General features: G+C 72.5%; 34 protein-coding genes and 1 rRNA gene. 20 read left to right on the top strand and 15 right to left on the bottom strand.

Going from position 1 to position 49,646, the window contains the following annotated elements:
* The first annotated feature begins 881 nt into the window (after window positions 1–881).
* The 7 genes from ABZT03_RS30865 to ABZT03_RS30835 all read left to right on the top strand — a co-directional run bounded on the left by ABZT03_RS30865 (window position 882) and on the right by ABZT03_RS30835 (window position 13,388).
* Window positions 882–2,264, top strand: a complete 1,383-nt coding sequence (locus ABZT03_RS30865) for an ABC transporter substrate-binding protein (RefSeq protein WP_356045485.1) — start codon at window positions 882–884, stop codon at window positions 2,262–2,264.
* A gap of 9 nt (window positions 2,265–2,273) precedes the next feature.
* On the top strand, window positions 2,274–3,626 hold the full coding sequence (locus ABZT03_RS30860) for a sugar ABC transporter permease (RefSeq protein ID WP_356045482.1): 1,353 nt from the start codon (window positions 2,274–2,276) through the stop codon (window positions 3,624–3,626).
* Between the two features lie 50 nt (window positions 3,627–3,676).
* Window positions 3,677–4,507: a carbohydrate ABC transporter permease gene (locus ABZT03_RS30855; RefSeq protein WP_356045489.1), complete on the top strand. Its 831-nt coding sequence runs from the start codon at window positions 3,677–3,679 to the stop codon at window positions 4,505–4,507.
* Window positions 4,508–4,672: 165 nt separating this feature from the next.
* Window positions 4,673–6,943 carry a bifunctional glycosyltransferase family 2 protein/CDP-glycerol:glycerophosphate glycerophosphotransferase gene (locus ABZT03_RS30850; protein ID WP_356045479.1) on the top strand — a complete coding sequence of 757 codons (2,271 nt, stop codon included), beginning with the start codon at window positions 4,673–4,675 and terminating at the stop codon, window positions 6,941–6,943.
* A 215-nt stretch (window positions 6,944–7,158) separates the two neighbouring features.
* A complete protein-coding gene (locus ABZT03_RS30845) occupies window positions 7,159–9,372 on the top strand; it encodes a CDP-glycerol glycerophosphotransferase family protein (protein WP_356045476.1) in 2,214 nt (737 codons plus the stop codon).
* A gap of 5 nt (window positions 9,373–9,377) precedes the next feature.
* Window positions 9,378–11,630, top strand: a complete 2,253-nt coding sequence (locus ABZT03_RS30840) for a bifunctional glycosyltransferase family 2 protein/CDP-glycerol:glycerophosphate glycerophosphotransferase (RefSeq protein WP_356045473.1) — start codon at window positions 9,378–9,380, stop codon at window positions 11,628–11,630.
* Window positions 11,631–11,789: 159 nt separating this feature from the next.
* The gene (locus tag ABZT03_RS30835) at window positions 11,790–13,388 is read left to right on the top strand and encodes a hypothetical protein (protein ID WP_356045470.1); all 1,599 of its coding nucleotides are present in this window, start codon (window positions 11,790–11,792) and stop codon (window positions 13,386–13,388) included.
* On the opposite strand, the gene ABZT03_RS30830 is transcribed toward ABZT03_RS30835, so the two are convergent.
* On the bottom strand, window positions 13,389–13,802 hold the full coding sequence (locus ABZT03_RS30830; RefSeq protein ID WP_356045467.1) for an organic hydroperoxide resistance protein: 414 nt from the start codon (window positions 13,800–13,802) through the stop codon (window positions 13,389–13,391).
* A gap of 127 nt (window positions 13,803–13,929) precedes the next feature.
* Between ABZT03_RS30830 and ABZT03_RS30825 the strand changes: the two genes are divergently transcribed.
* Window positions 13,930–14,415, top strand: coding sequence for a MarR family transcriptional regulator (locus tag ABZT03_RS30825; RefSeq protein WP_356045465.1), 486 nt, complete (start codon window positions 13,930–13,932; stop codon window positions 14,413–14,415).
* Here ABZT03_RS30825 and ABZT03_RS30820 read toward each other — a convergent pair.
* Complete coding sequence (locus ABZT03_RS30820; protein ID WP_356045487.1) at window positions 14,363–15,994, bottom strand: glycosyltransferase family 39 protein; 1,632 nt, start codon at window positions 15,992–15,994, stop codon at window positions 14,363–14,365. The genes ABZT03_RS30825 and ABZT03_RS30820 overlap by 53 nt on opposite strands.
* A gap of 166 nt (window positions 15,995–16,160) precedes the next feature.
* Between ABZT03_RS30820 and ABZT03_RS30815 the strand changes: the two genes are divergently transcribed.
* Together ABZT03_RS30815 and galE are read left to right on the top strand one after the other, a co-directional pair.
* On the top strand, window positions 16,161–17,483 hold the full coding sequence (locus ABZT03_RS30815; RefSeq protein WP_356045462.1) for a glycosyltransferase 87 family protein: 1,323 nt from the start codon (window positions 16,161–16,163) through the stop codon (window positions 17,481–17,483).
* 115 nt (window positions 17,484–17,598) lie between these two features.
* Window positions 17,599–18,576, top strand: a complete 978-nt coding sequence (gene galE, locus ABZT03_RS30810; RefSeq protein WP_356045459.1) for a UDP-glucose 4-epimerase GalE — start codon at window positions 17,599–17,601, stop codon at window positions 18,574–18,576.
* A gap of 28 nt (window positions 18,577–18,604) precedes the next feature.
* Here galE and ABZT03_RS30805 read toward each other — a convergent pair whose 3' ends face one another.
* Window positions 18,605–19,231: a TetR/AcrR family transcriptional regulator gene (locus tag ABZT03_RS30805; RefSeq protein ID WP_356045456.1), complete on the bottom strand. Its 627-nt coding sequence runs from the start codon at window positions 19,229–19,231 to the stop codon at window positions 18,605–18,607.
* 191 nt (window positions 19,232–19,422) lie between these two features.
* On the opposite strand from ABZT03_RS30805, the gene ABZT03_RS30800 reads away from it, so the two are divergent.
* Window positions 19,423–20,340 (top strand): ABC transporter permease, encoded by a 918-nt coding sequence (locus tag ABZT03_RS30800; RefSeq protein ID WP_356045453.1) that lies wholly within the window; start codon window positions 19,423–19,425, stop codon window positions 20,338–20,340.
* A complete protein-coding gene (locus ABZT03_RS30795; RefSeq protein ID WP_356045450.1) occupies window positions 20,333–21,241 on the top strand; it encodes an ABC transporter ATP-binding protein in 909 nt (302 codons plus the stop codon). The genes ABZT03_RS30800 and ABZT03_RS30795 overlap by 8 nt, the downstream gene beginning before the upstream one ends.
* Window positions 21,242–21,349: 108 nt before the next feature.
* Here ABZT03_RS30795 and ABZT03_RS30790 read toward each other — a convergent pair whose 3' ends face one another.
* The 3 genes from ABZT03_RS30790 to ABZT03_RS30780 all read right to left on the bottom strand — a co-directional run bounded on the left by ABZT03_RS30790 (window position 21,350) and on the right by ABZT03_RS30780 (window position 28,363).
* Window positions 21,350–26,296, bottom strand: a complete 4,947-nt coding sequence (locus ABZT03_RS30790; RefSeq protein ID WP_356045448.1) for an NAD-glutamate dehydrogenase — start codon at window positions 26,294–26,296, stop codon at window positions 21,350–21,352.
* A gap of 806 nt (window positions 26,297–27,102) precedes the next feature.
* Entirely contained in the window at window positions 27,103–27,777 is a 675-nt protein-coding gene (locus ABZT03_RS30785) for an HAD family hydrolase (RefSeq protein ID WP_356045446.1), read from the bottom strand.
* A 70-nt stretch (window positions 27,778–27,847) separates the two neighbouring features.
* Window positions 27,848–28,363, bottom strand: a complete 516-nt coding sequence (locus tag ABZT03_RS30780; RefSeq protein WP_356045443.1) for a hypothetical protein — start codon at window positions 28,361–28,363, stop codon at window positions 27,848–27,850.
* 302 nt (window positions 28,364–28,665) lie between these two features.
* Here ABZT03_RS30780 and ABZT03_RS30775 point away from each other — a divergent pair, with 302 nt between their 5' ends.
* Window positions 28,666–29,460, top strand: a complete 795-nt coding sequence (locus tag ABZT03_RS30775) for an Rv3235 family protein (RefSeq protein WP_356045441.1) — start codon at window positions 28,666–28,668, stop codon at window positions 29,458–29,460.
* 88 nt (window positions 29,461–29,548) lie between these two features.
* On the opposite strand, the gene secA is transcribed toward ABZT03_RS30775, so the two are convergent.
* Window positions 29,549–32,359 carry a preprotein translocase subunit SecA gene (gene secA, locus ABZT03_RS30770; RefSeq protein WP_356045438.1) on the bottom strand — a complete coding sequence of 937 codons (2,811 nt, stop codon included), beginning with the start codon at window positions 32,357–32,359 and terminating at the stop codon, window positions 29,549–29,551.
* 294 nt (window positions 32,360–32,653) lie between these two features.
* On the opposite strand from secA, the gene ABZT03_RS30765 reads away from it, so the two are divergent.
* Together ABZT03_RS30765 and ABZT03_RS30760 are read left to right on the top strand one after the other, a co-directional pair.
* A complete protein-coding gene (locus ABZT03_RS30765; protein ID WP_356045436.1) occupies window positions 32,654–33,226 on the top strand; it encodes a GNAT family N-acetyltransferase in 573 nt (190 codons plus the stop codon).
* A gap of 136 nt (window positions 33,227–33,362) precedes the next feature.
* The gene (locus tag ABZT03_RS30760; protein ID WP_356045433.1) at window positions 33,363–34,559 is read left to right on the top strand and encodes a crosslink repair DNA glycosylase YcaQ family protein; all 1,197 of its coding nucleotides are present in this window, start codon (window positions 33,363–33,365) and stop codon (window positions 34,557–34,559) included.
* Window positions 34,560–34,573: 14 nt separating this feature from the next.
* Here ABZT03_RS30760 and ABZT03_RS30755 read toward each other — a convergent pair whose 3' ends face one another.
* The 7 genes from ABZT03_RS30755 to mtnA all read right to left on the bottom strand — a co-directional run bounded on the left by ABZT03_RS30755 (window position 34,574) and on the right by mtnA (window position 43,617).
* Complete coding sequence (locus tag ABZT03_RS30755; RefSeq protein ID WP_356045431.1) at window positions 34,574–35,317, bottom strand: response regulator transcription factor; 744 nt, start codon at window positions 35,315–35,317, stop codon at window positions 34,574–34,576.
* A gap of 205 nt (window positions 35,318–35,522) precedes the next feature.
* Window positions 35,523–36,215, bottom strand: a complete 693-nt coding sequence (raiA, locus tag ABZT03_RS30750; protein ID WP_356045428.1) for a ribosome-associated translation inhibitor RaiA — start codon at window positions 36,213–36,215, stop codon at window positions 35,523–35,525.
* Between the two features lie 316 nt (window positions 36,216–36,531).
* Window positions 36,532–37,554 (bottom strand): ComF family protein, encoded by a 1,023-nt coding sequence (locus tag ABZT03_RS30745; RefSeq protein WP_356045426.1) that lies wholly within the window; start codon window positions 37,552–37,554, stop codon window positions 36,532–36,534.
* A 328-nt stretch (window positions 37,555–37,882) separates the two neighbouring features.
* Window positions 37,883–39,715 (bottom strand): LpqB family beta-propeller domain-containing protein, encoded by a 1,833-nt coding sequence (locus tag ABZT03_RS30740; RefSeq protein WP_356045424.1) that lies wholly within the window; start codon window positions 39,713–39,715, stop codon window positions 37,883–37,885.
* Entirely contained in the window at window positions 39,705–41,771 is a 2,067-nt protein-coding gene (mtrB, locus tag ABZT03_RS30735; protein ID WP_356045422.1) for an MtrAB system histidine kinase MtrB, read from the bottom strand. Before mtrB ends, ABZT03_RS30740 begins: the two co-directional genes overlap by 11 nt.
* 1 nt (window position 41,772) lies before the next feature.
* A complete protein-coding gene (gene mtrA / locus ABZT03_RS30730; RefSeq protein ID WP_016438163.1) occupies window positions 41,773–42,462 on the bottom strand; it encodes a two-component system response regulator MtrA in 690 nt (229 codons plus the stop codon).
* A gap of 15 nt (window positions 42,463–42,477) precedes the next feature.
* Window positions 42,478–43,617 (bottom strand): S-methyl-5-thioribose-1-phosphate isomerase, encoded by a 1,140-nt coding sequence (gene mtnA / locus ABZT03_RS30725; protein WP_356045418.1) that lies wholly within the window; start codon window positions 43,615–43,617, stop codon window positions 42,478–42,480.
* Window positions 43,618–43,757: 140 nt separating this feature from the next.
* Here mtnA and ABZT03_RS30720 point away from each other — a divergent pair, with 140 nt between their 5' ends.
* From ABZT03_RS30720 to ABZT03_RS30700, 5 genes are read left to right on the top strand one after another with little or no spacing between them, the layout of a single operon-like run.
* Entirely contained in the window at window positions 43,758–45,152 is a 1,395-nt protein-coding gene (locus tag ABZT03_RS30720) for a hypothetical protein (RefSeq protein ID WP_356045415.1), read from the top strand.
* A gap of 4 nt (window positions 45,153–45,156) precedes the next feature.
* Window positions 45,157–45,957: a DUF4129 domain-containing protein gene (locus ABZT03_RS30715; protein WP_356045412.1), complete on the top strand. Its 801-nt coding sequence runs from the start codon at window positions 45,157–45,159 to the stop codon at window positions 45,955–45,957.
* A complete protein-coding gene (locus ABZT03_RS30710) occupies window positions 45,954–47,150 on the top strand; it encodes a DUF4350 domain-containing protein (protein WP_356045410.1) in 1,197 nt (398 codons plus the stop codon). Before ABZT03_RS30715 ends, ABZT03_RS30710 begins: the two co-directional genes overlap by 4 nt.
* On the top strand, window positions 47,150–48,139 hold the full coding sequence (locus ABZT03_RS30705; RefSeq protein WP_356045486.1) for a MoxR family ATPase: 990 nt from the start codon (window positions 47,150–47,152) through the stop codon (window positions 48,137–48,139). The genes ABZT03_RS30710 and ABZT03_RS30705 overlap by 1 nt, the downstream gene beginning before the upstream one ends.
* Window positions 48,139–49,449, top strand: coding sequence for a DUF58 domain-containing protein (locus ABZT03_RS30700; RefSeq protein WP_356045407.1), 1,311 nt, complete (start codon window positions 48,139–48,141; stop codon window positions 49,447–49,449). The genes ABZT03_RS30705 and ABZT03_RS30700 overlap by 1 nt, the downstream gene beginning before the upstream one ends.
* A gap of 104 nt (window positions 49,450–49,553) precedes the next feature.
* On the opposite strand, the gene rrf is transcribed toward ABZT03_RS30700, so the two are convergent.
* Window positions 49,554–49,646: ribosomal RNA gene (rrf, locus tag ABZT03_RS30695) — 5S ribosomal RNA — on the bottom strand; the annotation flags it as partial.

Raw genomic sequence — 49,646 nt, 5'->3', positions numbered from 1 at the left:
CCCGGTGTGCCGCGCCATGCCGTGGGGCCGGGGACGCCCCGGACCACGCGACGAACGAGGCGGGCCGCGCCCTCCGTTGGCCGGAGGCGCCCCGGGCCGCGCGGTCAACCCGATGTGCCGCGCCATGCCGTGGGGCCGGGGACGCCCCGGACCACGCGACGAACGAGGCGGACCGCGCCCTCCGTTGACCGGAGGCGCCCCGGGCCGCGCGGTCAACCCGATGTGCCGCGCCATGCCGTGGGGCCGGGGACGCCCCGGACCGCAGCGGCGAACGAGGCGAGCCGCGCCCCATCGTTGAACCGGGACGCCCCCGGACCACGCGGCGAACGGGGCAGGCCGCGCCCCTCCGTCCGGTAAAGGCGCCCCGGACCGCGCCGCGAACATGGTGCGCCCCCACCATGGGGCAGAGGCACCCCGGACCGCGCGGCGAACGTGACGGGTCGCGCCCCACCGGTGGGCGGAGACGCCCGAACCGCGCGGCCAACGCCGTGTGCCACGCCCCGCCGTTGAACCGGGACGCCCCGAACCGCGCGGCCGACGCAGTGCGTCGACGACGGCGCCCTGCCCTTCGGAGGGCCACGTGGGCCGGCCGAGGCCCGCGTCGACGGCGGCGGAGCGCCCGGCGCCGTACCCACGAGGGGACCGTGCCCCTTCCGAACCCCTCCGACTGCCCCGGATCCCGCCGTCCGATCCCGCGCGCGCCGGACTCTTCACACTCCTGCACCCCTCGCGCGCATGCGGCGGACGCACTGGTCACGAGGGCATCACGATCGCCCACTTGACACCAGACGCGGTCTTGCAGCCCTCGTTCACCCAGGCGTAGACCAGATCACACGGGACAGCGTTCGAGCGTTCGACGAGGAACGAAGAACGGGGCATTGATGCGCAGCACGAACAGCACCATCGGGACCCGCGGGGTCGCGAGAACCACCGCAGCCGTACTGGCCGGCACCCTCGCGCTGGCACTCAGCGGGTGCGGCGGAGACGACGACAACGGCAAGGGGGGCCAGTCGGGGAGCCCTTCGGCGAGCGGCAGCTCCCTGCAACTCCCCAAGCTCGACGGACAGACACTGGAGGTCGCCGCCGTCTGGACCGGACCCGAGCAGGACAACTTCACCAAGGTCCTGGACGAGTTCGAGAAACGCACCGGCGCCAAGGTCGACTTCGTGCCGACCGGCAACAACACCTCCACCTTCCTCGGTACCAAGATCCAGGGCGGCAAGCCGCCGGACGTGGCGTTCCTGCCGCAGGTCGGTGTGCTGCACCAGTTCGCGGACAAGGGCTGGCTCAAGCCGCTCGGCGCCGAGGCGAAGGCGCAGTCGTCCAAGAACTTCTCCACGGGCTGGCAGGAGCTCGGGGCGTACAAGGGCAAGCAGTACGGCGTGTACGTGAAGGCGGCCAACAAGTCGCTGGTCTGGTACAACACGGCCGCCTTCGAGGCGGCGGGCGTCACGGCTGCGCCGAAGACGTGGAAGGACTTCCTCTCCACCGCCCAGACGCTGTCCGACGCGGGCTCGCCGGCCGTGTCCATCGGCGGCGCCGACGGCTGGACGCTCACCGACTGGTTCGAGAACGTCTACCTGTCGCAGGCCGGCCCGGAGAAGTACGACCAGCTCGCCCAGCACAAGATCAAGTGGACGGACCCGTCCGTTAAGGACGCGCTGACCACGCTGGCGCAGCTCTGGGGCAAGGACGACCTGATCGCGGGTGGCCGCTCCGGCGCGCTGCAGACGGAGTTCCCGAAGTCGGTCACCCAGGCCTTCTCCGGTGACAACCCGGCCGCGATGGTCTACGAGGGCGACTTCGTGACCGCGAACATCAACGCGGACACCAAGGCGAAGGTCGGCACGGACGCCAAGGTCTTCCCGTTCCCGGCGGTCGGCGCGCAGGCCCCCGTGGTCAGCGGCGGCGACGTGGCCGTGGTCCTCAAGGACGGCAAGGGCCCGCAGGCGCTGATGACGTTCCTGGCCTCGACGGACGCGGCGGAGATCTGGGCGGCGCAGGGCGGCTTCATATCGCCGAACAAGGCGATGGACCAGGGCACGTACAAGGACGCGGTGACCCGGGACATCGCCAAGGCGCTGCTCGCGGCGGGCGACGACTTCCGCTTCGACATGTCCGACCAGGCCCCGGCGGCGTTCGGCGGTACGGCCGGCATCGGCGAGTGGAAGGACCTCCAGGACTTCCTGAAGAACCCGAGCGACGTGGCGGGCGCCCAGAGCAGACTAGAGTCCGACGCCGCCAAGGCGTACAAGGCCGGCTGACGGCCCAAGATGGCTTCGGTCGCGAACTCGACGGGGGGTGCCGGCGCGCTGCCGGCGCCCTCCGTCACCCCGCGCAAGAGCGTGACGGGGACCCGGCTGTGGGTGGCGGTGCTGTTCCTGCTGCCCGCGCTGGTGCTCCTCGGCGCGCTCGTGGTCTACCCCATCGGGTACTCGGTCTGGCGCAGCCTCTACGACGCCGACGGCTCGGGCTTCGTCGGCCTGGACAACTACCGGGACATCTTCACCGACAACTCGACGCTCACCGCGGTCCGCAACACGGCGATCTGGGTCGCGGTCGCCCCGGCCCTCGTCACCGCGCTGGGCCTGATCTTCGCGGTGCTGACCGAACGGGTGCGCTGGGCGACGGCGTTCAAGCTGCTCATCTTCATGCCGATGGCGATCTCCATGCTGGCCGCCGGCATCATCTTCCGCCTGGTGTACGAGCAGGACCCGGACCAGGGCGTCGCCAACGCGGTCGTCACCTCCGTGCACGACGCCTTCGCAGACTCCTCGGTGTATCCCAAGGCCAGGCCCAACGCCGCGGCGAGCGACCTGAAGGCGTCCGGCGGCGGCTCGTTCACCACGACGGGGGCGGTACGGGCGGGCACCCCGGCTCTGCTCCCCCTCGTCGGGATCGCCCCGAACAGGCTCCCCGGCACCCCCGAGAACGCCAGGGCGGCGAGTGGCGCCGGCGTCACCGGCACCGTCTGGCTGGACTTCAAGCTGGGCGGCGGCGGGACGAAGGGCCAGGTCGACCCGGGTGAGAAGGCGCTGAAGGGGGTGAAGGTGGAGGCCGTACGGGACGGCGAGGTGGTCGCCTCGGCGACGAGCGGGGCGGACGGCACCTTCACCCTGCCGGCCAAGGCCGACGGAGCCCGACTGCGTTTGCCGGGCTCGAACTTCGCGGCCGCCTACAACGGCATCGACTGGCTCGGCCCGACCCTGGTCACCCCGGCCATCATCGGCAGCTACGTCTGGATGTGGGCGGGCTTCGCGATGGTCCTGATCGCGGCCGGTCTGGCGGGCGTCGACCGCAACCTGCTGGAGGCGGCCCGGGTCGACGGCGCCAACGAGTGGCAGGTGTTCCGCAAGGTCACGGTGCCGCTGCTGACGCCGGTCCTGGTCGTCGTCCTCGTCACCCTGATGATCAACGTGATGAAGATCTTCGACCTGGTCTACATCATCGCCCCGCAGCCCAGTCAGGACGACGCCAACGTCCTGGCGCTGCAACTGTTCCTGTCGTCCTTCGGCGGTGGCGGCAACTACGGCGCCGGCAGCGCGATCGGCGTCATCCTCCTGCTGCTCGTCCTGCCGGTGATGTTCGTCAACATCCGCCGGCTCCGAAGGGAGCGTCAACGGTGACCGCCCTCGACACGACCGGCGTGCGCGCCCCGCGTTCCCTCGCCGCCCGGATGGCGAGCGGCGCGGCGGGCGGGGTGACCCGGGTCTTCCTGATCCTGGTCGCGCTGCTGTGGATGGTGCCCACGTTCGGCCTGCTGGTCTCCTCCTTCCGCGACCCGACCGACATCGCCTCCTCGGGCTGGTGGAAGGCGTTCACCGCGCCGAGCGAGCTGACCGTGAAGAGCTACCGGACGCTCCTGGAGAACGACGCGATCACGCACTCGCTGCTGAACACCATCTGGATCACCGTCCCGGCGACGCTGCTGGTGGTGCTGATCGGCGCGATGGCCGGATACGCCTTCGCCTGGATGGACTTCAAGGGCCGCGACTGGTGGTTCGTGGTCGTGGTGGCGCTGCTGGTCGTACCGGTGCAGGTGGCCCTGATCCCGCTGTCGGACCTCTTCGGCAAGATCGGCATCTTCGGCGACATCATCGGCGTGGTGCTCTTCCACGTCGGCTTCGGACTGCCGTTCGCGATCTTCCTGTTGCGCAACTTCTTCGCGGAGATCCCGCGGGAACTGCTGGAGGCGGCACGGCTCGACGGGGCGGGCGAGGTGCGGCTGTTCACGACCGTCGTGCTGCCGCTCGGCGCGCCGGCGATCGCGTCCCTGGGGATCTTCCAGTTCCTGTGGGTGTGGAACGACATGCTGGTGGCGCTGGTGTTCTCCGACAGTCAGTCGCAGCCGCTGACCGTCGCGCTCCAGCAGCAGGTACGGCAGTTCGGCAGCAACATCGAGATCCTGGCGCCGGGCGCCTTCATCTCCATGGTGATCCCGCTGGCCGTGTTCTTCGCGTTCCAGCGGCAGTTCGTGTCCGGCGTGATGGCGGGCGCGGTCAAGTAGGCCGACGGCAGGGGCCCTTGGAGCAGCCGAGGAGGGGGCGGGCCGGCGACACCGGCCCGCCCCCTCACGTTCACCCACAATCCCCCGTATGCCGTACGTGGCGTAACCAACTCACTCCATTGGCCGTTCCCGGGCAGAACGCCCGCGCCGACCCATGGATGTGCCTTGCCCAGGTTCAGTGTCATCGTCCCCGCGTACAAGGTTCAGGCGTACCTGCACGAGTGTCTGGACTCGGTGCTCCGCCAGTCGTACCCCGATCTCGAACTGATCGCGGTCGACGACCGCTCGCCGGACGCCTGCGGGGCCGTCATCGACGAGTTCGCGGCCCGGGACGCGCGCGTGCGGCCGGTCCACCTTGCCGAGAACCAGGGGCTGGGCCGCGCCCGCAACGCGGGGCTCGCCGAGGCGACGGGCGACTACGTGCTGTTCCTGGACGGCGACGACACGCTGACCCCGGACGCGCTGCGTTCGATCGCGGACCGGCTGAAGGAGACCGGCGAGCCGGACGTCCTCGTGTACGACTACGCGCGCACGTACTGGTCGGGCGAGACCGTCCGCAACGCGGCCGCCGCGCAGCTCACCGAGGAGGGCCCGGCGCCCTTCCGGCTGGCGGACAGGCCGGGGCTGCTGCGCCTGCTCATGGTGGCCTGGAACAAGGCGTACCGCCGGGAGTTCGTGGAGCGGGAGGGCTTCACCTTCCCGCCCGGTTACTACGAGGACACGCCCTGGACGTTCCCGGCCCTGCTGGCCGCGGAGTCGATCGCGACCCTGGACCGGACGTGCGTGCACTACCGGCAACGCCGCCAGGGCAACATCCTGGGCACCACGAGCCGCCGTCACTTCGACGTCTTCGAACAGTACGACCGTGTCTTCGCGTTCATCGACGGGCGCCCCGAACTGGCGCGCTGGCGTGCGGTGTTGTTCCGCCGCATGGTCGACCACCTGGCGAAGGTGTTCACCCGGCGCGGCCGGCTGCCGCGCGGCACCCGCGCCGAGTTCCTGCGCAGGGCCCGCGCGCACTACCGCCGTTACCGCGTCGCCGGCGCCCCCGTGCCGCTGAGCTCCCGGCCGAGGCACGCGCTGGTGCGGCTGGGCCTGCACCGCACGTTCCGTGTGCTGCAACTGGCGTCGGCCCTGCACCGGCGGACGCTCCGGCTCGGCGCGCGGGTGCTGAGGTCGGTCCGCCGCACCGTGCTCCGGCTGCACTACCGCCTCCAGCTGCGCCTGCCGCTGCGGGCCGACCGCGCGGTCTTCGCCGCCTACCGGGGGCGCGGCCACGGCTGCGGTCCGGGCGCCCTGGAGCAGGCGTTCCGCACGCACGCGCCGCAGGTGCGCACGGCGTGGATCGCCCGGCCCGAGCACCACCACACGATCCCGCCGGGCCCGCGCCGGCTGCGTCCGGGCACCGCCGCGTACTGGACGGCGCTCGCCCGCTCCAAGTACCTGGTCAACAACGTCGACTTCGACCGCGGGGTGGTCAAGCGCCCCGGTCAGGTCTTCGTCCAGACCCAGCACGGCACCCCGCTCAAGCACATGGGCCTCGACCTCCAGGAACATCCGGCGGCGGCCCGCGACACCGACTTCGCCGAGCTGCTGCGCGGGGTCGACCAGTGGGACTACGTCGTGACCGCGAACCGGCACTCCACCCTGACCTGGGAGCGCGTCTACCCCGGCGGCTACTCCACCCTGGAGTACGGCTCCCCGCGCAACGACGTCTTCCAGCGGGCCACCTCGGCGGACGTGACCCGGCTGCGCGCGTCGCTCGGCATCCCGGCCGGCTCGGTCGCGATCCTGTACGCGCCCACCTACCGCGACTACCGCCGGAGCATGCGCACCGCCCTCGACCTGGAGCGCCTGCTGCGCCGCCTCGGCCCCCGCTTCGTCGTGCTGGCCCGCGCCCACCACCGCTACGGCGCCCCGCTGGTGGACAGACCCGGCGGCCGGCTGATCGACGTCACCGGCCACCCGAGCGTCGAGTCCCTCTGCCTCGCGTCGGACGCGCTGGTCACCGACTACTCGTCGATCATGTTCGACTACGCCAACCTGGACCGCCCCATCGTGATCCACGCCGACGACTGGGAGGCGTACGAGGCCGCCCGCGGCACCTACTTCGACCTGCGGTCCTTCCCGCCGGGCGTGGTAGCGCGCAGCGAGGACGAGCTGATCGGCGTCTTCGCAGACGGCCACTGGCGCGGCTCGCGCTCCACCCAGCTGCGCGCCGCCTTCCGCGAGCGTTTCTGCCCGCACGACGACGGACGCGCCGCCGAACGCGTCGTACGCCGGATCGTGCTCGGGGAGGAGGAGGCGCGGCTGCCGTGCGTCGTACCGCTGGCCGAGCGCCGCCCGGTGCCGGCGGCGGCCGCCGCCCTGGCGCGCTCGCCGCTGGCCACCGTGCCGCAGCCCGCGGGCCCCCTGACCGTCACCGACCGCCGCTGAACACCGTTGCCAGCCCGGGGAGTCCGCCCGTATGCCTGCCCGTCCGTCGCGACCCACGCCGACCCGGCCGTCCACGTGGCGGCCGGCCGGGGGTCCCGGTCGCCGCGACGCCGTCCGCGGCGCCCGGTGCCGTGACGGGCGACGTTCGCCCCGTCGCACGAACGTCGCCGTCCGCGGCGCCAGGTCTCCGCGAGAACACCGAGAGAAAGAGCAGAATGCCCCGCTTCAGCATCATCGTCCCGTCCCACGGGGTCGCCGGCCGGTTGTCCCAGGCGCTGGACTCGGTCCTCGCCCAGTCCTTCGGGGACTTCGAGCTGATCCCGGTCTGTGACGCGCCGGACTGCCCCGCCGCGGACGTCGTCGCCCGGTACACCGGGCGGGACTCCCGCGTGGCCCCGGTGCACTCGCCGCCGTCGGCCGGGTTGGCCGGGGCCCGCAACGCCGGGCTGCGGGCGGCGACCGGCGCGTACCTGCTGTTCCTGGACGGCGACGACGTCCTCGTCCCGGGCGCCCTCGCGGCGCTGGACGCGCGGCTGGCGCGGACCGCGGCCGACGGCGAGGCCGACGTCCTGTACGCGGAGTACGAGCGGGCCCCCTGGTGGGAGGGCGAGCCCGCCAACCCGGCCGCGCAGCTCCTGGCGAAGGCACCGGACGGCGTCTTCGCGCCCGGCCGCGCCCCGCGGCTCACCGGCGTCCAACTCCCCGCGTGGAGCGCCGTCTACCGCAGGGACTTCCTCACCGAGCGCGAACTCGTCTTCCCGGACGGGCACTTCACGGACGTCGGCTTCGGCGGGCTGGTCACGGTCGAGGCCGAACGGACGGCCGTGCTGCGCCAGGTCGTCGTCCGGCATCTGGTGCGTCGCCAGGGCAGTCGCGTCAACCGGCCGGGCGCCCACCACGTCGAACTCCTCGACCAGGCGGACCTGGTGCTGACCCGGGCCGCCGCACGGGGACTGTCCGCCGAGCGGTCGCACGCCCTGTTCGAGCAGCTGTTCGCCACGGTCCTGAAGACCGCCGCCCATCCCCGCCGGCTCACCTCGGGACGCCGGGCCTTCTTCCGCCGGGCGGCCCGTCTGTACCGGCGCCACCGCCCCGCCGGCTACCCGACTCCGGGCGGCAGCCTGGGCGTTCAGCACCGGCTGCTGTCGTCGGGGGCGTACACCGCCTTCCGTGCCCTGCGCGGCGCCAACCGGTCGGCGGCGCGGGCGGCCCGGCGCGTCCCGAGCCCCCAGGGACTGCGCACCCGGCTGCACTACGCCCGCGCACTGCGCCGCCCGCTGGACCCCACGCTCGCCGTGTACTGCGCCTACTGGGGCCGGGGTTACGCGTGCAGTCCGGCCGCGATCCATGTCAAGGCCCGTGAACTCGCCCCGCATCTGCGTGCGGTGTTCCTGGTCGAGCCGGACGCGGTGGCCGCGATGCCCGAGGACGTGGAGCACGCGGTCATCGGCAGCCGCGAGTACTGGGAGGTGCTCGCCCGCGCCACCTATCTCGTGAACAACGCCAACTTCGCGGACGCCGTCGTCAAACGCCCCGGCAGCGTGCACCTGCAGACCCAGCACGGCACCCCGCTGAAGAAGATGGGCGTCGACCAGGCGACCTATCCCGTGGTGGCCGCGGCGACCGGCAGTTTCAGCCGCCTGCTGGCCCGGGTGGACCGCTGGGACTACAACCTGACCTCCAACCGGCACTCCACCGAGATGTGGGAGCGGGCGTTCCCCGCCGCGCACGAGACCCTGGAGTACGGCTATCCGCGCAACGACGTCTACTGCACGGCGAGCGCCGAGGACGTCGCCCGGGTCCGCCGCGAACTGGGCGTCCCCGAGGGCAGGACGGCGCTGCTGTACGCGCCCACGCACCGCGACTACAGCACCGGCTTCGAGTCCCGCCTCGACCTGGAGGCGCTGTGCGAGGCGATCGGCGACCAGTACGTGATCCTGCTGCGCGCGCACTACTTCTACGACGAGGGGGCGGCGCGCGGCAGCGGCCGGATCATCGACGTCACCCGGCACCGCTCCTCCGAGGACGTGTGCCTGGCCGCCGACGCGCTGATCACCGACTACTCGTCGATCATGTTCGACTACGCCAACCTGGACCGGCCGATCGTCGTGTACGCGGACGACTGGGACGTCTACCGGGAGACCCGGGGCGTCTACTTCGACCTGACGGAGTGCCCGCCCGGCCGCGTCGCCCGCACCCCGGACGAACTGGCCGCCGCCTTCACCGACGGCTCGTACGCGGACGATTCCGCCACCGCCCTGCGCGCCGCGTTCCGGGAGCGTTTCTGCCAGTTCGACGACGGTCGCGCGGCCGAGCGCGTGGTGCGCCGGGTGCTGCTCGGCGAGCCGCCCGAGTCGATCCCGCCCGTGATCCCGCTCGCCGAGCGCACCCCGGCCCCGGCCCCGGCCGCCGCCCTCGTGAGGAGCTGACCCCAGTGCCCCGCTTCAGCGTCATCGTCCCCGTCTTCAAGGTGCAGGGCTACCTGCGCGAATGCCTCGACTCGGTGCTCGAGCAGTCCTTCGTGGACGTCGAGGTGATCGCCGTGGACGACCGCTCACCCGACGGGTGCGGCGCGATCCTCGACGGGTACGCCGAGCGCGACCCCCGGGTGCGGGTGCTGCACCTGCCCGAGAACGTCGGTCTCGGGCGGGCCCGCAACGCCGGCCTGGAGCAGGCCGGCGGCGACTACGTGCTCTTCCTCGACAGCGACGACCACTACACGCCGGGTCTGCTGGCCGCGGTCGCCGCGCGGCTCGACGCCACCGGCGACCCGGACATCCTGGTCTTCGACCATGTGCGCACCCACTGGTGGGGCCGCGGCGGGCAGAGCAAGTCGGCCGGCCTGCTGGCCGCCGGCGCCGCCCTGGACACCTTCGACGTCCGCGAGCACCCGCAGTACCTGCACCTGTTCCTGGTGGCCTGGAACAAGGCGTACCGGCGTTCCTTCCTGCTGGCGCACGGCCTGCGCTACGAGCCCGGCCTGTACGAGGACGCCCCCGTCACCTACCGCTCGATGGTGCTGGCCGGCCGGATCGCCTGCCTGGACCGGATCGGCGTCGAGTACCGCCAGCGCCGGCAGGGCGCGATCACCAGGACCCCGGGGCGCCGCCACTTCGACATCTTCCCGCAGTACGAGGGCCTGTTCGCGTTCCTCGCGCAGCGCCCCGACCTTGCCTGGGCGCGCCCGCTGCTGTTCGAACGGGCCCTGGACCACATGCTGTTCGTGCTGGCCTGCGAGGACCGGGTGACCCCCGCCGACCGTCCGGACTTCCACCGCGAGATCCGCTCCTTCCACCGCCGTCACCTCCCGGCGGACTTCACCCCGCCGGCGGACGCGCGCGGTGCCGAGATGCGGCTGCTGGCGACGGCGCCGTACGCCTCGTACGCGGTGCTGCGGGGGCTGCGCACCCTGCGCGGCACGGCCGGGGCCGGCGGCCGGCGGGTGGCGCGGACGGTTTCACGGGCGACCCGGCGGACCTCGCACGCGGTCCGGTCCGGCTTCCCCCTCGATCCGCAGCTCGCGCTCTACTCGGCGAGCCACCACCGGGGCGTGACGGGTGACCCGGCCGCCCTCTACGCCAAGGCCCGCGAACTCGCCCCGCACATCCACGGGGTGTGGGTGGTCCGACAGGACGCGGTGGACTCGCTGCCGCCCGGCGTCGACCACGTCACGCCGGGTTCGCGGCGCTACCACGCGCTCACCGCGCAGGCCACCTACTGGGTGAACAACGTCAACTGGCCGGGCACCCCGGCCAAGCGGCCCGGCAGCGTCCACATCCACACCCATCAGGGCACCCCGCTGAAGTACATGGCGGCCGACCTGCTGACCAAGCCCGGTGCCCGGCACGGACTCGACGTGCCGCGGATGCTGCGCCGCGCGGACCGCTGGGACTACAGCCTGGTCGCCAACCGCCACTCGGAGCTGGTCTGGGACCGCGCCTACCCCTGCCATTTCACGTCCCTGCGCACCGGCAGCCCCCGCAACGACGCCCTGGTGAACGCCGGTGCCGACGACGGGCGGGCCGTGCGGGCCCGGCTCGGCGTCCCGGACGGGCGGACGGTGGTGCTGTACGCGCCGACGCGCCGGGAGTACCGGCGGGGCGGTCACGTCGAGCGGATCGACCTGGCCCGGTTCGCCGCCGACCTCGGGCCCGACCACACCCTCGTCGTCCGCCTGCATCCCTCGCTGGCCACCGGCCCGGCACGCGGGCTGGGGCTGACCGAACTGCACCGGCGCGGTGTGCTGATCGACGCGACGGACGAGCCGCACGTCGAGGACCTGATGCTCGCCTCGGACGTGCTGCTCACCGACTACTCGGCCCTGATGTTCGACTACGCCAACCTGGACCGGCCGATCGTGGTCCACGCCGACGACTGGGAGGCGTACGCGGCCAGCCGGGGCGCCTACTTCGACATCACCGCCGAGGCGCCGGGCCATGTGTCGCGCTCCTACCGGGAACTGGCGTCTCTGTTCGCCTCCGGGGCGTGGCGGGACGAGGAGGCGGCGCGACTGCGGGCCGCCTTCCGGGACCGGTTCTGCGAGTTCGACGACGGCCGGGCCGCCGAGCGGGTGGTGCGGACGCTGATGCTGGGCGAGGACCTGCTCCCGCCCGGGCCCGGGTCCGCCGCCGCGCTGGGCGGGCTGCCGGCCCCCGCCTCCGGACGGGATCTGCTGACCTCGTCGTAGCGCGCGGCGGGCGGGTCGCGCGCCGGCCGGCGTGGGATCCGCCCACCGGGGTGGTCGCCGGGGTGGCGGCCTCACTCGTTGAGGTGAAGCGCGTCATGCCGTCGGCCGCGGCGGGAACATACGGCCCATGCCCCAGACGCCCCCTTCTCCGTCCGTCCGGTGAGCGCCGGAACACTCGTCCGGCGCACCGTGCGCGGCGCGACGGCGCTGCGCGGCGGCCGTCTGCGCCGCCCGAGTCCGTACCAGGTCTTCGGCGCCCTGTTCTGGCTGGTGATGACGCTCGCGTACTGGCGGGTGCCGCTGTGCTGCGACTCCGGCCAGCACGCGGCGGTCGTCGAACGCCTCAAGGCGGACCTGCTCCACCCGGCGCACTCGATGGCGGCCCTGCCGGGCGCGGGCAGCCCCTACTACGGGCCGTACGCCGTCGCCCAGGCCGTCCTCGCACGGCTGACCGGGCTGTCGGGCTGGGAGGTCGTGAAGCTGGCCGGGCCGGCGCACCTGCTGGTCCTGCTGACGGGGACCGGCCGATTCGTCCGGATGCTCACGCCCCGCCCGTGGGCGCCGGTGCTGGCCCTGCCGGCCATGACGCTGCTGTGGGGCACCGCACGCGTCCTGTGGAGCGGCTACCTCGGGCTGATGCCGATGACCACGAACCTCGGCTACCCGTCGGCGTTCGCCATCGGGCTGACGCTGTGGGCGTGGGCGCTGACGGGCGCCCTCGCGGGGACGGACGGCGCCGCGGTGCGCTACGTCGGCCCGGACGGGCTGCGCGGCTGGTGGAGGTACGCCGTCATCGGGGCGCTGTACGGCCTGATCCTGCTGATCCACCCGGTGACGGCCGTGTCGGCGGTGACCGGGGCGGTGGCGGTCGTCGCGGCGCGGCAGCGGGCGTGGCGGGCTCCGGTGGCGGCCCGCTGGGCGCTCGCGGCGGCGGTCGCCCTGATGGTCGCGGTGTCCTGGCCGTACTACGACGTGCTGTCGCTGACGGGCGAGACCGGCCTCGACGGGATGCACCGCCGGCTGTACGAGCAGATGGCCGCGAACTCCTGGCTGGCGCTGCTCGGGGCGCCCGCGCTGTGGGCGCGCGCCCGGCGCTCGGCGCGTGACCCGCTGGTGCTGATGTTCTCGGTGCAGTGCCTGGTGGTGGGCTACGGCTGGGTGAGCGGGCACTACACGTACGGCAGGGCCCTGTGGGCGGCGCTGCTGCCGCTGCAACTGGCGGCGGCCGTCGCGCTGGCGGCGCCCCGGCCGTGGAGGCGGGCCAGGCGGGCGCTGGGCGGGGCCGTGGCCGCCGGGGCGTGCGTGGGGTTCCTCACCGTGCAGGCCGGGGCGGTCGTACCGCGCGCACTGGACCCGGTGGGCTTCGCGCAGCCGCCGCGCTGGCCGTCGTACGACTGGGCGGCCCGGCACATCGGTTACGGCGAGGTGGTGATCACCGACGGGTACATCGCCGGTCACCTCATCGCCGGGTACGGGCCGTACCTCGCCGCGCCGATCTGGCCGGACCCGGCCCTGGACGAGCGGGAGCGGGCCCGCCGGCTCGCCGACGTCCGCGCCTACCTCGCCCCGGGGTCGACCCGCGCCGGGCGCGCCGCCCTCGTCCGCCGCTACCACGTGCGCTGGCTGCTGCTGACGCCCCGCCATCCGGTGCCCCCGGAGGCGGTGGTGGTGGCGTGGAGCCGGCGGACCGGTGAGGTGCTGGCGCGGGTCCCCTCGGGAGCGGCCGCCCGGGGTCTCCCCCCGGACGGCCGTCAGTGACTACTCGATGACGAGGTCGACCTCGACGTTGCCGCGGGTGGCGTTGGAGTAGGGGCACACCTGGTGGGCCTGCTCGACGAGCTTGCGGCCGGTGGCCTCGTCCACGCTGTCGGGCAGCTCGACGCGCAGGGTGACCTTGAGGGCGAAGCCCTCACCCTCCTTGCCGATGCCGACCTCGGCGGTCACGGCGGCGTCACTGACGTCGACCTTGGCGGCGCGGCCGACGAGGCCGAGGGCGCTGCCGAAACAGGCGGCGTAACCGGCGGCGAACAGCTGCTCCGGGTTGGTGCCCTGACCGTTGCCGCCCATCTCCACCGGTATGCCCAGCGCGAGGTCCAGGGTGCCGTCGGAGGAGACGGCGCGGCCGTCCCGGCCGTGGGTGGCGGTGGCGACAGCGGTGTAGAGCGCGTCCATGGAAAACCATCCCTCTGCGTGCGAGTCGTGTGCGGCGGCGCCCTTCCGGGCCGCCTTCCGGACCTAAGTAGAGCACACAACTGAATTGTGCACAACTAAATGGCTCGAAAGAGCTATCCTGGGAGGCATGACCGCGACGCCGACCCCAGCCGCCCAGGAGAACTGGCTCCGCCTGGACCGCCAGATCTGCTTCTCCCTGCACGCCGCCTCCCGCGCCTTCAACGGCGTCTACCGCGTGATCCTCAAGGACCTCGGTCTGACCTACCCCCAGTACCTGGTGATGCTGGTGCTGTGGGAGCACGGCGACCTGCCCGTGAAGAAGCTCGGCGAACACCTGCGGCTCGACTCCGGCACGCTCTCGCCGCTGCTCAAGCGGCTGGAGGGAACCGGTCTCGTACGACGCGAGCGCTCCACCCGCGACGAGCGCTCGGTGGAGGTGCGGCTGACCGGGGAGGGCGCCGCGCTGCGCGAGCGGGCCCTCGAGGTACCGCGCCGGATCTTCGCCTCGACCGGGTTCGACATGGAGGAGCTCGGCGCCCTGCGCGCCCGCCTCGACGAACTCACGACCGCGCTGGACGCGGCCGCGCTGTCCCAGGCTCCGGGCCACCCGTAACCGGGCCCGCCCGACCGCTCACGGGCGGCACGCGGACGTAGAGACGCAGGGTCACCCCCCGGCGGGCGTACTCCCGGCGCGGGGTGAACTGCTCCCGGACGACCGTGAGTTTGGCCCGCTCGGTCGGGTCGCGCGGCGACCAGCGCGAGGTGAGGGCGTACGGCTCGGCGACGACCCAGACCCGGTCGACCGGGGCGAGCCGGCGCAGCAGTTCCCGGGGCCCGGTCTCTCGGCCCCACAGCGTCCCGGAGCGGGGCCCGGACTCCCGGAGCGCGATGTCGTAGCCGCGCCGGAACCCCCGCGGGTACGTCAGCGCCGCCAGCCGCTCCACCGAGGGCAGGAACAGCACCGGATCACCGGGCCGGACCTGCCGGGCGGCGAGAGCGGCGACCGCCGCGAGGTTGTCGGGGCGGTGGTCCGGCGAACGGTCCTCCAGGTGCAGCGGAAGAGTCTGCAGGAAGGCCAGAGCGACGGCCAGCACGCCGGCCAGGACGACCACCCGGCCGGCCGGCGGACCCCCGAGCCCCGCCCGCGGAGCGCCCACCCGGCCGTACGACGGACCCCTGAGCCCTGCCCGCCAACGCTGAGCGCCCACCCGGCCGCACGACCGACCCCCGAGACACGCTCGCGAACGCCGGGCATCCACCCGGCGTCCCCGCAGTCCCTCCACGGCGGTGGCCACGCGGTCGGCGCCCGCCGCCACCAGCAGCGGCGATCCCGCCAGCGCGTACAGCACGTACCGGTCGTGATAGAGCGGCCGGACCTGCGAGACGCTCATCAGGATCGCGGGCGGCAGCACCAGCAGCGGCCCCGCCACCACCGCCACGCGCCGGGCCCCGAGACCCGCCACCAGCAGCACGACGGACACCCAGAAGACCGCCCCCGTCGGACCGGCGGCGAAGCTCCGCCCCAGCTTCCCGACCCGGTCCCAGCCCGGCGCCACCAGCCACGCCACCTGCCCCGACTGCCGCCGCGACACCCACACCAGCGGCAGCAGGAGCACCCCGGTCACCGCCACCGCCCGCGCCCACCCCGCCCACACGGCCCTCGGCACCCGGGTCAGCGCCAGGGTCGCCGCGTGCGCGCAGACCGCCAGCACCGCCAGCTCGTGCAGCAGGCAGGACACCGCGAGGACGCACCCGTACGGCCACCACACCGCGCCGGGCCGCCCCGGCCGCCCGTCCGACGCCCGCACCAGCAGCAGCGTCGCGGCCGCCACCCCGGCCGCGACGAGCGCGTAGGACCGGCCCTCCTGCGCGTAGTGGCCGGTCAGTGGGGTGACCGCGTACAGCAGGCCGGCCCACAGCCCGACCCGCGGCCGGGACAGCCGCACCCCGAGGGCGGCGACCAGTGCGGCCGTCGCCGAGGCCGCGAACAGCGACGGCAGCCGCAGGACGACCTCGCCGGGGTGGACGGGCAGCACGGCGTGCATGAACAGGTAGTACAGCCCGTGGACCGCGTCCACCTCGTGCAGCAGCCGCCAGATCTGCGGCACCGTGCGCCAGGCCACCAGGAAGGTGACGCTCTCGTCGCCCCACATGCCGCCGCGGTCCAGGCCCCACAGTCCGGCCGCGAGCATCACGGCCGCGGGAAGCGCCACGGCCAGCGCCCGCTCGCTTCTCCGTTCGGCCCCGCTCGACTGCCCGCTCGTCACAAGGCCGATTGTGTGGTGCCGACCGGCCATTGGTGATGATTGGCGGTGTATCAGACGTTTCACGTCATTCGCCCGGATTACCATCCGCTCGATGAACCTCGCGCCGCACACCCTCATGACCTCCGCGGCGAACGCCGTGCGACGACCCCGCCACCTCGCGCTCGCCACCGCCTGGCTCGCCGGCCGCGCCCTGATGCTGTGGCTGCTCGCCCACAACGGGCTGGCCGTCCTGGGCGGAGGCCGGGTGGCGGGCGAGGTGTGGTGGCTCTACCACCGCTGGTACGGCGGGCTCGCGCACGGCGTCTTCCCCGCGCACGACCCGCTGTGGCAGTACCCGCCGGGCGCTGGCCCGGTCCTGCTGTCACCCGCGCTGCTGCCCGGCCTGACGTACTTCCAGGCGTTCGTCGCCCTCACCCTCGCCGCCGACGCGGCCGTCACCGGGGCCCTGGTGCGCGCGGGCGGGCGGCCCGGCCACAGCCTGTGCGGGGCGGCGGTGTGGGTGGGCGGCCTCCCCCTGCTGCTGCACCTCCCGCTCGCGCGCTACGACGTGCAGGTCACCGCGCTCGCCGTCCTCGCCCTGCTGGCGTGGTCGCGGTACCCGCGCGTGTGCGGGGCGCTGGCCGCGGCGGGCGCGCTGGTGAAGGTGTGGCCGGCGCTGGTGCTGCTGGGGCCGGCGAGGGGCCGGGCGGCACGGTCGGCGTGGACGTGGGCGGCGCTGACGGCCGCCGCCGTGCTCGCCCTGTTCGCCGCCGTGTGCCGCGACCCCTTCTCCTTCCTGCTCCAGCAGGGCGGCCGGGGCGTGCAGATCGAGTCGTTCGGCGGCACCCTGCTCGGCCTCGCCACCCACGCCGGCTGGCCGGGGACCGTCGGGTACCGCTACGGGGCGATGGAGTTCACCGGCCCCTACGTCCCGGCCGTCGCCGCCGCCTCACTGGCGTTCACGGGTGTCGCCTTCGCGCTGCTGCTGCTTTGGCGGGTCCGGGCCCGGAACTGGACACCGGCGACGCCGTACGACGCGGCGCTCAGCGCCGTCCTGCTGTTCACCGTCACCAGCCGGGTCATCAGCCCGCAGTACATGGTCTGGCTGGTGGGCCTGGCCGCCGTCTGCCTGACCTCCCGGCACACCACGCAGCGTCCCGTGGCGGCGCTGATCGTGGCGGCCACCGCCGTCAGTTCGGTCGTGTACCCCGTCCTGTACCACGAGGTGGTCACCAGCACGTGGACGGGCTGCGCGCTGATGCTCGTGCGCAACGGCCTGCTGGCCGCGGCCGCCGCCCTGTCGTTCATCCGCCTGTGGCGCTCCACCGACGGCCCGCCGCACCTGCCCCCGCGCCTCCCCGGCGGACCGCTCGCCTCCCTCCTCCCGCTCCCCGCCCGGCGCCTGTCCGGCGCCCACCGCTCCCCGTCCCGGTGACGGGGGACCACGTCGGGGTGCTCCCGCGCCGGGTGGCCGACGCCGGGTGCCGCCGCCTGCTTCACTGAGACCGGCGCCACGCGGGGCGCCGCCACGGACGAGGGGACGGCCGCACATGACCTGGCTGATCACCGGCGGCGCCGGCTACATCGGGGCGCACGTCGTAGCGGCGATGACCGGTGCGGGCGAGCGGACCGTCGTCTACGACGACCTGTCGACGGGCCTCGCCGACCGCGTCCCCGAAGGGATCCCCCTGGTCACCGGTTCGACGCTGGACGCCGCGCTGCTGGCCCGCACCCTGGCCGAGCACGCGGTCACCGGTGTCGTCCACCTGGCCGCGAAGAAGCAGGTGGGCGAGTCGGTCGAACTGCCGCTGCACTACTACCGGGAGAACGTCGAGGGTCTGCGCGTGCTGCTGGAGGCCGTGACGGCGGCCGGGGTGCGCTCCTTCGTGTTCTCCTCCTCGGCCGCGGTGTACGGCATGCCGGACCTCGACCTGGTGACGGAGGAGACGCCGTGCGCGCCGATGAGCCCCTACGGCGAGACCAAGCTGGCCGGCGAGTGGCTGGTGCGCGCCACCGGCCGGGCCGGCGGACTTTCCACGGCCTGCCTGCGCTACTTCAACGTGGCGGGCGCGGCCCGTCCGGAACTCGCGGACGTGGGCGTCCACAACCTGATCCCGATGATCTTCGAGCGGCTGACCGCGGGCGCGCCCCCGCGGATCTTCGGCGACGACTACGCCACCCCCGACGGCACCTGCGTCCGCGACTACATCCACGTGGTGGACCTGGCGGAGGCCCATGTGGCGGCCGCGCGCGCCCTGCGGGCCGCCCCGGGCCACGCCCTCACCCTCAACATCGGCCGCGGGGAGGGCGTGTCCGTCCGCGAGATGATCGACCGCGTCAGCGCCCTCACCGGCCACCACCGACCTCCGACGGTCACCCCGCGCCGCCCCGGTGACCCCGCCCGGGTCGTGGCGTCCGCCGACCGCGCCGCCACGGAGCTGGGCTGGAAGGCCACCCACGACGTCCAGGACATGATCACCTCGGCCTGGGAGGGCTGGGTACGACTGCACCCGGCGGCGGCGCGCTAGCGCCGTGGCGACCCCCGCCAAGGGCGCCTCACAGCGCCTTGAGTGCCTCCGCCGTCGCCCGGGCGAGTGTGCCCAGGTAGCCCTTCGGCAGCTTGGGGCTGCGGATCACCACCGAGCGCCAGTACAGGGGTCCCGAGATCAGGTCGAGGGCCAGGTCCTCGTCGGCGCCGGGACGGATCTCGCCGCGCTGAGCGGCCGAGACCATGATCTTGGCTGCGACGCCGTCCTGCCCCTCGCGCAGCGCCTTCTGCATGGCCTCGGCGATGTCGGGGTTGCGTGCCGCCTCGGCCTGGAGGTCGGGGATGATCTGCGAGGCGACGGGGTGGCGCAGCGCCCGCGAGGTCACCTCGTACAGCAGTCGCAGGTCGCCCTCCAGCGAGCCGGTGTCCGGGGCCGGCAGGCCCTGCACGGCGATCGCCGAGACGAGGTCGAGGACGAGGTGCAGCTTGGAGCGCCAGCGGCGGTAGACGGCCGTCTTGCCGACACCCGCGCGGCGCGCGATGCCCTCGATCGACATCCGCGCGTAGCCGACGGACGCGAGCTCCTCGAAGACGGCGGCCCGGATGGCCTCCGTCTTGTCCTCCCGGAGCACGGCGGCTCCCGCGGGGGTCCGGCGGCGCGGACGCGTTCGGGGCTCCTCTGCGTTCGTCGTCATGCCGTCAAGCATAGGGCGTCACGACGAAACGGTTGCGTTCCGACGTCGACTCCGCCTACGCTCGCGTTGCGACGATACGGTCCCGTCCCGACGTAAGAAAACGTGAAGGAAAGCGTAAGGAAACTCCGGGCGACGAACCCGGCGGCAACCGAGCGCGCGCCACCCCCTCCCCCCGAGTGAAAGCAGCGGATGTGAGCCAGGTCCTCCACACACCGCCCCCGACGCCGGCCCCGGCCGACGACGATCTCGCGGCCCTCGCCGCCCGCCACGGCCTCTCGGTCAGCGGCGCCCGCCCGTCCCTGCCGGACTACGTCCGCCAGCTGTGGGACCGGCGCCACTTCATCGCGGCCTTCTCGACCGCCAAGCTCACCTCGCAGTACAGCCAGGCGAAACTGGGCCAGGTCTGGCAGGTGATGACCCCCCTGCTGAACGCGGCGGTCTACTACTTCATCTTCGGCGTGCTGCTGCAGACCAAGAAGGGCGTGCCGGACTACATCCCGTTCCTGGTCACGGGCGTGTTCATCTGGACGTTCACGCAGAGCTCGATCATGTCGGGCACCCGGGCCATCGCGGGCAACCTCGGTCTCGTCCGGGCGCTGCACTTCCCGCGGGCCGCGCTGCCCATCTCGTTCGTCCTCCAGCAGCTCCAGCAGCTGCTGTTCTCGATGGCCGCCCTGGTCGTCATCCTGCTCTGCTTCGGCGTGCCGGTCGCCGCCTCCTGGGCGCTGGCGATCCCGGCCCTGGTCCTGCAGTTCACCTTCAACGCGGGCATCTCGATGATCGTGGCCCGGCTCGGGGCGAAGACGCCGGACATCGCACAGCTGATGCCGTTCGTGCTGCGTACCTGGATGTACATCTCCGGCGTGATGTGGAGCATCGACCACCTGCTCCAGAGGCACACCGGCCTCCCGTCCTGGGTGGCGCCCACGCTGCAGGCCAACCCGCCCGCCGTCTACATCGACCTGATGCGGTACGCGCTCATCGACAGCTTCCACTCCAGCCAGCTGCCGGCCCACGTGTGGCTGCTCGCGGCTGGCTGGGCGCTGCTCGCCGGAGTCGGCGGCTTCATCTACTTCTGGAAGGCTGAGGAGACGTACGGCCGTGGCTGAGAACACCGAGTACCGCTACGAGAGCGACGGCGAGCGCATCCCCACCGTCGTCGTCGACAAGGTCGACATCGTCTACCGGGTCAACGGCACCGGCGCCGGGCGCGGCTCCGCCACCGCCGCCCTCAACCGCATCCTGCGCCGCGAGAAGGCCGAGCGGGCCGCGGGCGTGCGCACGGTGCACGCGGTCAGGAACGTGTCCTTCGTCGCGTACCGGGGCGAGGCGATCGGCCTGATCGGCTCCAACGGCTCCGGCAAGTCGACGCTGCTCAAGGCCGTCGCGGGTCTGCTGCCGGTGGAGAACGGCCGTATCCACACCGACGGCCAGCCCTCCCTCCTCGGCGTCAACGCGGCCCTGATGAACGACCTCACCGGCGAGCGCAACGTCTACCTCGGCGGCCTCGCCATGGGCATGTCCCGCGAGCAGGTCAAGGAGCGCTACCAGGAGATCGTCGACTTCTCCGGCATCAACGAGAAGGGCGACTTCATCACCCTGCCGATGCGCACCTACTCCTCCGGCATGGCAGCCCGCCTGCGCTTCTCCATCGCCGCCGCCAAGGACCACGACGTGCTGCTCGTCGACGAGGCCCTGGCCACCGGCGACGCCTCCTTCCGCAAGCGGTCCGAGGCCCGTATCCGCGAGCTGCGCGAGCACGCCGGCACCGTCTTCCTGGTCAGCCACAACAACAAGTCGATCCGCGACACCTGCGACCGCGTGCTGTGGCTGGAGCGCGGGGAACTGCGCATGGACGGCCCCACCGAGGAGGTCCTGGAGGCGTACGAGGCGTTCACGGGCGGCCCGGAGAAGCCCAGGCCGAAGGCCCGGCCGAAGAGGACTCCCCCGAAGACCCCGGAGCAGACCCGGCCCACGCCCGAGGACGCCAAGGTGCCGCTCTCCTCGTGAGACGTGCGCCGTGAGACACACGCCGTGAGGCGGGCGGCAGCCGCCGCCCGGGCAGAACGAAGGGCGCCCCCGCCACGACGGCCGGGGGCGCCCTCACGCACGTACGGGCTAGGAATGCGTGCGCAGCAGCGTCCGCATGGTCCGCATCGCCACGGACAGGTTCGCCAGGTCGAAGGAGTCCGAGCCCTGGATCTCCTCCAGGGTCGTGCGGGCCCGGCCCAGGATCGGCGCGTTCCTCTCCTCCCACGCGGTGAAGCGCTGCTCGGGGGTCGAGGTGCCGTTGCCCACGGCGAGCACGTCGGCCGTCAGCGAGGCGTGGGCCGCATACAGGTCCTCGCGGATCGAGGCGCGGGCCATGGACTGCCAGCGGTCCGCGCGCGGCAGCTCGATGATGCGGTCCATGAGCTGGGTGATGTGCAGCCGGTCGGCGAGGTCGTAGTACACCTCGGCGACGTCCAGCGGCTCCTTGCCCATCCGGTCGGCCACCGAGACGATGTCCAGCGTCGGGAAGGCGGAGGAGAACCCGGCCACCCGCGTGGCCAGTTCGTCCGGCACGCCCGCGGCTGTCAGCTCGTCGCGGATCTGCTCGTACCACTCCAGGTCCGCGCCGCGCAGCAGCTTCGGCAGCTCTCCCCAGACCAGCTCGACCCGTTCGGAGAAGAACTCCACCGTCTCGGCGAGTTGCAGCGGCTGCGGCCGGTTGTTCAGCAGCCAGCGCGTGCCCCGCTCCACCAGCCGGCGCGAGTGCAGACGGATCCGGGTCTGGACGGCGGCCTCGACCGAGTTGTCCAGCGCCTCCACGGCGTCCCACACGGCGCCCGAACGGAAGATCGTGCGGGCCACGGTCTGGGCGCGGACGATCTCCTCCAGCGAGGCACCGGTCTCCTCCCGCAGCCGGTGCAGATACGTCGTACCGCCCGTGTTGACCGTGTCGTTGACCAGGACCGTCGTGGTGATCTCACGGTTCAGCGGGTGGCCGTCGATCCGCTCGGTGAACTTCTCGCGCAGCGCCGCCGGGAAGTAGGTGTGGAGCAGACCGCGCAGGTACGGGTCGTCCGGCAGCGAGGTGTGCAGCAGCTCCTCGGCGACCGTGATCTTCGTGTACGCCAGCAGGACGGCCGTCTCCGGGCTGGTCAGGCCCTGCCCGGCACCGAGGCGCTCGCGGATCTGGCGGTCGGTGGGCAGGAACTCCAGCGCCCGGTCGAGCAGGCCCGCGCGCACCAGGTGCCGCAGGTACCGCTGCTGCGCGTGGAGCATGTCCTTGGACTGGGCGAGGGCGTTGGCGATCGCCGTGTTCTGCGCGTAGTTGTTGCGCAGGACCAGGTGGCCGACCTCGTCGGTCATCTCGGCGAGCAGCTTGTTGCGCTGCTTGACCGTCATGTCGCCGTCCGTGACCAGGCCGTTGAGCAGGATCTTGATGTTCACCTCGTGGTCGGAGGTGTCCACGCCCGCGCTGTTGTCGATGGCGTCCGTGTTGGTCTTGCCGCCGTGCAGCGCGAACTCGATCCGGCCGAGCTGGGTCAGACCGAGGTTGCCGCCCTCCCCGACGACCTGGACCCGCAGGTCGGCGCCGTCGACCCGGATCGGGTCGTTGGCCTTGTCGCCGACGTCCGCGTGGGACTCCGTGGACGCCTTCACGTAGGTGCCGATGCCGCCGTTCCACAGCAGGTCGACCGGCGCCCGCAGGATGGCCTTCATCAGGTCGGCCGGCGTCATCTTGGACACCTTGTCCTCGATGCCGAGGGCCTGGCGGATGTGGGCGTTGACCGGGATGGCCTTGGCGGTGCGCGGGAAGACGCCGCCGCCCGCGGAGATCAGCGCCGTGTCGTAGTCGGCCCAGCTGGAGCGCGGCAGCTCGAAGACGCGGCGGCGCTCGGCGTAGGAGGTGGCCGCGTCCGGGGTCGGGTCCAGGAAGATGTGCCGGTGGTCGAAGGCGGCGACCAGGCGGATGTGCTCGGACAGCAGCATGCCGTTGCCGAACACGTCACCGGACATGTCCCCGATGCCGACGACCGTGAAGTCCTCGGCCTGGGTGTTCACGCCCAGCTCCCGGAAGTGCCGCTTGACGGACTCCCAGGCACCGCGGGCGGTGATGCCCATGCCCTTGTGGTCGTAGCCGGCCGAACCGCCGGAGGCGAAGGCGTCGCCGAGCCAGAAGTTGTACTGCTCGGCGACCCCGTTGGCGATGTCCGAGAAGGTCGCGGTGCCCTTGTCGGCGGCGACCACCAGGTAGGTGTCGTCCTCGTCGTGCCGGACGACGTCCGCCGGGGGCACGACCTCGCCGGCCACCATGTTGTCGGTGATGTCGAGCAGCGCCGAGATGAACGTCTTGTAGCTGGCGATGCCCTCGGCCAGCCAGGCGTCCCGGTCCACGCTCGGGTCGGGCAGCTGCTTGGCGACGAAGCCGCCCTTGGCGCCCACCGGCACGATGACGGTGTTCTTCACCATCTGCGCCTTGACCAGGCCGAGGATCTCGGTCCGGAAGTCCTCCTTGCGGTCGGACCAGCGCAGCCCGCCTCGGGCGACCTTCCCGAACCGCAGGTGCACGCCCTCCACCTGCGGCGAGTACACCCAGATCTCGAACGCCGGGCGCGGCGCGGGCAGGTCGGGGATCGCCTGCGGGTCGAACTTCATGGAGACGTACGCGTGCGGCTGGCCGCCCGCCGCCTCCTGGAAGAAGTTGGTCCGCAGGGTCGCCTTGATGACGGTGAGGAAGGACCGCAGGATGCGGTCCTCGTCGAGGCTCGCCACCTGGTCGAGCGCCGCCTCCAGTTCCTCCAGCAGCGCGTCCACGAGTTCGTGCCCGGCGCGCTGGCGGTCCGGCGACATCCGCGCCTCGAACAGCGACACCAGCAGACGCGTGGTGTGGACGTTGTTGCGGAGGGTGTCCTCCATGTAGTCCTGGCTGAACGTGGAACCCGCCTGGCGCAGGTACTTGGCGTACGCCCGCAGCACCATCGCCTGCCGCCAGCCCAAACCGGCGCTGAGCACGAGGGAGTTGAAGCCGTCGTTCTCCGCCCGGCCGGTCCAGGTGGCGGCGAACGCCTCCTGGAAACGCTCGCGGCCGTCGTCGCCGAGGTGGTCACCGCCGCCGCTGGGCGACTTGGGCACGCGCAGACCGAAGTCGTACACCCAGGCCACGCTGCGGTCGGAGCAGCGCAGCTCGTACGGCCGCTCGTCCGTCACCTCGACGCCGAGCCGGTTGAGGACCGGCAGCACCGCGGACAGGGAGACCGCGTCGCCCTTGCGGTAGATCTTGAACCGGCGCTCCTCGGGCGCCGCGCCCACCGGCTCGTAGAGGCTCAGCGCGAAGTCCTTGCCGGTGTGCTCCTGGGCCTCGGTGAGGCGCTCGATGTGCACCAGGTCGGCGACCGCGGCCCGCGGGGTGTGGTCGGCCTTGTAGCCCTCGGGGAAGGCGTTGCCGTAGCGGCGCACCAGCTCGGCCGCGCGCTCCTCGCCCAGCTCGGCGTTGAGCGCCTCGGCGAAGCCGTCGGCCCAGGAGCGGGCGGCCTCGACCAGCCGTGCCTCGATGCGCTCCTTGTCGGCGTCGGACAGCTGCGGCAGCTCGGTGCCCTGCGGGACCCGCACCACGAAGTGCAGCCGGGACAGGATCGACTCGGTGTTCCAGGCCGTGAAGTCGACGCTGGTGCCGGCGAGCTCCTCCTTCAGGATGTCGATGATCCGCAGCCGCACACCGGTCGTGTAGCGGTCGCGGGGGAGGTAGACGAGGGCGGAGTAGTAGCGCCCGTACTCGTCCTGGCGGAGGTAGAGGCGCAGCCGCCTGCGCTCCTGGAGGTACAGCACCGAGGTGACGATGGCCTGCAGTTCGTCGGCCGGGGTCTGGAACAGCTCGTCGCGCGGGTAGGTCTCCAGGATCTGGAGCAGGTCGCGCCCGTCGTGGCTGTTGGGCGAGAACCCGGCGCGCTCCAGGACCTCCTCGACCTTGCGCCGGATGACCGGGACCCGGCGCACGGACTCGGTGTAGGCGGCGGAGGAGAACAGTCCGAGGAAGCGCCGCTCGCCGACGACGTTGCCCTGCTCGTCGAACTTCTTGACGCCGATGTAGTCGAGATACGACGGCCGGTGCACGGTGGAGCGGCTGTTGGCCTTGGTCAGCACCAGCAGCTTGTGCTCGCGGGCCTTGGCGCGGGCGTCGGCGGGCAGCCGCTCGAAGGAGGGGCTGACGGGGTGGCTCTCGTCGCTCGCGTGGTGCGGGTCCGAGCGCAGTATGCCCAGACCGGTGCCGGGTACGGCGGCGAGCGAGTCGTCGTCGCGCAGCTGGTACTCGCGGTAGCCGAGGAAGGTGAAGTGGTCGGCGGCCAGCCAGCGCAGCAGCTCGCGGGCCTCCTCGATGTCCTGGCCGCGCAGGTCGGAGGCGACCGGCTCCTTCGGCAGCTCGTCGGCCATCCGCAGGGCCGCGTCCCGCATCTTGTCCCAGTCCTCGACGGTCTCGCGGACGTCGGACAGGACACGCAGCAGATCGGCGGTGATCTGCTTCAGGTCGGCGCGGTCGGTTTCCCGGTCGATCTCCACGTGGATCCAGGACTCGGTGTGGGCGTCGTGCGGGAGGTCGCCCACGGCGGACGCGGTGAGGACCTCGATCAGCCTGCCCGTGACGTCGCGGCGCACCAGCATCTGCGGGTGGATGACGACGTGGATGCCGCGGCCCTGCCGGGTCAGCTCGTTCGTCACGGAGTCCACGAGGAACGGCATGTCGTCGGTGACGACCTCGACGACGGAGTGGCTGCAGGTCCAGCCGTTCTCCTCGACGGTCGGGGTGTGCACCCGCACGCTGGCCGTGCCCTGCGGGCGGTTCTCGGCCAGCCGGTAGTGGGAGAAGGCGGCTCCGAAGACGTCGACCGGGTCGCGGTCGGTGAGGTCCTCCGGGGCGGTGTGCAGGTAGTAGCGCTGGAGGAACGCGAGCACGGTGTCCGGGTCCGGCGTGCCCTCGTCCGTCGTCCCGGTCGGTAGGTGCCCCCCGACCGGACTGTTCTCAGCAACCCGGGCGGCCCTCTCGAGCAGCTCGGCCTTGGCTTCGTCCAGCTTGGTCTGCATTGTCCTCTGGCTCCTGTCGCGCGCCATTGCGTGACGTAGAAGGAAATACGGGCTCTGCCCCTCCGACGCAACGTCCAGACGCGGGGTGTCCGGTCTGCTCCGACGCTATGCCGCAGGGTGAGATGAGCGGGGGGTTATCAGCCATTCTCGACACGCCCTCGGGGTGTGACGCTGATCTCTGCGCCGCCTGTCCCGGGTGTGTGCACGGCGTCCTGGGGGCCCTGGTGGCCCCGTCCCGCCCGCGAGGACCAGCGACCGGCCCGGTCACGGAGATGGTCCGTGCTCGCCGGGCGCAGGGCGGGGGCGGCAGTGCCCCCGCGAACTATCGCGCTGATCACGCCACCAGGCTATCGCCCCCGGGCGGGGGCCCGTCATGAGCCGTATGTGTACAAAACCGGGGGTGGAACTTTGACATTCTGCACAGGGGCGGGAACGACCGATCCGGCGTAACGGCCTCTCCGGACGGCGGGGCGCGAACGACCCCCGACCGGGCGATACGGAGCTGCCGCTCCCCGGCCTGCCGGTCCCGCCTCACGGATCGCCGGCCCGCCGCTCGGCGAGCTGCCGCTCCCCTGCCCGGGCGCCCCGATCCGCCGCGCTCCGTTCCGCCGCCCGGCGACCTGACGCTCGGGGACCTGCCGGTGCGTGCGTGGCCGCTCCTGGGCCTGCCCTTCCCCCACCCGCCGCTCCGGGACCTGCCGATCCGGGGCCCGCCGCTCCGTGACCTCGCGACCGGGGGCCCGGCCGGTCCAGAGCCTCCCCTGGCCCTGACGGGCTCACCCCCGGCCGGTCGGCCGCGCTTCAGCTCAGGCCGCCAGTCGCGCCGCTTCCTCGACGGCCTCCGCGAGGGTGTCCACCACCGGAACGCCCACCGTCTCCAGACTGGCCCGGCCGTGCGAACCGCCGGTGTACAGCACCGCGCGCGCTCCGACGTGCAGCGCGGCCACCGCGTCGTCGGCGGCGTCCCCGATGACCACCGTGCGAGCGGGGTCCACGCCCCCCGCTCCGGTGAGCGCCGCGAGGTGCCGCACCATGTGCTCTGCCTTGCTGCCGCCGGAGGGACCGGTGCGCCCGTCCACGCGTATGAAGTGCGGCTCGATGCCGAAGCCCCGCACCAACGGCACCAGTTCCTCATGCCCGTACATGCTGAGCAGGGACTGACTGCGTCCCGCCGACCGCCACCCCGCGAGCAGTTCCGCCGCGCCGTCGGTGAGCCCGCAGCGGATCCGGTGCTGCTGGTAGTGCCGGTGGAAGACGCCGTCCATGAGCTCCCACTCGGCGTCGGTCGGCAACCGCCCCAGCAGCCGTTCGTAGAACTTCGGCACCGGCACGCAGTACAGCGCCCGGTAGCGCTCCAAGGTGATCGGTTCGAGTCCGAGTTCGGCGAAGGCCGCGTTCGTCGCCCCGATGATCGCGTCGTTGTCGTGGAACAGCGTCCCGTTCCAATCCCAGACGATGTGCATGTCCGTCCGCATCCCCATGTCCAAAACGTACCCGCCGCCACTGACAACGAAGAGACCCGCGAGTGCCGGGTCCGGTGCGGCCCGCCGGCTACTGCCCGAGACCCACCAGGTTCGGGATCTCCTGCCGCGCGAACCACAGCAGTTCGTGGTCCTCGGCGCCGTCCACCACGAACTGCGCGTCCTCGTCCCCCGCGTCCGCCGCCGGCAGTGCCTCCGCGGCGGCCGTCACGTCCTCCCGCGCGTCCTCGGAGTCGACGTGCACCGCGGCGGCCTTGGCCAGCGGTACGGCGGTGGCGGTCCGCACCTCGCCGAGCGCCACGGGGTCGAGGGCCCGGTCGGGGTCGGCGACCGCCGTGCCGTCGGCCACGTCCACGGCGATCACGACCCGCCGCCGTGCCGCCCCGGGGTCCGCCGCCAGCAGCCGGAGCGAGGCCAGCGCGGCCCTGCCCAGCGCCGCGTACTCCAGTTCCTCGATGTCTTCGGAGAGGTACCACTCCCGCAGCGCCGGCGTGACGGCGTAGGCCACGAGCGGCCCGGCCCCGAGCTCTCCCGTCTTGTACGCCTCGGCGAGACCGGAGAGGGTCAGGGGGACGTAGACGCGCATGGCAGTCCGCTTTCTGGTCGGTGGGGTTCGCCGCGGCCGGACGGGCTCTCAGGATACGTGCGGGCGTCGCCTTTCGGGTCCCTGCCCACCCCCCGGCGGACGTCAACCGCCCGCCCCTGCATCCACCCGGTCCACCCCCGTCACCACGGGCTTTTCCGGCCACCCGATCACTCGGATAAGTGAACGTGCCGACCCTCCGCCGGGGGTCCCGGCCGCCTTGCCGCCCCACGGCACGGCCCCGTACAAGATCCCCAACCGAAGTTACCGCCCGGTACCGTCCGGGCCCGTCGAGCGGGGACACCATGCACAAGGTCATGACCAGGGTGAAGCAGCAACCCGGCAGCCGCCCGCCCGGCCGCCGCGACCCGCGTCACCCCGCCGGGACCCCGCCCCGCACACCCGGCGGTACGGCCCGCACGACGGCCGCGGGCGGCAGGCCCCCCGGCTCACCGGGCGGCGGCGGAACCCGCACCCGCACCAGGCCCACCGACGGCCGTCCCCCGACAGCCCCGGGCACCCCGGCCACCCGGACCGCAACCAGCACGAGGGGGACGGGTACGGGTACGGGCTCGGGCAGGGGCGGGAGCACAGACGCAGGCCCCGGGGCAGGTACCGGCACTGCCGCCCGCACCGGCGCCGGCGTGACGGCCACCGTGACGCCACCCGCGCCGGCCCCCGCCCAGAGCATCGGCACGACACCCACACCCGCCCACCGGACGGCACCCCTCCCGACCCCGCACCGCCCGCCTGCCCCGCCGCCCGCCACCACCGACGTCTTCGCGGACCGGTTGCTCGCCGTGCTGAGCGGCCAGCGCCCCGTCCACTGGATGCTCCGCCACACCGCGGGCCGCGCCTACGACGAACTCGCCCACCTCGCCGAGCGCGGTCCGCTGCGCACCCGCGGCACCCGCCCGGTGGTCCGCGACCTCGGCTACTACGTGCCCCGCCCCGGTGCCGTCGAGGTCTTCGCCCGCATCGGCGCCGGCGAGCAGCTGCGCGCCATGGCCTTCCGCCTGGAGCAGGGCCGGGACCTGCGCTGGCGCTGCACGGCGGTGGAGCTGGGCGGCCCGCGCCCCCCGCACCCGGACGACGACTGACGTCACCGGACACACCGAAGGGCCGGCCCACCCTGGGGTGACCCGGCCCTTCGACCCGCTCCGGCGCCGAAGGCACCGTCACGTCACGTCACTTCTTGCGGCGACGCCCGCCACGCGACTGCTTGCGCCGCTCCGCGCGCGTGAGACCGTCCGCCTCGGAGCGCACGGGCTCCTCGTCGTCGGCGAACTCGCCCTCGACGACACCGCCCTCGCCGTCCACCGTCGGCGCGGAGAAGTGCAGGTCCCGCCGCTGCGGGGCGTCGAGGCCCTTGGCGCGGATCTCGGGGCGGGAGCCGGCCTGCGCGGGCACCGCGTCGCGCTTCTCGAGGGTCGGCGCCGCGTCCTCCACCGGGACCTCCTCGACCTGCTGCTCGACCTGGACCTCCAGGTTGAACAGGTAGCCGACGGACTCCTCCTTGATGCCCTCCATCATGGCGGTGAACATGTCGAAGCCCTCGCGCTGGTACTCGACCAGGGGGTCCTTCTGCGCCATCGCGCGCAGGCCGATGCCCTCCTGGAGGTAGTCCATCTCGTACAGGTGCTCGCGCCACTTGCGGTCGAGGACCGACAGCACGACCCGGCGCTCCAGCTCACGCATGATCTCGGAGCCGAGCTGCGTCTCGCGCGACTCGTACTGCTCGTGGACGTCGTCCTTGATGGACTCGGCGATGAACTCGGCGGTCAGACCGGCCCGGTCACCGGCCGCCTCCTCCAGCTCCTCGACGGTGATCTTCACCGGGTAGAGCTGCTTGAAGGCGCCCCACAGCCGGTCGAGGTCCCAGTCCTCCGGGAAGCCCTCCGCGGTCTCCGCGCTGACGTAGGCGTCGATCGTGTCGTTCGTGAAGTGCTGGATCTGCTCCTGGAGGTCCTCGCCCTCCAGGACGCGGCGCCGCTCGCCGTAGATGACCTCGCGCTGACGGTTGAGGACCTCGTCGTACTTGAGGACGTTCTTGCGGGTCTCGAAGTTCTGCTGCTCGACCTGCGACTGGGCGGACGCGATCGCGCGCGTGACCATCTTGTTCTCGATCGGCACGTCGTCGGGCACGTTGGCCATCGACATCACGCGCTCGACCATCTGGGCCTTGAACAGGCGCATCAGGTCGTCGCCCAGCGAGAGGTAGAAGCGGGACTCGCCGGGGTCGCCCTGACGGCCGCTGCGGCCGCGCAGCTGGTTGTCGATGCGGCGCGACTCGTGCCGCTCGGTACCGAGGACGTAGAGGCCGCCGAGCTCCTTGACCTCTTCGAACTCGGCCTTCACGGCCTGCTCGGCCTTCTCCAGGGCGGCGGGCAGGGCGTGCGCCCACTCCTCGATGTGCTCCTCGGGATCGAGGCCGCGCTGGCGCAGCTCGGCCTCGGCGAGGTCGTCGGGGTTGCCGCCGAGCTTGATGTCGGTGCCACGGCCGGCCATGTTGGTGGCCACGGTCACGGCGCCTCTGCGGCCGGCCTGGGCGATGATCGGCGCCTCACGGTCGTGCTGCTTGGCGTTGAGCACCTCGTGCTGGATGCCGCGCTTGCTCAGCTGCTGCGAGAGGTACTCGGACTTCTCGACCGAGGTGGTGCCGACGAGGATCGGCTGGCCCTTCTCGTGCTTCTCGGCGATGTCGTCGACGACGGCCTCGAACTTGGCGACCTCGGTCCGGTAGATCAGGTCCGACTGGTCCTTGCGGACCATGGGCCTGTTCGTCGGGATCGGGACCACGCCGAGCTTGTAGATCTGGTGGAACTCGGCGGCCTCGGTCATCGCCGTACCGGTCATGCCGGAGAGCTTGCTGTAGAGGCGGAAGAAGTTCTGCAGGGTGATCGTGGCGAGCGTCTGGTTCTCGTCCTTGATGTCCACCCCTTCCTTCGCCTCGATCGCCTGGTGCATGCCCTCGTTGTAGCGGCGGCCGGCGAGGATACGGCCGGTGTGCTCGTCGACGATCATGACCTCGCCGTCGATGACGACGTAGTCCTTGTCCTTCTTGAAGAGTTCCTTGGCCTTGATGGCGTTGTTCAGGTAGCCCACCAGAGGCGTGTTCACCGACTCGTAGAGGTTGTCGATGCCCAGCCAGTCCTCGACCTTGCTGACGCCGGACTCGTGGATGGCGACGGTGCGCTTCTTCTCGTCGACGTCGTAGTCGCCGGTCTCCTCCATGCCCTTGAGCGGGTTGCCGGCCTCGCCCTTCTTCAGGCGCGTGACCAGCTTGGCGAAGTCGCCGTACCACTTGGTGGCCTGGTCGGCCGGGCCGGAGATGATCAGCGGCGTGCGGGCCTCGTCGACGAGGATGGAGTCGACCTCGTCGACGATGGCGAAGTTGTGGCCGCGCTGGACGAGTTCGTCCTGGGACCACGCCATGTTGTCGCGCAGGTAGTCGAAGCCGAACTCGTTGTTCGTGCCGTAGGTGATGTCGCACGCGTACTGCTCGCGGCGCTGGGCCGGCGTCATGTTGGCGAGGATGCAGCCGACGCTGAGGCCGAGGAACTTGTGGACGCGGCCCATCATCTCGGAGTCGCGCTCGGCCAGGTAGTCGTTGACCGTGATGAGGTGGACGCCTTCCCCGGAGAGGGCGTTGAGGTACGCGGGGAGCGTGCCGACGAGGGTCTTGCCCTCACCGGTCTTCATCTCGGCGACATAGCCGAGGTGGAGGGCGGCGCCGCCCATCATCTGCACGTCGTAGTGGCGCTGGCCGAGCACGCGCTTGGCCGCCTCGCGGACGGTCGCGAAAGCCTCGGGAAGCAGGTCGTCCAGGGTCTCGCCGTCGGCGAACCGCTGCTTGTACTCATCGGTGAGGGCCCGCAGCTCGGCGTCGGAGAGGTCGACGAAGTCCTCTTCGATGGACTTGACCTGGTCCGCGATGCGGTGCAGCTTGCGCAGGATCTTGCCTTCGCCTGCACGCATGATCTTCGAGAGGACGGACACGGGGCTTGGTCTCCTTGCCGGTCGGGCCTGGGACGGTCGGTTCCACTTGACTTGGTGAGCAACGGCCATCGTATGCGAGGACCCCGCCACGCCGGGAGGCCTGCCGGGTCGGCGACCGTCCGCCATTTCAAATCTGTTTCAAAGGGGACAACGGCCGGAGGCCGCGGATGGTGCCGCGCCCCGCCGAGGAATTGCGCGAATCGTGATCGCGCGCTCACACAGCGCTACAGCGGTGATGGCCCGCCACGGTTAAAGCGGTGGCGGGCCGCTCCGGCCGCCCAGCAGAATCGGCCGATGGACCCCGTGACGCTCTCCACCGGCCGCCTCCTCCTGCGCACAGTCGGCCCGCAGGACACCGACGCGGTGTACGCCGCCGCCCAGGACCCGGACATCCAGCGCTGGACGGCGATCCCGTCGCCGTACCGCCAGGAGCACGCGCGCGGGTTCACGGAGCAGGTGGTCCCGCTCGGCTGGGCGAAGGAGTCCGTGTTCACCTTCGGCGTCTTCCTCCCCGGGTCGGGCGACCTGGCGGGCATGCTCTCCCTCACCCCGCGCGGCCGGGGCACGACCGAGCTCGGTTACTGGGCCACCAGGGAACACCGCGGCAACGGCTACACCACCGAGGCCGTCGCCGCCGCGACCCGCTGGGGCTTCACGCACCTGCGCACGGACCGCGTGGAGTGGCGGGCGGAGGTCGGCAACATGGCGTCCCGCGCGGTGGCGGAGCGGGCCGGCTTCCGCCTGGAGGGCACGCTGCGTTCCGCCATCGTCCACGCGGGCGTCCGCCGGGACTGCTGGGTGGGTTCGCTGCTGCCGTCGGACCTGGGCCTGCCGACGCCGTCGGCCTACCTGCCGGCCGGGGCATGACCACCCGCGGCGCGCGTCCCGTCCACGGCGTCCGGCGCCGGGGGAACCTCCCGCCTCCGACGCGGACCCCGGCGGCCCGGCCCGCGACGGCGCAGGTCGTCCCCCGCTGTCAGTGCCACCCCCTATCGTGCGAGACATGACGACCCCGCGTCCCCTCACCCTCTCGGCAGCCGAGGCCCGCCGCATCGCGCTGCGGGCCCAGGGCTTCCTCGGCGCCCCCGACCGGCGTGCGGGGGTCCGCGGCGTCCTGCGTCACCTGGGCGCGGTCCAGCTCGACACCATCTCGGTCCTCGCCCGGTCCCACGAACTCATCCCGTACGCCCGCCTGGGCGCCGTGGGCCGCGCCACGGTCGAGGCCGCCTACTGGGGCACCGCCTCCACGGCGGCGGGGCAGGCGCAGCCCCACGCCTTCGAGTACTGGTCGCACGCCGCGTGCATCCTCCCCATCGAGGAATGGCCCCACTTCGCCTTCCGGCGCCGCGCGTACCGCTCCCGCCCGCACTGGAACCACGACCTGCCGGACGGCGCCTACGACCAGGTGATCAAGCAGCTGCGCACCGAAGGCCCGCTCACGGCGACGGAGTTGGGCGGCGCGAAGCGCACCAGCGAGTGGTGGGACTGGTCCGGCGCGAAGGTCGCCGTGGAGCGGGCCCTGATGTACGGCGAGGTGGTGTGCGTCGAGCGCCGCGGCTGGAAGCGCGTGTACGACCTCGCCGAGCGCGCGGTCCCCGGGACACTGCTGCACGACGACCTGGACGACGCGGAGTGCCTGCGTCGCCTGGTCCGGTTGGCGGGCCGGTCGCTGGGGGTCGGCACCCGGGCCGACATCGCGGACTACCACCGCCTGAAGGCCGAGCAGTTCGACGCGGTGGTCGCCGGCACCGGGCTGGTCCCGGTCTCCGTGGAGGGCTGGGACAGGCCGGCCTGGGCCGACCCCGAGGCCCTGGAGACCGCGCCGCGCGGTCGTCACCGCACCACGCTGCTGTCCCCCTTCGACTCACTGGTCTGGGAGCGGGCGCGCACGGAGCGGATCTTCGGTTTCACCCACCGCCTGGAGGCCTACGTCCCCCGGCCGAAGCGGGTGCACGGCTACTTCGCGATGCCGGTGCTGGCGGGCGGCCGGCTGGTCGGCCGCGTGGACCCCGGCCGCGAGGGCCGCACCCTGGTCGGGCGGCAGGTCACCGTGGACGGCCCGAAGGCGGTCCCGGCGGTGGCGCAGGCGCTGGTCGAGGCGGCGGGCTGGGTGGACTGCACGAACGTCCGGGTGGAACGGGTGGACAGCCCCGAACTCCGTGCGCCCCTGGCCGCGGAACTCGCCCGCCTGCTGGCCTGACGCACCCGGCGCCCTCAGCGGATTTCGAGGATCTTCTCCCGCATCGCGTACACCACGGCTTCCATCCTGGAGTGCAGCTGGAGTTTCTCCAGGATGTTGCGCACATGGTTCTTCACGGTGTTCTCGGAGATGAACAACTGCTTGGCGATGTCCCGGTTGTTCATTCCGGTGGCCACGAGTTTGAGGACTTCCAGCTCCCGGTCGGTGAGCCGGGGCGCGGGAACCAGCCGGCGCTCGTCCGTGCGCTGGATCATCGACTTGAACTCGGTGAGGAGTTTCGACGCCATCGAGGGGCTGATCTGCGACTGTCCGTCGGCCACCGCGCGAATGGCGGTGGCGACCTCGTCGGTGGAGATCTCCTTGAGGAGGTATCCGGTGGCGCCCGCCTTGATCGCGTCGTAGAGGTCGGCCTCCTCGTCGCTGATCGTCAGCATGATGATCTTGGCGCTGGGAGCGACCTCCTTGATGGAGGTGCAGGCCTCGATCCCGCCCCGCTTGGGCATCCGCACGTCCATCAGGACGATGTCCGGCAGCAGGTCGGCGGCCTTGTCCACGGCCTCCGCGCCGTCCCCCGCCTCGCCGACGACCTGGATGTCCTCCTCGGCCGCGAGCACGATCTCCAGGCCCCGGCGGAAGAGCGCGTGGTCGTCCACGACCAGGACTCGGATGGGCTCCTTGCGTGCGGAGCCCGCGCCCGGGTCCACGCCCGCGACGCCGTCGGTGCCCTCGTCGCGCATCGGTCCGAAGCTGTCCGCCATCGTTCCTCCCCCTGAAGGCTGTGGCCTGTGATCCTGTGCCATCGCCAACCCAAGGCAACGACCCACCGGTTGGGCCGGTGCGGCCATGATTCCATGCCCGGACGACAGTGAGGTGACAGAGCGGGGCGCGAAGTGGTCGCACACAGGTGCCCCTGGGGGCGCACGCGCGCTCCAGGGGCACCGGCTCGGCTGCCGGCCAGGGGCGTCAGCCGCCCAGGGTGCCGCCCGCGTCGGGAGCGTTCACCTGCGTGACCATCGGGTCCGTGCTGAGGTGGATGACGCCGTAGTCGTAGGCGTGCCGGCGGTAGACGACGCTCGGTTCCTTCGTCTCGGAGTCGACGAACAGGTAGAAGTCGTGGCCGACCAGCTCCATCTCGTAGAGAGCCTGGTCGAGAGTCATCGGGGAGGCTACGTGGGTCTTCTCGCGGACGATGAGGGGGCCTTCGCCCTTCACCTCGAGCGAGCCGATCTTCTTCGTGGGTACGCCGTCCGGCTCTTCCTCGTGGACGACTTCGCCGTTGCCGTTGAGGGTCGCCGCGTCCGGGACGTGGTCGGCGACCTCGGCCGCCGTGAGCCTGCGTGCGCCACGGCGTGAGTACCGCTTGTCGTGCTCCTTGCGAAGCCGGGCTTCCAGCTTCTCCGCCGCCAGGTCGAGTGCCGCGTACGGGTCGTTGGCCGCCGCCTCCGCCCGGATCACCGGACCGCGGGAGCGGAGCGTGATCTCCACTCGGTCACAACGGTCGGCCTGTCGAGGGTTGGGCTCCTTGGAGACCTCGACGTCGAGGCTGATCACCTTGCCGTCGAGCTTCTGGATCTTCTCCAGCTTCAGCTTCTCGGCCACGTGCTTGCGGAACCGCTCGGGCACCTCTGTCTTGCGGCCCTTGACGACGATGTCCACGCAGAACTCCGTTCCCGGATCGCTCCGCTTCCGAGGCGGAGCGTCTCCCTTTTGCACCAGGTTCCGGTGAGCTCCGGAACCGCGGACTCGGTGACTTCCACCTCCTCCTCCCCCATGGGCAAGATCTCCACCCCATCGCCGCGGGTGATTGTGCGGAACCCACGGCTGCGGCATTCACGGATGAGAGGGATGGCCTGCGCCTTTCTCTCACAACCGAACATATCTCGCCCGGACGGATGGCGTCACCCTCTACTGCGGCGTACCTCCGTTCAGGTGAATTGACCCTCTTATTACCTGCAACGATGCAAGTTGACGGTCAGTTCCGGTTTGTTTCGAAGGGGTCCGGCGTGGCGGCGACCACGGCGGCGCGGACCAGGTCCTGACGGCCGGACCGGCACACCTCGCCGCCGCCCGCATCTCCCGAGTCCCCACGCGTTCGCCCCCGCTCCCGTCCGGCTGCTTCCTCGATACGTTCCACCGGCGCCGACCGTCTCATCAGCGGCGCCCGTTGGCCCTGTTCCTCTCTGCCTTCCCGTCTTCCCGCCGCGTACACGATCGTTTCCGCGTCGCCGCCCGGGTTCCCGAGCCCCGCCAGCGCCACCCGCACGGCACGCGCCGCCTCGGTCAGGGACGCGCCCGTGGTCATCAGGTCGTCGACGAGCACGACCGGACCACCCGACAGCAGCCGGGCGGCGCCGGGGGCCACCACCAGCGCACCCGCCAGGTTCTCCATCCGCTCCCGGGAGTTGAGGCCCGACTGGTCGGCCACGGCCCGCGCCTGCCGCAGTACGGCGACCACCCGCGCTGGTGTCCCGGTCCGCCGCAGCTCCCCCGCGGCGGCGAACGCGATCCGCCGCGCCGGGTCGTGCCCGCGGGCGCGCACCGCCCGGGGTGACGACGGCATGGGAACCAGCCGCAGCTCCCCGCCGGCGGACAGCCCGGTCCCGAACGATCCCGCGGGATCCCGCCGCGTCTGCCCACCGCCCGGCGCCCTCGCGGCCTCCGGCGAGGGCGCCGGTACGCCCGCGCACGCCCCCGCGCCCGCCTCCCGCAGCCCGGCGCGCACCGCTCCGGCCAGCGCGGCGCCCAGCGGGGCCGCGAGCGCCAGCACGCCCCGCTCCTTGTGCGCCAGCAGCATCGCGCGCACCGCGTCCCCGTAGCGCGCCGCCGCGTGCACCACCGGCAGCCCGGGCGGCCTCGGCACCGGTGTCACCCGGCGCGGCGGGACACCGGCGAGGGCGGCACGGCACTCCGGGCAGAGCACGGTGCGAGACCTTCCGCAGCCTCCGCACTCGGCCGGCAGCACCAGGTCGGTGAGGTCCTGCCACCACCCCCGCATGCCCACCACTGTGCCAAGACGGGCCCGGACCGACCACCCCTGTGGACAACTCATCGAACGCCGGGACAGCAGCCTGTGGATAACTCACCGGGCGGCGGGGGCGGCCGCCCGTGGACCTCACCGGACACCAGCGGCAGCGCGGCCACGGACCGCGAGGGACACCAGTGGCAGCACCTAAGGCCCCAGGGGACTCCGGCGGCACCCACCGACCCCAAGGGACACCGGCGGCGACCGCCCATGGCACTCCCCGGCCGCCGTGCAGCCGCCGTACATCCGCTGCCGACTCACCACGCGCCGAGAGGCCCCCGGTCACCGCCGCCCACCCGGGTCACCCCGGATACACGGGCCCCGTCCCCTTGGCGAACACCTTCTGCCACTGCGCACCGGCCGGCAGCCGGACGATCCCGTCCGCCGAGTACGCCACCAGCGGCACCTCGTCGTCCTCGCTCGCGGCGATCTCGTTGACACCGGTCAGGGCCGCGGGGGCGGGCACCTCGGGCGTGGAGCCGTCGACCTGGACGTACCGCATCTGCTGCACGCCTCCCTGCTCCTGCCCGACCACCACGAGCCTGCTGTCGCCGGACCAGGACATCGCCGCGACCTCCTCCGACGCCGGTGTCAGGGACCGCAGTTCCTGGACCGACACGGCGGGCCGCTTCCCGGTCTTCTCGTCGCGTTCGATCCGTCCGACGTACAGGGACCCCTTGCCGTTCTTCGCCACGACGAGCGCGATCCGCACCCCGTCGGCGGCCACCCGGACGGCCTCGATGCGTCCGTCGAGGCCCGGCGTACGCACCTCCAGCGGTTCGCCCCTGGCCTGTTCGAGGAGCAGCAGCCGCTGCTTGCCGGTGGCGCGGTCGGCCACCCACAGGTCGCCGCGCGCGTCCCAGCTGGGCGTGGTGAGCCGGTCGTTCTCCGTCTTGCCGGCGCTGGTGAGGACGGGGTCGCCGAGCGAACTGCCGGACACCATCGACCCGACGTACAGCGACTTGCCGTCGATGCCGACGCCGGCGGCGGTCTTCTCGTCGCGCGACACCGCCACCGACCGCAGCGCCTTGTCGCCCTCGCCCAGCGGACCGGGCACCGGCGCGGGCTGTGTGCCGCTGTTCTGGACGCCGATCCGCACCAGCCGGTGTTCGCCGTCGAGGAAGTAGAAGGAGTCCGCCTCCTGCGCGGACCCGCGTGCGGCGAGGCTCTCGGCCTCGCCCACGTCCTCCGAGCACAGCTGCGATCCGCCCGCCCGCAGCTCGACCTCCTGCAGCGCGGGCGCGAGGTTCTGCAGGGTGAACAGGACCTGGGCGGCCATCTCGGCGCACTGGGCCGAGCCGACACCGGCGGCCTTGGCGTTGAGCGGGACGGTGAGGGCGTTCCGGTCGTCGGGGGTCAGCGAGCTGACGCCCTTCGCCAGTGCCGAACCGGAGGGGAAGCTGGAGCGGACCACCGGCCCGAGCCACCTCGTCGGCCCGTTGAGCAGGGACCGCACCATCTGCGTCATGGGGTCGACCATGCGGCGGATGTACACGGGATCGGCGACGGCCGCCGGCTGCGTGCCGGCCCCCGTCGTCGTGTTGGAGGCCAGGTAGTACTTGTCGACGGACGTGTAGTTGCGCTGGAAGTCCGACTGCCCCATGACGACACCGGGCGGCAGGCCGTCGATGCGCCACTGCTTGGTCTTCTTGTCCAGGACGAGGTGCACCGACTGGCTGTAGCTGCCGGTGGCGGGCGTGTACGACTGCTGCGCGTCCACCGTCGCGACCCGCGTCCCGGTCAAGGTGTACGACGCGTCGTGGGTCTCCTCCCTGCCGCCCGACCGCGCGGCCTCGGAACCGGGACCGTCCTCGAGCACCGTGGTGGACCACTCCGGACGCCACTTCGCCGCCGCGTCGGCGGTCAGATACTTGCGGGCCGTCTCGTAGTGCGGATCGTCGCTGGTCAGCGCCTCCAGGAAGCCCTGCACGATCTCGGCCGCGGGCGCGTCCTCGCGGGGCGGCATCGCGAACACGCGCACCTGCGTGTCCTGCCGGGGCGTGGACTCGACGCCCCGCAGATCCCCGCTGTCGGGCATCGAGGCACAACCTGCCAGCAGTACGACCCCACAGGCGGCGTACGCCACCGCGCGCGCCGGTCTGTGCCGGGCGCCCCCCTCGCGGTCAGCGCCCACGGAATGCCTCCCCTTGCCTCTTCGCTTCCTCCGGCCCGGCGTCCGCACGGCCCGCCCCGCCCCCGACGGGTGTGTCGTCCGGCCGTCGCGCGCCCGAGGCGGGTCGGGGCACGACCCGCGAGCCGTTGCCGGGCAGCGCGGTGGGATCGGCCGTGGGCACCGCGGTCGACCTCGGCGCTATCGGGTCCCTCGGTGACTGCGCGGGTCCCGCGTCGCCCGTCGGCTGCAGGGGCACGGTGGCGGCCTTGTCGCCGCCCCCGCGCGGCAGACCGGCGTCGTCGAGTCCGCGGTGGCGCCGCGAGTCCCTGGGTTCCAGCGGTATGGGTGAGCCCCGCAGCGGCTCGTCCGCGGTGCGCGGCAGGGTGAGCCGGAACTGCGAGCCGCCGCCGGGTTCGCCCCAGGCCTGGAGCCAGCCGCCGTGCAGCCGCGCGTCCTCCAGGGCGATGGACAGCCCGAGGCCCGTGCCGCCGGTCGTACGCGCGCGTGCCGGGTCGGCCCGCCAGAAGCGGCTGAAGACGCGCGTCGCCTCGCCGGGCTTGAGCCCGACGCCGTAGTCGCGGACGGCGACCGCGACCGCTCCGCCGGCCGACGCGAGTTTGACGACGACGTCCCGGCCCTCGCCGTGCTCCACGGCGTTGACGACGAGGTTGCGCAGCACCCGCTCCACGCGCCGGGCGTCGGCCTCGGCCACGACGGGCTGCTGGTCGCCCACCACCCGTATGTGGGTGCCCTTGCGCTCGGCGAGCGGCAGCGCCCCGCTGACCACCCGCCGGACGACCTCCCGGAAGTCGATCGGCTCTGCCTCCAGGGCCGCCGCGCCCGCGTCGAAGCGGCTGATCTCCAGCAGATCCGCGAGCAGCGACTCGAACCGGTCCAGCTGGTCGGCGAGCAGTTCGGCGGACCGCGCGGTCACCGGATCGAAGTCCTCGCGCGCGTCGTGGATGACGTCCGCGGCCATCCGTACGGTCGTCAGGGGTGTACGCAGCTCGTGCGACACGTCCGACACGAACCGGCGCTGCATCCGCGACAGGTCCTCCAGCTGCTGGATCTTCAGCTGAAGGTTCTGCGCCATCTTGTTGAAGGCCTCGCCGAGCCGCGCGATGTCGTCCTCGCCGGTGACCTTCATCCGTTCCTGGAGCCGTCCGGCGGACAGCCGCTCGGCGATCCCGGCCGCCATCCGCACCGGGGTGACGACCTGCCGCACCACGAGCCAGGCGATGGCCCCGAGGAGGACGACGACGAACAGGCCGGCCGTCGCCAGCGTCCCCTTGACCAGGCTGAGCGACTTCTCCTCCTGGGTGAGCGGGAAGAGGTAGTAGAGCTGGTACGGGTCGCCGTTGGGGTCGTTGACCTGCTTGCCGATGACCAGGCCGGGCTGGGAGTCCCGGTGGGCGTCCGCGTTGTAGATGATGCGGGTGTAGCTCTGGGCCGCCGCCATCTTCCCGTCCACCCGCGCGCGCAGGTCCTCGGGCACGCTCACGGTCGGGTTGACCTTTCCGGAGGCGCGCGGTCCGCGTCCGGCCCTGCTCTCGTCGCCCACGGGCAGGGTCACCACGTCGAAGGCGCCCTGGCCGCCGCTGGAGAGGGACGCCACGAGACTGCTCATCCACTCGATGACGTTCGGCGCGGGCCGGCCGTCCACGGTGGAGGCGTCGTCGCCGGTTCCGCTGGACGCCTCGTCGGCCTTCTGCTTGGCCACCGCGAACCCGCCGGTGGCCTGGCTCTGCGAGGCCCTGACCTTGGCGTCGAGCAGGCCGTTGCGCACCTGTCCGATGACCACGAAGCCGAGCAGCAGAACCACGCCGAGCGACATCAGCAGGGTCGTGACGACGACCTTGAGCTGGATGTTGCGCCGCCACAGCCGCATGACGGGCAGCAGCGGCCGGCGCACCCAGCGCATGAGCAGCCTGAGGACCGGGCTGCCCTGCACGCCACCCTGCAGCAACCCGCCCTCGAACAGGCGTCCCCAGCGGGAGCCTGGCGTCTTCCGGCCGACAGGCCGCTCCGCGCGGGTCCCGGACCGGCCGGGTGCCGAAGCGGCACTGTCCCTGGACATGTCAGCTCGGTCCGGCCTTGTAACCGACGCCCCGGACGGTCACCACGATCTCCGGCCGCTCCGGGTCCTTCTCGACCTTGGAGCGCAGCCGCTGTACGTGCACGTTGACGAGGCGGGTGTCCGCGGCGTGCCGGTACCCCCACACCTGCTCCAGCAGGACCTCACGCGTGAACACCTGCCAGGGCTTGCGCGCGAGCGCGACCAGCAGGTCGAACTCCAGCGGCGTCAGCGCGATCGACTGCCCCTCCCGCTTCACGGAGTGCCCGGCGACGTCGATCACCAGGTCACCGATGGCGAGCTGTTCCGGAGCGGGCTCCTCCGACCTCCGCAGCCGGGCCCGGATCCGGGCGACCAGCTCCTTCGGCTTGAACGGCTTCACGATGTAGTCGTCGGCCCCCGACTCCAGGCCCACGACGACGTCGACGGTGTCGCTCTTGGCCGTGAGCATCACGATCGGCACCCCGGACTCCGCCCTGATCAGGCGGCACACCTCGATACCGTCCCGGCCCGGCAGCATCAGATCGAGCAGCACGAGGTCGGGCTTGGACTCACGGAAAGCGGCCAGCGCCTTGTCGCCGTCGGCTACAAAAGACGGCTCAAAACCTTCACCACGCAGCACAATGCCGAGCATCTCGGCCAGTGCGGTGTCGTCGTCGACGACAAGGACTCGTCCCTTCATAAACGACATCATCCCATTAGCTAATCGTTATACCTGGCGTGACCTGGCACACAGCTCGGCCAGAGCCTCGGCTGTCACGGGCGAAACGACGCCCTCCTCGGTGACGATCGCCGTCACCAACTCGGGCGGCGTCACGTCGAACGCCGGGTTGTACGCCTGGGTCCCCAGGGGTGCCACCGGAATTCCGCCGCCTGCTTCCGCTCGGCCCACCGGCACCTGCGGTGCTGTGAGCTCGGTCACCTCATGACCGGGGCGCTGTTCGACCTCGATGGCCGCCCCGTCCGGTGTGTCCGGATCCACTGTCGTCAGCGGCGCCACCACGATGAACGGCACGTGGTGGTACCGGGCGAGCACGGCGAGCGGATAGCTCCCCACCTTGTTCGCCACCGAGCCGTCGGCCGCGATGCGGTCCGCACCGATCAGTACCGCATCCACCTCCCCCGCCGCGAACAGCGAACCCGCCGCGTTGTCGGTGAGCAAGGTGTAGGCCATCCCCTTGCGCGCCGCCTCGTAAGCCGTCAGGCGAGCACCTTGCAGCAACGGACGCGTTTCGTCCACCCACAGGCGCCTGAGCCGCCCGGTCCGGTGTGCCGCGAGGGCCACCGCGAACGCCGTCCCCTCACCGCCCGACACGAGCGCGCCGGTGTTGCAGTGGGTGAGGATCCGGTGCCCGCCACCGGGCAGCAGCTCGTCCAGCAGGGCCAGGCCCCGCTCGGCCATCCGGGCGCTGGCCTCGGCGTCCTCCCGGTGCAGCGCCCGCGCCGCACCCAGCGCCGCCTGCGCGGCCCGCGCCACGTCACCGCTTCTGGCGAGCTCGGTGTCGTAGGCGGACCGCGCCCTGTTCACACCGACGGCGAGGTTCACCGCGGTGGGGCGGGCCGCGGCCAGCGCGTTCGCCGCGTCGTCCACGTCGAAGTTCCGTACGGCGGCGAGCGCCACCCCGTACGCCCCGGCGATGCCGAGCAGCGGTGCCCCGCGCACGGCGAGCGAACGGATCGCCTCCACCAGCGCGGACGCATCCGTGCAGACCAGTTCGACCTCCTCGGCCGGCAGCCTGGTCTGGTCGAGAAGGACGACCACCGGCCCTTCGGGTGGCTCGTCCCAGCGGATCGCCGGAGTCTCGGCCGGCCGGATGTCCTCGCCGCTTTTCGCGTACTGATCAGCCATGCGATCAGTCTGCCCCGGATCCGGCGGACAATTGAAGGTCCGCAGCCCATACCGCGGCCGGTCCGCCGGTGAGCGGCCCATGGCACGATGGCTGCCAACCTGCCGCCGCGCCCGCGGACGGGCACCGTGAAGGAGCGACGATGAACGACACTCCGGGCTGGGCCTCGCCCGGATCCGCCCCGTCCGACGGGCAGGAACCCGGCGCGTCCGGCCCTGCCGAGCCCGCCGACCGGCCCGGTGCCGCACAGCCCGCGGACGCATCCTCCCCGGACACGGTGAACCCCGACGCGCAGAGCGCCGGCCCGCAGTGGTCCAAGCAGCAGCCGCCACCCGGCCAGTGGTCCGCCCCGACCGGCCCCACGGGCTCCGCGACCCCGGGCCGGCCGGCACCGCCTCCGCCCCCGCCAGGCCCCGGCTGGGGCACCCCGCCGCCCGCAGGCCCCGGCGGTTACGGCCCTCCCGGATACGGCCCTCCGGGGTACGGCCCCGCCGGCCCCCCGGTCTACGGCGGACCCGGTTACGCCGCATGGGGTGGCGGCGGCTGGGGCGGACCTCCGCCCGCCGCCAAACCCGGTGTCATCCCGCTGCGCCCGCTCGGCGTCGGCGAGATCCTCGACGGCGCGGTGTCCACCATGCGCACCCACTGGCGCACGGTCCTCGGCATCTCGCTGACCGTCGCCGTCGTCACGGAGATCGTCGTCGTGCTGCTCCAGGGCCTCGTCCTGAGGAACAGCACCAGCACCGACGCCCTCAACGACCCGAGCGCCACCCTCAGCGAACTGACCCGCGCCATGGGCGACGCCATGCTCAGCTCCGGTGTCGTGTTCCTGATCTCCCTGATCGGCACGGTCATGGCCACCGCCCTGCTGACGACCGTCACCAGCCGGGCCGTCCTGGGCAAGCCCGTGACCACCGGCGAGGCCTGGCGCGACGCCCGCCCGCAGGTGCCGAGACTGTTCGGCCTGATCTTCCTGCTGCTGCTCATCGTCGCCGGCGTGTTCGCCGTGGGCGTCCTGCCCGGCGTCCTCGTGGCCGTCTCCGGCAACTCCGACGCGGGCACCGCGCTCGCCGCCCTCGGCCTCCTGGGCACCAGCGTCGTCGCCCTGTGGCTGATGATCCGCTTCTCGCTCGCCTCGCCCGCCCTCATGCTGGAGAAGCAGAGCATCGTGAAGTCGATGAGCCGGTCCGCGAAGCTGGTCCGCGGCTCCTGGTGGCGGGTCTTCGGCATCACGCTGCTCGCCATGGTCATCGCGAACATCGTCGCGGTGATCGTCGCCATCCCGTTCTCCCTCTTCGCCGCCGCGCTCAACGGCGGCGTCTCCGTCTTCCTGGACGGCGGGAGCGACCTGGGCTGGTCCTACCTGATCGTCAGCGGCGTCGGATCGGTCATCGGCTCCATGATCACGTTTCCGATCACGGCGGGCGTCACCGTGCTGCTCTACATCGACCAGCGCATCCGCCGCGAGGCCCTCGACCTCGACCTGGCCCGCGCGGCCGGCGTCCAGGGCTACGGCACCGACACCCCGGGGAGCTGATGCGGTGAGTCCCGCGGGGGGAGTTCTCACAGCCATACCGACGGCACCGACGCGCACCACCGGCACGGCCGTACACCTCCTGGCGCGCGCCGGCGACACGTCCCTGTGGACCTCGGCCCGCGCCGACGGCGAACCGCCGGTAACCGTCCCGCGTGATCCCGCGCGCGAGGCGGCCCGCCGCGAGCTGTCCAGGCGCATGTACCACGAGAACGACCCGGGCCTGTTCCAGCGCGCCCTGGACGCCTTCTGGAAGTGGGTCGGCGACCTCTTCGGCAGCGCCTCGACGGTCACCCCGGGAGGCGCCGTCGGCCTGGTCGTCGTCATCCTGGTCGTCCTGGCGGTCCTGGCCGCGCTCTGGTGGCGCCTGGGCACCCCGCGCCGCCGGCCCGTCTCCACCACGGCCCTGTTCGACGACCGCCCCCGCAGCGCCGCCGAACACCGCGCGGCCGCCGAGGCACACGCCGCCCAGGGCCACTGGAACCAGGCCGTCCAGGAACGCATGCGCGCCATCGTCAGGTCCCTGGAGGAACGCGCCCTCCTCGACATCCGCCCCGGCCGCACCGCCGACGAGGCCGCCGCCGAAGCGGGCCACGCACTGCCCGCCCACACCGACCGACTCCGGTCGGCCGCACGCGAATTCGACGACGTGACGTACGGCGGACGCGCGGCCGGCGAGCAGTCGTACCACCGCATCGCGAGCCTCGACCACGACCTGGAGCGCGCCAGGCCGGAACTCGCGAGCATCGGCAGCAGCCACAGCCACGACACGGCAGCCCCGAACAGCCGCCCGGGAGCCGCCGAATGACCACCGAGGCCACCCTCCCCTCCACCTCGGCCTCGCCCGGCGCACGCCAGGTGTGGACCCGCGCGCGCGGTGTCGCCCTCGCCGTCGTGCTGCTCCTCGCCGGAGCCGTCGCGATCGCCACGATCCGCTCCGACACCCGGCACGGAAACCTCGATCCGCGCTCCGCCGACCCCAACGGCAGCCGCGCCGTCGCCGAACTCCTCGCCGACCACGGGGTCTCCACGCGCGTGGCCACCACCCTCACCGAGGCACGCGCCTCGGCCGGGCCGGACACCACACTCCTCATCGCCGTGCCCGACCTGCTGACGCCCCGCCGGCAGAAGCAGCTGCACGCGGCGACCGCCGGCTCCGGCGGCCGAACCGTCCTGATCGCGCCCGGCAGTTGGTCCGTCGAACGGCTCGCCCCCGGCGTCGTCGCGGACCCCGCCACCAGCTTCGGCTCGGCCCTCGCCCCCGACTGCGCCCTGCCCGCCGCCGTGCGCGCCGGCAGGGCCGACACCGGCGGCATCCGCTACACCGCCCTGCACACCGGCGCCGACGAGTGCTACCCGAGCGACCGCCTGGCCACCCTGGTGCGCGTCCCTGACGACACCGGACGCGGCGACACCGTCGTACTCGGCGCGCCCGACATCCTCTTCAACAAGCGTCTCGACAAGCAGGGCAACGCCTCGCTCGCCCTCCAACTCCTCGGCTCGCGCCCGCATCTCGTCTGGTACCTCCCCTCGCTCGCCGACACCTCACGCACCGACACCGACGACGAGAAGAGCCTCTTCGACCTGCTCCCCGCCGGCTGGTTGTGGGGCACCCTGCAACTCTCCGTCGCCGCGGCACTGGCCGCCCTCTGGCGGGCACGCCGGCTCGGACCCCTCGTACCGGAAGAACTCCCCGTGGCGATCCGCGCCTCCGAAACCGTCGAAGGCCGCGCCCGCCTCTACCGCAAGGCGGACGCCCGCGACCGCGCCGCCGCCGCTCTTCGCTCCACCACCCGCACCCGCCTCGCCCCCCTCGTCGGCGTCCCCGTCACCCAGGCGCACGCGCCCGAGGCACTGCTGCCCGCGCTGTCCGCCCACCTCCGCGGCGACGGACAGTCCCTGCACGCCCTCCTCTTCGGGCCGCCGCCCGGCGACGACGCGGCCCTCATCGCCCTCACCGACCAACTCGACGCCCTCGAAAGAGAGGTACGCCGTCCATGATGGACCCGACCACTGACAACGCCGGGCGGACCGGGAACCCGGACAGCGCCCGGGCCTCCCTCGAAGCCCTGCGCGCCGAGATCGCCAAAGCCGTGGTCGGCCAGGACCCCGCCGTGACCGGCCTCGTCGTCGCCCTCCTCTGCCGCGGACACGTCCTCCTCGAAGGGGTCCCCGGAGTCGCCAAGACGCTGCTCGTGCGCACCCTCGCGTCCGCCCTGGAACTCGACACCAAACGCGTCCAGTTCACCCCGGACCTGATGCCCAGCGACATCACCGGCTCCCTCGTCTACGACACCCGCAGCGCCGAGTTCTCCTTCCAGCCCGGGCCGGTCTTCACCAACCTCCTCCTCGCGGACGAGATCAACCGCACCCCGCCGAAGACCCAGTCGTCCCTCCTGGAGGCGATGGAGGAGCGGCAGGTCACGGTCGACGGCACCCCGCGCCTCCTCCCCGACCCTTTCCTGGTCGCCGCGACCCAGAACCCGGTCGAGTACGAGGGCACGTACCCCCTGCCCGAGGCCCAACTGGACCGTTTCCTCCTCAAGCTCACGATCCCGCTGCCGTCCCGCCAGGACGAGATCGACGTCCTCACCCGCCACGCCGAGGGCTTCAACCCGCGTGACCTGCGCGCTGCCGGCGTACGCCCCGTGGCGGGCCCGGCCGACCTGGAGGCCGCGCGCGCCGCGGTCGCCAAGACGACGGTGTCCCCCGAGATCACCGCCTACGTCGTCGACATCTGCCGCGCGACCCGCGAGTCCCCGTCCCTCACCCTCGGCGTGTCCCCCCGCGGCGCCACCGCCCTGCTCTCCACCGCCCGCGCCTGGGCCTGGCTGACGGGACGCGACTACGTCATCCCCGACGACGTCAAGGCACTCGCCCTGCCCACCCTCCGGCACCGCGTACAGCTGCGTCCCGAGGCGGAGATGGAGGGCGTGACGGCGGACTCCGTCATCAACGCGATCCTCGCCCACGTTCCCGTCCCCCGCTGATGGCGTTCACCGGACGCGCCGCGCTCCTGGCGGCCCTCGGCTCGGTCCCCCTCGGCATCTGGGCGCCGGGCTGGACGGGCGTGCTCGCGGTCGACGCGTCTCTGGCGGCGGCCTGCGCCTGCGACTTCGCCCTGGCAGCACCCGTACGACGGCTGCGCCTGTCCCGCACGGGCGACACCTCGGTACGCCTCGGAGACTCGGCCGACGTCGCCCTGACGGTCACCAACCCGTCCCGCCGCCCGCTGCGCGCCCAGCTCCGTGACGCCTGGCCGCCGAGCAGCTGGCAGCCCGGCACCGAGATGCCGGCCTCCCGCCACCGCCTCACCATCCCCGCCGGGGAACGCCGACGCGTCACGACCCGTCTGCGCCCCACCCGCCGCGGCGACCGCCGGGCCGACCGCGTCACGATCCGCTCCTACGGCCCTCTCGGCCTCTTCTCCCGCCAGGGCACCCACGACGTCCCCTGGGCGGTGCGTGTCCTGCCGCCCTTCACCAGTCGCAAGCACCTCCCGTCGAAGCTCGCACGTCTGCGCGAGCTCGACGGCCGCACCAGCGTCCTCACCCGCGGCGAGGGCACGGAGTTCGACAGCCTCCGCGAGTACGTCCCCGGCGACGACACCCGCTCCATCGACTGGCGCGCGACGGCCCGACAGTCGGCGGTCGCCGTACGCACCTGGCGCCCCGAACGCGACCGCCACATCCTGCTGGTCCTCGACACGGGCCGTACTTCGGCCGGCCGGGTGGGCGACGTCCCCCGCCTGGACGCCTCTCTGGACGCCGCGTTGCTGCTGGCCGCCCTGGCCTCCCGCGCCGGCGACCGCGTGGACCTGCTGGCCTACGACCGCCGCGTGCGTGCCCTCGTCCAGGGCCGCGCCGCGCGTGACGTCCTGCCCTCCCTGGTCAACGCGATGGCGACGCTGGAACCCGAACTCGTGGAGACGGACGCCCGGGGCCTCACGGCGACCGCGCTCAGGAGTGCCCCGCGTCGCTCCCTGATCGTCCTGCTGACCAGCCTCGACGCAGCGCCAGTAGAAGAAGGTCTTTTGCCCGTCCTGCCTCAGCTCACCCAGCGGCACACCGTGCTGCTGGCGGCGGTGGCGGACCCGCACATCGCGCGGATGGCGGCGTCTCGTGGCGACGCGGACGCGGTGTACGAGGCGGCGGCCGCCGCTCAGGCCCAGAGCGAGCGCCACCGCACGGCGGAGCAACTGCGTCGGCACGGCGTCACCGTGGTCGACGCGACCCCGGACGATCTGGCACCGGCGCTGGCCGACGCCTATCTGGCCCTGAAGTCAGCCGGCCGGCTGTAACGACGAGGGAAAGGGGCTGCAAGCAGCCCCTTTCCCATCTCTCTGAAAGACTCTGGAACGCAGAAAACCCCCGCACCATTGGTGCGGGGGTTTTCCCAAGATTTGTTCGGCGGTGTCCTACTCTCCCACAGGGTCCCCCCTGCAGTACCATCGGCGCTGTAAGGCTTAGCTTCCGGGTTCGGAATGTAACCGGGCGT

It is taken from the genome of Streptomyces sp. NPDC005574 (genome assembly GCF_040605435.1).
In the GTDB taxonomy this organism is placed as follows: Bacteria; Actinomycetota; Actinomycetes; order Streptomycetales; family Streptomycetaceae; genus Streptomyces.
Note: the sequence above shows the minus strand (reverse complement) of the source record. Positions and strands in the feature narration are given on the sequence as shown.

What these genes read in the sequence shown, in the direction of transcription:
- ABZT03_RS30865 (WP_356045485.1), top strand. Translation starts at nt 882, where the DNA reads ATGCGCAGCACGAACAGCACCATCGGGACCCGCGGGGTCGCGAGAACC.
- ABZT03_RS30860 (WP_356045482.1), top strand. Translation starts at nt 2,274, where the DNA reads ATGGCTTCGGTCGCGAACTCGACGGGGGGTGCCGGCGCGCTGCCGGCG.
- ABZT03_RS30855 (WP_356045489.1), top strand. Translation starts at nt 3,677, where the DNA reads ATGGCGAGCGGCGCGGCGGGCGGGGTGACCCGGGTCTTCCTGATCCTG.
- ABZT03_RS30845 (WP_356045476.1), top strand. Translation starts at nt 7,159, where the DNA reads ATGCCCCGCTTCAGCATCATCGTCCCGTCCCACGGGGTCGCCGGCCGG.
- ABZT03_RS30830 (WP_356045467.1), bottom strand. Translation starts at nt 13,802, where the DNA reads ATGGACGCGCTCTACACCGCTGTCGCCACCGCCACCCACGGCCGGGAC.
- ABZT03_RS30825 (WP_356045465.1), top strand. Translation starts at nt 13,930, where the DNA reads ATGACCGCGACGCCGACCCCAGCCGCCCAGGAGAACTGGCTCCGCCTG.
- ABZT03_RS30820 (WP_356045487.1), bottom strand. Translation starts at nt 15,994, where the DNA reads ATGCTCGCGGCCGGACTGTGGGGCCTGGACCGCGGCGGCATGTGGGGC.
- ABZT03_RS30815 (WP_356045462.1), top strand. Translation starts at nt 16,161, where the DNA reads ATGAACCTCGCGCCGCACACCCTCATGACCTCCGCGGCGAACGCCGTG.
- galE (WP_356045459.1), top strand. Translation starts at nt 17,599, where the DNA reads ATGACCTGGCTGATCACCGGCGGCGCCGGCTACATCGGGGCGCACGTC.
- ABZT03_RS30805 (WP_356045456.1), bottom strand. Translation starts at nt 19,231, where the DNA reads ATGACGACGAACGCAGAGGAGCCCCGAACGCGTCCGCGCCGCCGGACC.
- ABZT03_RS30790 (WP_356045448.1), bottom strand. Translation starts at nt 26,296, where the DNA reads ATGCAGACCAAGCTGGACGAAGCCAAGGCCGAGCTGCTCGAGAGGGCC.
- ABZT03_RS30785 (WP_356045446.1), bottom strand. Translation starts at nt 27,777, where the DNA reads ATGGGGATGCGGACGGACATGCACATCGTCTGGGATTGGAACGGGACG.
- ABZT03_RS30780 (WP_356045443.1), bottom strand. Translation starts at nt 28,363, where the DNA reads ATGCGCGTCTACGTCCCCCTGACCCTCTCCGGTCTCGCCGAGGCGTAC.
- ABZT03_RS30775 (WP_356045441.1), top strand. Translation starts at nt 28,666, where the DNA reads ATGCACAAGGTCATGACCAGGGTGAAGCAGCAACCCGGCAGCCGCCCG.
- ABZT03_RS30765 (WP_356045436.1), top strand. Translation starts at nt 32,654, where the DNA reads ATGGACCCCGTGACGCTCTCCACCGGCCGCCTCCTCCTGCGCACAGTC.
- ABZT03_RS30760 (WP_356045433.1), top strand. Translation starts at nt 33,363, where the DNA reads ATGACGACCCCGCGTCCCCTCACCCTCTCGGCAGCCGAGGCCCGCCGC.
- ABZT03_RS30755 (WP_356045431.1), bottom strand. Translation starts at nt 35,317, where the DNA reads ATGGCGGACAGCTTCGGACCGATGCGCGACGAGGGCACCGACGGCGTC.
- ABZT03_RS30745 (WP_356045426.1), bottom strand. Translation starts at nt 37,554, where the DNA reads ATGCGGGGGTGGTGGCAGGACCTCACCGACCTGGTGCTGCCGGCCGAG.
- mtrB (WP_356045422.1), bottom strand. Translation starts at nt 41,771, where the DNA reads ATGTCCAGGGACAGTGCCGCTTCGGCACCCGGCCGGTCCGGGACCCGC.
- mtrA (WP_016438163.1), bottom strand. Translation starts at nt 42,462, where the DNA reads ATGATGTCGTTTATGAAGGGACGAGTCCTTGTCGTCGACGACGACACC.
- mtnA (WP_356045418.1), bottom strand. Translation starts at nt 43,617, where the DNA reads ATGGCTGATCAGTACGCGAAAAGCGGCGAGGACATCCGGCCGGCCGAG.
- ABZT03_RS30720 (WP_356045415.1), top strand. Translation starts at nt 43,758, where the DNA reads ATGAACGACACTCCGGGCTGGGCCTCGCCCGGATCCGCCCCGTCCGAC.
- ABZT03_RS30710 (WP_356045410.1), top strand. Translation starts at nt 45,954, where the DNA reads ATGACCACCGAGGCCACCCTCCCCTCCACCTCGGCCTCGCCCGGCGCA.
- ABZT03_RS30705 (WP_356045486.1), top strand. Translation starts at nt 47,150, where the DNA reads ATGGACCCGACCACTGACAACGCCGGGCGGACCGGGAACCCGGACAGC.
- ABZT03_RS30700 (WP_356045407.1), top strand. Translation starts at nt 48,139, where the DNA reads ATGGCGTTCACCGGACGCGCCGCGCTCCTGGCGGCCCTCGGCTCGGTC.